This window comes from Methylocystis sp. IM3, assembly GCF_038070105.1.
In the GTDB taxonomy this organism is placed as follows: Bacteria; Pseudomonadota; Alphaproteobacteria; order Rhizobiales; family Beijerinckiaceae; genus Methylocystis.
The window spans coordinates 3274155-3326613 of sequence record NZ_JBBPBZ010000002.1 but is presented as its reverse complement, the minus strand read 5'-3'; the positions used below and the strand labels follow the sequence as shown (position 1 = coordinate 3326613).

General features: G+C 67.4%; 62 protein-coding genes and 1 riboswitch (1 of these 63 running past the window's edge). Of the genes, 28 read left to right on the top strand and 34 right to left on the bottom strand.

The window, feature by feature from the left end; all coding sequences use genetic code 11:
• Positions 1-43: 43 nt before the first annotated feature.
• The 3 genes from WOC76_RS18130 to WOC76_RS18120 all read right to left on the bottom strand — a co-directional run bounded on the left by WOC76_RS18130 (position 44) and on the right by WOC76_RS18120 (position 3116).
• The gene (locus tag WOC76_RS18130; RefSeq protein WP_341431527.1) at positions 44-808 is read right to left on the bottom strand and encodes a class I SAM-dependent methyltransferase; all 765 of its coding nucleotides are present in this window, start codon (positions 806-808) and stop codon (positions 44-46) included.
• 52 nt (positions 809-860) lie between these two features.
• Complete coding sequence (locus WOC76_RS18125; RefSeq protein WP_341104838.1) at positions 861-1595, bottom strand: pirin family protein; 735 nt, start codon at positions 1593-1595, stop codon at positions 861-863.
• 201 nt (positions 1596-1796) lie between these two features.
• Positions 1797-3116, bottom strand: coding sequence for a hypothetical protein (locus tag WOC76_RS18120; protein ID WP_341431526.1), 1320 nt, complete (start codon positions 3114-3116; stop codon positions 1797-1799).
• A gap of 177 nt (positions 3117-3293) precedes the next feature.
• Here WOC76_RS18120 and WOC76_RS18115 point away from each other — a divergent pair, with 177 nt between their 5' ends.
• Positions 3294-3608 (top strand): DMT family transporter, encoded by a 315-nt coding sequence (locus WOC76_RS18115; RefSeq protein ID WP_341104841.1) that lies wholly within the window; start codon positions 3294-3296, stop codon positions 3606-3608.
• Positions 3609-3628: 20 nt separating this feature from the next.
• Here WOC76_RS18115 and WOC76_RS18110 read toward each other — a convergent pair whose 3' ends face one another.
• From WOC76_RS18110 to glyA, 4 genes are all read right to left on the bottom strand, one after another.
• Positions 3629-3847 carry a hypothetical protein gene (locus WOC76_RS18110; protein WP_341104843.1) on the bottom strand — a complete coding sequence of 73 codons (219 nt, stop codon included), beginning with the start codon at positions 3845-3847 and terminating at the stop codon, positions 3629-3631.
• Positions 3848-3919: 72 nt separating this feature from the next.
• Positions 3920-4393, bottom strand: a complete 474-nt coding sequence (locus WOC76_RS18105; RefSeq protein WP_341104845.1) for a nuclear transport factor 2 family protein — start codon at positions 4391-4393, stop codon at positions 3920-3922.
• Positions 4390-5583, bottom strand: coding sequence for a GNAT family N-acetyltransferase (locus tag WOC76_RS18100; RefSeq protein ID WP_341389245.1), 1194 nt, complete (start codon positions 5581-5583; stop codon positions 4390-4392). The genes WOC76_RS18105 and WOC76_RS18100 overlap by 4 nt, the downstream gene beginning before the upstream one ends.
• 25 nt (positions 5584-5608) lie before the next feature.
• Positions 5609-6868: a serine hydroxymethyltransferase gene (gene glyA / locus WOC76_RS18095; RefSeq protein ID WP_341104847.1), complete on the bottom strand. Its 1260-nt coding sequence runs from the start codon at positions 6866-6868 to the stop codon at positions 5609-5611.
• Between the two features lie 218 nt (positions 6869-7086).
• Here glyA and WOC76_RS18090 point away from each other — a divergent pair, with 218 nt between their 5' ends.
• Together WOC76_RS18090 and WOC76_RS18085 are read left to right on the top strand one after the other, a co-directional pair.
• Entirely contained in the window at positions 7087-7557 is a 471-nt protein-coding gene (locus WOC76_RS18090) for a DUF2852 domain-containing protein (protein WP_341104849.1), read from the top strand.
• Between the two features lie 132 nt (positions 7558-7689).
• A complete protein-coding gene (locus WOC76_RS18085; protein ID WP_341104851.1) occupies positions 7690-8586 on the top strand; it encodes an extensin-like domain-containing protein in 897 nt (298 codons plus the stop codon).
• On the opposite strand, the gene WOC76_RS18080 is transcribed toward WOC76_RS18085, so the two are convergent.
• From WOC76_RS18080 to WOC76_RS18070, 3 genes are read right to left on the bottom strand one after another with little or no spacing between them, the layout of a single operon-like run.
• Positions 8580-8888, bottom strand: a complete 309-nt coding sequence (locus WOC76_RS18080) for a hypothetical protein (protein WP_341104852.1) — start codon at positions 8886-8888, stop codon at positions 8580-8582. The genes WOC76_RS18085 and WOC76_RS18080 overlap by 7 nt on opposite strands.
• Positions 8885-9271, bottom strand: coding sequence for a DUF6460 domain-containing protein (locus WOC76_RS18075; RefSeq protein ID WP_341389241.1), 387 nt, complete (start codon positions 9269-9271; stop codon positions 8885-8887). The genes WOC76_RS18080 and WOC76_RS18075 overlap by 4 nt, the downstream gene beginning before the upstream one ends.
• An 18-nt stretch (positions 9272-9289) precedes the next feature.
• Positions 9290-9682: a hypothetical protein gene (locus WOC76_RS18070; RefSeq protein ID WP_341104856.1), complete on the bottom strand. Its 393-nt coding sequence runs from the start codon at positions 9680-9682 to the stop codon at positions 9290-9292.
• Between the two features lie 197 nt (positions 9683-9879).
• On the opposite strand from WOC76_RS18070, the gene WOC76_RS18065 reads away from it, so the two are divergent.
• Both WOC76_RS18065 and WOC76_RS18060 read left to right on the top strand, forming a co-directional pair.
• The gene (locus tag WOC76_RS18065) at positions 9880-10305 is read left to right on the top strand and encodes an Hsp20 family protein (protein ID WP_341104858.1); all 426 of its coding nucleotides are present in this window, start codon (positions 9880-9882) and stop codon (positions 10303-10305) included.
• A gap of 106 nt (positions 10306-10411) precedes the next feature.
• On the top strand, positions 10412-11332 hold the full coding sequence (locus tag WOC76_RS18060; RefSeq protein WP_341431525.1) for a DUF1259 domain-containing protein: 921 nt from the start codon (positions 10412-10414) through the stop codon (positions 11330-11332).
• Here WOC76_RS18060 and WOC76_RS18055 read toward each other — a convergent pair.
• From WOC76_RS18055 to WOC76_RS18045, 3 genes are all read right to left on the bottom strand, one after another.
• On the bottom strand, positions 11286-12116 hold the full coding sequence (locus WOC76_RS18055; RefSeq protein ID WP_341104862.1) for an FTR1 family iron permease: 831 nt from the start codon (positions 12114-12116) through the stop codon (positions 11286-11288). The genes WOC76_RS18060 and WOC76_RS18055 overlap by 47 nt on opposite strands.
• Positions 12116-12436: a cupredoxin domain-containing protein gene (locus WOC76_RS18050; protein ID WP_341104864.1), complete on the bottom strand. Its 321-nt coding sequence runs from the start codon at positions 12434-12436 to the stop codon at positions 12116-12118. The genes WOC76_RS18055 and WOC76_RS18050 overlap by 1 nt, the downstream gene beginning before the upstream one ends.
• A gap of 146 nt (positions 12437-12582) precedes the next feature.
• Positions 12583-12957, bottom strand: coding sequence for a hypothetical protein (locus WOC76_RS18045; RefSeq protein WP_341104866.1), 375 nt, complete (start codon positions 12955-12957; stop codon positions 12583-12585).
• Positions 12958-13154: 197 nt separating this feature from the next.
• On the opposite strand from WOC76_RS18045, the gene secE reads away from it, so the two are divergent.
• The 4 genes from secE to rplA all read left to right on the top strand — a co-directional run bounded on the left by secE (position 13155) and on the right by rplA (position 15490).
• Complete coding sequence (secE, locus tag WOC76_RS18040; RefSeq protein ID WP_341104868.1) at positions 13155-13346, top strand: preprotein translocase subunit SecE; 192 nt, start codon at positions 13155-13157, stop codon at positions 13344-13346.
• Between the two features lie 29 nt (positions 13347-13375).
• Positions 13376-13906: a transcription termination/antitermination protein NusG gene (nusG, locus tag WOC76_RS18035; protein ID WP_341104870.1), complete on the top strand. Its 531-nt coding sequence runs from the start codon at positions 13376-13378 to the stop codon at positions 13904-13906.
• A 428-nt stretch (positions 13907-14334) separates the two neighbouring features.
• Positions 14335-14781 carry a 50S ribosomal protein L11 gene (gene rplK / locus WOC76_RS18030; RefSeq protein ID WP_341104873.1) on the top strand — a complete coding sequence of 149 codons (447 nt, stop codon included), beginning with the start codon at positions 14335-14337 and terminating at the stop codon, positions 14779-14781.
• 4 nt (positions 14782-14785) lie between these two features.
• Positions 14786-15490, top strand: a complete 705-nt coding sequence (gene rplA, locus WOC76_RS18025) for a 50S ribosomal protein L1 (protein ID WP_341104875.1) — start codon at positions 14786-14788, stop codon at positions 15488-15490.
• A gap of 288 nt (positions 15491-15778) precedes the next feature.
• Here rplA and WOC76_RS18020 read toward each other — a convergent pair whose 3' ends face one another.
• Positions 15779-16306, bottom strand: coding sequence for a hypothetical protein (locus tag WOC76_RS18020; protein ID WP_341104877.1), 528 nt, complete (start codon positions 16304-16306; stop codon positions 15779-15781).
• A gap of 331 nt (positions 16307-16637) precedes the next feature.
• Here WOC76_RS18020 and sucD point away from each other — a divergent pair, with 331 nt between their 5' ends.
• The 4 genes from sucD to WOC76_RS18000 all read left to right on the top strand — a co-directional run bounded on the left by sucD (position 16638) and on the right by WOC76_RS18000 (position 22369).
• Complete coding sequence (gene sucD, locus WOC76_RS18015) at positions 16638-17522, top strand: succinate--CoA ligase subunit alpha (RefSeq protein WP_341104879.1); 885 nt, start codon at positions 16638-16640, stop codon at positions 17520-17522.
• Positions 17523-17667: 145 nt separating this feature from the next.
• Positions 17668-20673 carry a 2-oxoglutarate dehydrogenase E1 component gene (locus tag WOC76_RS18010; protein ID WP_341104881.1) on the top strand — a complete coding sequence of 1002 codons (3006 nt, stop codon included), beginning with the start codon at positions 17668-17670 and terminating at the stop codon, positions 20671-20673.
• 31 nt (positions 20674-20704) lie between these two features.
• Positions 20705-21955: a 2-oxoglutarate dehydrogenase complex dihydrolipoyllysine-residue succinyltransferase gene (gene odhB / locus WOC76_RS18005; RefSeq protein ID WP_341104883.1), complete on the top strand. Its 1251-nt coding sequence runs from the start codon at positions 20705-20707 to the stop codon at positions 21953-21955.
• Positions 21956-22099: 144 nt separating this feature from the next.
• On the top strand, positions 22100-22369 hold the full coding sequence (locus WOC76_RS18000; protein WP_341104885.1) for a BQ00720 family protein: 270 nt from the start codon (positions 22100-22102) through the stop codon (positions 22367-22369).
• 113 nt (positions 22370-22482) lie between these two features.
• Here the strand turns inward: WOC76_RS18000 and gcvPB are convergent, their stop codons facing one another.
• The 4 genes from gcvPB to gcvT are packed head-to-tail and all read right to left on the bottom strand — an operon-like array spanning position 22483 to position 26891.
• Positions 22483-24009, bottom strand: coding sequence for an aminomethyl-transferring glycine dehydrogenase subunit GcvPB (gcvPB, locus tag WOC76_RS17995; RefSeq protein WP_341104887.1), 1527 nt, complete (start codon positions 24007-24009; stop codon positions 22483-22485).
• Positions 24009-25349: an aminomethyl-transferring glycine dehydrogenase subunit GcvPA gene (gene gcvPA / locus WOC76_RS17990; RefSeq protein WP_341104889.1), complete on the bottom strand. Its 1341-nt coding sequence runs from the start codon at positions 25347-25349 to the stop codon at positions 24009-24011. Before gcvPA ends, gcvPB begins: the two co-directional genes overlap by 1 nt.
• Positions 25350-25374: 25 nt before the next feature.
• Complete coding sequence (gcvH, locus tag WOC76_RS17985; RefSeq protein ID WP_341104891.1) at positions 25375-25749, bottom strand: glycine cleavage system protein GcvH; 375 nt, start codon at positions 25747-25749, stop codon at positions 25375-25377.
• A gap of 11 nt (positions 25750-25760) precedes the next feature.
• A complete protein-coding gene (gene gcvT, locus WOC76_RS17980) occupies positions 25761-26891 on the bottom strand; it encodes a glycine cleavage system aminomethyltransferase GcvT (protein ID WP_341104892.1) in 1131 nt (376 codons plus the stop codon).
• Between the two features lie 169 nt (positions 26892-27060).
• A riboswitch (glycine riboswitch) is annotated at positions 27061-27152 on the bottom strand.
• Between the two features lie 177 nt (positions 27153-27329).
• On the opposite strand from gcvT, the gene WOC76_RS17975 reads away from it, so the two are divergent.
• Complete coding sequence (locus WOC76_RS17975) at positions 27330-29360, top strand: hypothetical protein (RefSeq protein ID WP_341431524.1); 2031 nt, start codon at positions 27330-27332, stop codon at positions 29358-29360.
• Positions 29361-29369: 9 nt separating this feature from the next.
• On the opposite strand, the gene msrA is transcribed toward WOC76_RS17975, so the two are convergent.
• The 6 genes from msrA to WOC76_RS17945 all read right to left on the bottom strand — a co-directional run bounded on the left by msrA (position 29370) and on the right by WOC76_RS17945 (position 35977).
• Complete coding sequence (gene msrA, locus WOC76_RS17970) at positions 29370-30029, bottom strand: peptide-methionine (S)-S-oxide reductase MsrA (protein ID WP_341104898.1); 660 nt, start codon at positions 30027-30029, stop codon at positions 29370-29372.
• A gap of 1 nt (position 30030) precedes the next feature.
• Positions 30031-30558 carry a peptide-methionine (R)-S-oxide reductase MsrB gene (gene msrB, locus WOC76_RS17965; RefSeq protein WP_341104899.1) on the bottom strand — a complete coding sequence of 176 codons (528 nt, stop codon included), beginning with the start codon at positions 30556-30558 and terminating at the stop codon, positions 30031-30033.
• A gap of 79 nt (positions 30559-30637) precedes the next feature.
• Positions 30638-32434 (bottom strand): DNA mismatch repair endonuclease MutL, encoded by a 1797-nt coding sequence (gene mutL / locus WOC76_RS17960; protein ID WP_341431523.1) that lies wholly within the window; start codon positions 32432-32434, stop codon positions 30638-30640.
• A 23-nt stretch (positions 32435-32457) separates the two neighbouring features.
• Positions 32458-32922, bottom strand: coding sequence for an NfeD family protein (locus WOC76_RS17955; protein WP_341104901.1), 465 nt, complete (start codon positions 32920-32922; stop codon positions 32458-32460).
• Positions 32923-32946: 24 nt separating this feature from the next.
• Positions 32947-34032, bottom strand: a complete 1086-nt coding sequence (locus tag WOC76_RS17950; protein ID WP_341104903.1) for an SPFH domain-containing protein — start codon at positions 34030-34032, stop codon at positions 32947-32949.
• Positions 34033-34084: 52 nt separating this feature from the next.
• Positions 34085-35977, bottom strand: a complete 1893-nt coding sequence (locus WOC76_RS17945) for an extracellular solute-binding protein (RefSeq protein WP_341104904.1) — start codon at positions 35975-35977, stop codon at positions 34085-34087.
• Between the two features lie 325 nt (positions 35978-36302).
• Between WOC76_RS17945 and WOC76_RS17940 the strand changes: the two genes are divergently transcribed.
• Positions 36303-36998: an invasion associated locus B family protein gene (locus tag WOC76_RS17940; protein ID WP_341104905.1), complete on the top strand. Its 696-nt coding sequence runs from the start codon at positions 36303-36305 to the stop codon at positions 36996-36998.
• A 133-nt stretch (positions 36999-37131) separates the two neighbouring features.
• Here the strand turns inward: WOC76_RS17940 and hspQ are convergent, their stop codons facing one another.
• From hspQ to gap, 3 genes are all read right to left on the bottom strand, one after another.
• Positions 37132-37464: a heat shock protein HspQ gene (gene hspQ, locus WOC76_RS17935; protein ID WP_341104906.1), complete on the bottom strand. Its 333-nt coding sequence runs from the start codon at positions 37462-37464 to the stop codon at positions 37132-37134.
• Positions 37465-37586: 122 nt separating this feature from the next.
• Positions 37587-38780, bottom strand: coding sequence for a phosphoglycerate kinase (locus WOC76_RS17930; RefSeq protein ID WP_341104907.1), 1194 nt, complete (start codon positions 38778-38780; stop codon positions 37587-37589).
• A gap of 79 nt (positions 38781-38859) precedes the next feature.
• Positions 38860-39867 (bottom strand): type I glyceraldehyde-3-phosphate dehydrogenase, encoded by a 1008-nt coding sequence (gap, locus tag WOC76_RS17925; RefSeq protein WP_341104908.1) that lies wholly within the window; start codon positions 39865-39867, stop codon positions 38860-38862.
• Between the two features lie 303 nt (positions 39868-40170).
• On the opposite strand from gap, the gene WOC76_RS17920 reads away from it, so the two are divergent.
• Together WOC76_RS17920 and WOC76_RS17915 are read left to right on the top strand one after the other, a co-directional pair.
• Entirely contained in the window at positions 40171-40485 is a 315-nt protein-coding gene (locus tag WOC76_RS17920) for a DUF4164 family protein (protein ID WP_341104910.1), read from the top strand.
• Positions 40485-40868 carry a cell division protein ZapA gene (locus WOC76_RS17915; RefSeq protein ID WP_341104911.1) on the top strand — a complete coding sequence of 128 codons (384 nt, stop codon included), beginning with the start codon at positions 40485-40487 and terminating at the stop codon, positions 40866-40868. Before WOC76_RS17920 ends, WOC76_RS17915 begins: the two co-directional genes overlap by 1 nt.
• Positions 40869-40937: 69 nt before the next feature.
• Here the strand turns inward: WOC76_RS17915 and WOC76_RS17910 are convergent, their stop codons facing one another.
• Positions 40938-41477, bottom strand: coding sequence for a hypothetical protein (locus tag WOC76_RS17910; protein WP_341389228.1), 540 nt, complete (start codon positions 41475-41477; stop codon positions 40938-40940).
• Between the two features lie 339 nt (positions 41478-41816).
• On the opposite strand from WOC76_RS17910, the gene WOC76_RS17905 reads away from it, so the two are divergent.
• Genes WOC76_RS17905 through WOC76_RS17880 form a run of 6 tightly spaced genes read left to right on the top strand, consistent with a single transcriptional unit; the run spans position 41817 to position 46532 of the window.
• Complete coding sequence (locus WOC76_RS17905) at positions 41817-42830, top strand: FAD-dependent oxidoreductase (protein ID WP_341104916.1); 1014 nt, start codon at positions 41817-41819, stop codon at positions 42828-42830.
• A complete protein-coding gene (gene thiS, locus WOC76_RS17900; protein ID WP_341104917.1) occupies positions 42796-42996 on the top strand; it encodes a sulfur carrier protein ThiS in 201 nt (66 codons plus the stop codon). Before WOC76_RS17905 ends, thiS begins: the two co-directional genes overlap by 35 nt.
• 11 nt (positions 42997-43007) lie before the next feature.
• The gene (locus WOC76_RS17895; protein WP_341104919.1) at positions 43008-43802 is read left to right on the top strand and encodes a thiazole synthase; all 795 of its coding nucleotides are present in this window, start codon (positions 43008-43010) and stop codon (positions 43800-43802) included.
• 52 nt (positions 43803-43854) lie between these two features.
• Positions 43855-45246 (top strand): thiamine phosphate synthase, encoded by a 1392-nt coding sequence (locus WOC76_RS17890; RefSeq protein WP_341104921.1) that lies wholly within the window; start codon positions 43855-43857, stop codon positions 45244-45246.
• Positions 45236-46147, top strand: coding sequence for an SDR family NAD(P)-dependent oxidoreductase (locus WOC76_RS17885; RefSeq protein ID WP_341104922.1), 912 nt, complete (start codon positions 45236-45238; stop codon positions 46145-46147). Before WOC76_RS17890 ends, WOC76_RS17885 begins: the two co-directional genes overlap by 11 nt.
• Positions 46137-46532, top strand: coding sequence for a VOC family protein (locus tag WOC76_RS17880; protein ID WP_341104923.1), 396 nt, complete (start codon positions 46137-46139; stop codon positions 46530-46532). Before WOC76_RS17885 ends, WOC76_RS17880 begins: the two co-directional genes overlap by 11 nt.
• A 41-nt stretch (positions 46533-46573) precedes the next feature.
• Here WOC76_RS17880 and WOC76_RS17875 read toward each other — a convergent pair whose 3' ends face one another.
• Complete coding sequence (locus WOC76_RS17875; protein WP_341389226.1) at positions 46574-47179, bottom strand: PilZ domain-containing protein; 606 nt, start codon at positions 47177-47179, stop codon at positions 46574-46576.
• A 258-nt stretch (positions 47180-47437) separates the two neighbouring features.
• Between WOC76_RS17875 and WOC76_RS17870 the strand changes: the two genes are divergently transcribed.
• On the top strand, positions 47438-47716 hold the full coding sequence (locus WOC76_RS17870; protein ID WP_341104925.1) for a hypothetical protein: 279 nt from the start codon (positions 47438-47440) through the stop codon (positions 47714-47716).
• A gap of 31 nt (positions 47717-47747) precedes the next feature.
• Positions 47748-48050: a hypothetical protein gene (locus tag WOC76_RS17865; protein ID WP_341104926.1), complete on the top strand. Its 303-nt coding sequence runs from the start codon at positions 47748-47750 to the stop codon at positions 48048-48050.
• 9 nt (positions 48051-48059) lie between these two features.
• Here the strand turns inward: WOC76_RS17865 and WOC76_RS17860 are convergent, their stop codons facing one another.
• The 4 genes from WOC76_RS17860 to WOC76_RS17845 all read right to left on the bottom strand — a co-directional run bounded on the left by WOC76_RS17860 (position 48060) and on the right by WOC76_RS17845 (position 50433).
• A complete protein-coding gene (locus WOC76_RS17860) occupies positions 48060-48374 on the bottom strand; it encodes a hypothetical protein (RefSeq protein WP_341104927.1) in 315 nt (104 codons plus the stop codon).
• Positions 48375-48417: 43 nt separating this feature from the next.
• The gene (gene hemH / locus WOC76_RS17855; RefSeq protein ID WP_341104928.1) at positions 48418-49419 is read right to left on the bottom strand and encodes a ferrochelatase; all 1002 of its coding nucleotides are present in this window, start codon (positions 49417-49419) and stop codon (positions 48418-48420) included.
• The gene (gene panB / locus WOC76_RS17850) at positions 49416-50228 is read right to left on the bottom strand and encodes a 3-methyl-2-oxobutanoate hydroxymethyltransferase (protein WP_341104929.1); all 813 of its coding nucleotides are present in this window, start codon (positions 50226-50228) and stop codon (positions 49416-49418) included. Before panB ends, hemH begins: the two co-directional genes overlap by 4 nt.
• 67 nt (positions 50229-50295) lie before the next feature.
• On the bottom strand, positions 50296-50433 hold the full coding sequence (locus tag WOC76_RS17845; protein ID WP_341104930.1) for a hypothetical protein: 138 nt from the start codon (positions 50431-50433) through the stop codon (positions 50296-50298).
• A 277-nt stretch (positions 50434-50710) separates the two neighbouring features.
• Between WOC76_RS17845 and rpsF the strand changes: the two genes are divergently transcribed.
• Entirely contained in the window at positions 50711-51133 is a 423-nt protein-coding gene (gene rpsF, locus WOC76_RS17840; RefSeq protein WP_341104932.1) for a 30S ribosomal protein S6, read from the top strand.
• Entirely contained in the window at positions 51130-51366 is a 237-nt protein-coding gene (gene rpsR / locus WOC76_RS17835) for a 30S ribosomal protein S18 (protein WP_016917696.1), read from the top strand. The genes rpsF and rpsR overlap by 4 nt, the downstream gene beginning before the upstream one ends.
• A gap of 189 nt (positions 51367-51555) precedes the next feature.
• On the opposite strand, the gene WOC76_RS17830 is transcribed toward rpsR, so the two are convergent.
• The gene (locus tag WOC76_RS17830; protein ID WP_341104936.1) at positions 51556-51756 is read right to left on the bottom strand and encodes a CsbD family protein; all 201 of its coding nucleotides are present in this window, start codon (positions 51754-51756) and stop codon (positions 51556-51558) included.
• A 238-nt stretch (positions 51757-51994) separates the two neighbouring features.
• On the opposite strand from WOC76_RS17830, the gene WOC76_RS17825 reads away from it, so the two are divergent.
• Positions 51995-52459 carry the beginning of a hypothetical protein gene (locus tag WOC76_RS17825; protein WP_341389211.1) on the top strand. 711 nt of this gene lie beyond the right edge of the window, so only the first 465 of its 1176 coding nucleotides appear in the window; it begins with the start codon at positions 51995-51997; its stop codon lies beyond the right edge, outside the window.

The following is a 52459-nucleotide window of genomic DNA, read 5'->3' as shown; positions in this document are numbered from 1 at the left end:
GGTCGCTCGGGCGCGGAGGAGCCCTCCGGAAGTCGTCTGAAAATCAGTCTTCTTTATATCCGCAGCGCAGATACAGCGGCGCCTCGACGGCGCGCGCCGGGGGGGCGGCCCGCCAGGCGTCCTCCAGCGCCTTGTCCACAAGGTCGAGCGGATTGCGGCCCGTGTCCTCCTCGTATCGGCGCACCGCCGACCAGGTGGAGAGGAATCGGCGGAGATCGTCTTTCGATTCGGCGATTTTCGTCGTGAAGAGGGGAGCCTCGCGCTCGGCGAAAGGAAAGGGCAGGGTGCGATAGCCGCTGAAGTAATAGTGCGCGTTCTGGCCCCAGTAGCGGCCGAGGATCCCGCTCTTCAGCGTTTCGAGCACCGCGTCGAGCGGGGCGCGGCCGGTCCGGGGCCAGTCATAGGTCCAGGCGGCGAGAACGCCGCCAGGCTTCAGCGCGCGCCGCGCCAACGGATAGAATTCGCCCAAGTCGAACCAGTGCAGGGAGCAGGCGCAGGCGATGAGGTCGACCGCGCCGTCGAGTCCAGGGTCATCTTCGGCTGCGGCGAGGCGGTACTCGATATTGGGCCGGTCCGGGGCCAGCGCCAATTGCCGCGGGTCGCGTTCCGTGGCGAGCACGCGGCTGAAATGACGGGAAAGGCCAAGCGCGGCCTGACCGCTGCCGGTTCCGCAGTCCCAGGCGAGGCCCTGCGCGGGGGCGGCGCCGGCCAGCCAGGCGAAAAGCCCCTCGGGATATTCGGGGCGGAAGGCCTGATAGTCCGCCGCGTTCTGGCCGAAGACCAGGGATTGCCCGACATCCGCGCCCACTGTCCCTCCGAAATGGTCACCCGCGCCCCAAGCGGCGCGCTGGGGGGATGTGTCACATTCGCATGTCGAAGAGAAGCGCCTCCGCGTCGCTCACGCCCTCGAGGCGCAACTCGTCCCCGCCCGTCACGGCGAGGCCATCGCCCGCCGAGAGACGCGCGCCATTGGCCGTGAGTTCCCCGCGCGCCGCCTGCACCCAGGCGCCGCGGCCGGGCGCAAGGCGCAGCGACACATGTTCGCCCCCGCCAAGACGCGTTGCGTAGAGATCGACGTCGCGATGGATGGTGAGCGAGCCGTCCCGGCCGTCGCGGGAGGCGAGGAGGCGCAGCCGGCCGCGCATTTCGCCCGGCGGGAAGGCTTTCTGCTCGTATCCGGGCGCGAGGCCCTCGCGCTCGGGCAAAATCCAGATTTGCAGAAAATGTACGGGTTCGCGGTCTGAGGCGTTGTATTCGCTATGGCGCACGCCGGTTCCCGCCGTCATGCGCTGAGCCTCGCCGGGGCGCAGCACGCCGCCGCCGCCGGTGCTGTCCCGGTGCTCGAGCGCCCCCTCGAGGACGTAGGAGATGATCTCCATGTCGCGGTGCGGATGGGTCGGGAAGCCCGCGCCGGGCGCAACGCGATCCTCATTGATCACGCGCAGCGGGCCAAAACCCATATGCGCGGGATCGAAATAGTCCCCGAAGGAAAAGCTATGCCGGCTGTCGAGCCAGCCGAGCCTTGCGGCGCCGCGCGCCTCCGCCTTGCGGATCGAAAGCTGCATGTTCCGAGCCTCCCGTTCGAGTCGGAACATGGCCCCTCCGGCGCGCGCCGCCAACCCTTTCGACAGGCGCTTCAGTTTCCGGCAACCGGCCCGAGCCGGTGGCCGATGAGATAGACGGCTCCGTTCTCGTCGCCGGTGACGAGCAGCGCCCCGTCCGGCGTCTGCGCGACGACTCAGAGAAGGGCAAAGGACGCGCAGACCATCGGCCGCATGGGCTTCCTCCCCGTCGTCTCATTCGCGCTCGTAGAGGCGGATGTCGGCGATCGCGGCCGTTCCTTCATAATAGTTGGTGTGCGGATCGCCGATGATGAAAAAATCGGGATAGGCCGAGTCTTTCGGCCAGCTATGCGGGATTTCCAACAGGCCGAAGGGACCCTTGTAGGTAAACGAACGGTCGTAAGCGCCGTCATATTCCTCGCGCGTCTGATTGTAGTGCCAGATGGGATGGCCATCCTGGAGAAATGCGCGGCGAAAACGATAAGTCGCTTTCCCGGAGAAACGGAAATTGCCCTGGATTTCGAGCGTGTAGCCCGCACGATCGCGCTCGATCGCAAAACGATATCTTTCGCCGGGCAGGACCTCGGGCGTCAGCTGCGCGGCCGAGACCACTGGCGGAGCGGCGCGCGCGTCGCCGTAAGTCGTTCCGCATTCGCTTGCCGAGACGGGCTCGCTCTCGACCATGCCGCCCGGAGAAAAGAACAGGGCATTTACCGTGTTGTCCTGAGTGACATGATTTCCCGAGGGAGCGCAGAGCTGGAAGGAAGGCTTCTCCGCCATGGTGTAAGCGTCGATCGCGACTTTGCGGTGTGTATGAATGAAGACGTTGTTGCGGGGAAACGGGTCCGGGTAATCCACAATAGCCAGAAAGTAGAAGCCGTTCGTATTTTTGACGCCGAACCAGTCGGCATAGGGCTTCGCAATTTCGTTGCTCGGGCCAAACGCCCAGGGGTGGCGCGTCTTCGCCCCGTTTTCGGCGTAGCCGTTGACGCGCCCCAAATAGGCCCACTGGCCGTTGCGGCTGCCGCCGAAATCCAACCCCACAAGCGAATACTCGATGCGGTATTGGGTGGGAAGCGGATGCGTGGGGCGGATGATGATTCCCCCATGATGATCCGGCTCGCTCAGCAGCGCCGCCGGTTCGCCGTTGATGGCGACATTCGTCAATGACGGCGGATTTTTGGGCTTTCCAATTTTTTCCGGATCGCGCGCAGAGAGTTCCGCGGTCAGCCATCCGTCTTTTCCAAATCGGAATGTTTGTCGGTAGGTGTCGAAGGAGTCGAGCTGCCGGGTGAAGTCCGCGCCGCCGGTCGCATGAAAATAGTCGCCGTCGTCGTCGAAGGGGTCGGCCCTTCCCGGGGGCGTCCTTATCCAGGGCGCGGCTTCTCCGCCGATCGGACGCTCGAAATTTTCCTCGAAGATCAATCGCCAGCCAGTCCGCTCCCTTTCCTGCCCGTTACGCGCCAGCGCGTCCTTCGCGGGCAGGTTCAGTGAAAGAGCAAAGGCGGAAACGATCAGCGTCGCCGCGACGAGGAGGGGGGCCAAGTTTTCCAACCCATGACTTTGCGAGAACACGGAGAATTCGCCCGCAACTGACCTGCCAAACGGCGCCGAAATGAGGCGCGGTTCGTCGGCTGGGCGGTTTCATTGCGGCGCCCGCGAACCGGCAGCCTCCTCTCCTTGTTTCAGTTGCGTCGCGTCCGCGAGACGCCGCAGCCGGGGAGACGTGACATGAGCTGGATCATCTTGCTGTTTGCGGCGCTGTTCGAGATCGCCTGGGCGGTCTGGCTCAAAGCCGCCGGCGGTTTCACGCGGCTATGGCCCTCGATCGGCATACTCGCCGCCATGGGCGCGAGCGCTGGCCTGCTCGCGCTCGCGGTTCGCACGCTGCCAATTGGCTCCGCTTACGCCGTCTGGACGGGACTCGGCGCAGCCGGCACGGCGACGACGGGCATTTTCTGGTTCGGAGAGCCCGCGACGCCGCTGCGGCTGTGCAGCATCGCGCTCGTGGTGCTCGGCGTCGTCGGCCTGCGGCTAACGGAGTGAGGCGCCTTTCCCGTGCGCGGTCACGGCGCCGGCGCGAGATAGAGCGCTGCGAACATGACCGCCCCGCAGGCGAGGGCGCCGAGGAGAAGGGGCGTGAATTTTTGCGCGCCGTTCCTGCGCTGCGCATCGCAATGGGCCTGTGAGGCGCCGGCGCGGTTGAAGAGTCGATGCGCTGCGGCGCAGCCGCCAAGAGCACAGGCGGCGGCGACCGCGAGGGCGAGCAGGGCGGCAGGGGTCATTGCGCGTCTCCGATCCTTTGCCCCAAAAATGTCGCGCGCGAGCGCCGCGCCGTCAAATCCCGCGCGCGCCGCTCAAAGGCCGAGATCCGAGAGGCCGGGATGGTCCTTGGGGCGCGGCCCGAGCGGCCAGCGATATTTGCGTTCGGCCTCGCTGATCGGCTGATCGTTGATGCTCGCGAAACGCAGGCGCATCAGCCCGTTCTCGTCGAACTCCCAATTCTCGTTGCCATGCGAGCGGAACCAGCTTCCGGAATCGTCGCGCCATTCATAGGCGAAGCGCACGGCGATGCGATTGTCGTCGAAGGTCCAAAGCTCCTTGATGAGGCGGTAATCGAGCTCCCGCGCCCATTTGCGTTTGAGGAATTCGACGATCTCCGCGCGGCCGCGGGGGAATTCGGCGCGATTGCGCCAGCGGCTGTCGATCGTATAGGCAAGCGACACGCGTTCGGGATCGCGCGTGTTCCAGGCGTCTTCCGCCATGCGCACTTTCTGGATCGCGGCCTCGCGCGTGAAAGGGGGCAGTGGGGGCCGTTGCGTCTCGCTCATGAGGCAGTCTCCTTCGTCTGGCTGCTGCGAAAAGGCAGCGAGGCTTCCTGTTCGGCGATCATGTCGTCGAGCGCGCGCCGCTCGCGCCGGCAATAATCCGCGACGGCGGCGGCAAGATTTTCGTCGGCGAATTCATGCGCGGACCAGGTGACGACGGGCCGATAGCCGCGCGCGAGCTTGTGCTCGCCCTGCGCGCCCGCTTCGACGCGTTTATAGCCGTTCATGAGCGCATGTTCGATCGCCTGATAATAGCAGACCTCGAAATGCAGGAAGGGCCGCTCGACGCGCGCGCCCCAATTGCGGCCGTAAATAGCGTCGTCGCCCAGAAAGTTGATCGCGCCCGCAACATAGTCGCCGCCGACCCGCGCCATCACCAGCAGAATGCGATCCGCCATCGTCTCGCCGATCGCGTCGAAGAAGGCCCGCGTCAGATAGGGCCGCCCCCATTTGCGCGCGCCCGTGTCCATGTAGAAGGCGAAGAAAGCGTCCCAATGCGCGGGCGCAATCTCGCCGCCGGTGAGACGTTCGATGACGAGCCCCTCCTGCGCGTCCCGCCGCTCGCGGCGGATCGCCTTGCGCTTGCGCGCCGAGAGCGCGTCGAGAAAATCGTCGAAGTCTCGATAGCCTTCATTGACGAAATGAAACTGCTCCCCCGCGCGCAATATGAAGCCCGCCGCGCGCAGCGTCTCGGCGTCGGCGCGCGTCGGGAACGTCAAGTGGATCGAAGAGGCGCCGACGGCCTGCCGCAGGCCGCGCAGGGCCGCGATCAGGGCCGCCTGCGCGCCCGCAGGCGCGCCTTGCGCGACGAGGAGGCGGCGGCCGGTGACGGGGGTGAAGGGCGCCGCGACCTGCAGCTTGGGGTAATAGCGCCCGCCGGCGCGCTCATAGGCCTGCGCCCATCCCTGATCGAAGACATATTCGCCGAGACTGTGCGACTTGAGATAGGTCGGCGCGCAGGCGACGAGGCGCCCGCCCGCATCCTCGACCAGCACATGAAGGGGAGACCAGCCGCTGGCGCGGCCGACCGAGCCCGAGCGTTCCAGCGCATGAAGGAAGGCGTACGAGATGAAAGGATTGTGGCGCTCGCCGTCGTCGGGCGCCGTCGCGCGCGGATTGGCGCAGGCGTCCCAGGCCGCGGCGTCGACGCCGTCGAGAGACTGAACGAAGCGCGCCGTGAGAGAATCCGCCATGACCGCCGCTGTTTTTCGAGCCTCGTCAGTAGATAGGAAAGGCGCGGCACAGCGCCAGCACGTCGTCGCGCGTCGCGGCGATGAGCGAGCCATTTGAAGGATCGGCGACGACGCCGGCGATCCAGGCGCCAATCTGCCGGAATTCGGCGGCGCCGAAGCCGCGCGTGGTTCCGGCGTTGCTCGAAAGCCGCAGGCCGGAGGGCGCCTCCGGCGGGCGCGGATCGAAGGGGATAATGTTCTTGTTGACGGCGAGCCCCGCCGCCTCGAGCGCCCTTGCGGCGACGTCTCCCGTCACGCCTGTCGCGGAGAGATCGACGAGCATGAGCCCCATGTCCGTTCCGCCCGTCACGATGCGCAGGCCCGCCGCGTCGAGGGCGTGCGCGAGCGTGCGCGCATTGTCGAGAACGGCTTCGTTGTAAGCCCGAAATTCGGGGCGCAGCGCCTCGCCGAGGCAGGCCGCCTTGCCGGCGACGGCGTGCAGCATCACGGAGCCCTGAACGCCAGGAAAAATCCCTGCGTCGATGCGCTTCGAAAGGCTGTCGTCGTTCCACAGAACGAGCCCGCCGCGCGCGCCGCGCAGGGATTTGTAGGTCGTCGTGGTCACCACATGGGCGTGCGGGACGGGATCGGGATAAAGCCCCGTGGCGACGAGGCCGGCGACATGCGCCATGTCGACGAGAAGAAAGGCGCCGACCTCGTCGGCGATGGCGCGAAAGCCCGAAAAGTCGATCGTTCGCGGATAGGCGGAGCCGCCGGCCACGATCATGCGCGGCCGCGTCGCGCGGGCGAGATCGCGAACCTCGTCGAGGTCGATCCTTTCGGTGACGCGGTTCACGCCATAATGCGCAATCTTGTAATCGCGCCCGGTCAGCGTCGCGGGATGTCCGTGGCTGATATGGCCGCCCGCTGCGACATTCATCGAGAGAATGGGGTCGCCGAGGCGAAGAAGGCCTAGAAACACGCCGGCGTTGGCGTTGGAGCCCGAATGCGGCTGCACATTGGCGAAGCGGCAGCAAAAGAGTTTTCTGGCGCGCTCGATTGCGAGGCTCTCGATGGCGTCGGCGAATTCGGCGCCGCCGTAATAGCGGGCGAAAGCGGCGCCCTCGACGGTCTTGTTGGTGAGCACGGACCCCTGCGCCTCGAGCACGAGGCGCGAGACGATATTCTCCGAGGCGATGAGCTCGATCCCCTCGCGCTGGCGGGCGAGCTCGCCGTCGATGGCGCGCGCGAGTTCCGGATCGGCCTCGAGGCCGCGGGAGAAATAGCCGTCGGGAGGATTGGACATCGCGTTTCGAATCTCGCGGCTCCACTATCGAAAGGAGACTGTGCCGGCTCGCGCGCGTCTTCGCAAATCGTCTTCGCAAACGAGACCATCCGGCGCGACATGCGGCGCGGCCGGACGGCGGGCGCGCATGAGCTCCGCGCCTTGCGGAAGTCTATGTTAATATCTATAACATTCACATCGGCGCGCTCGACGGGCCGAGCATCAGACTGGAGCCACATATGAGCTGCGATCGTGATTCCCGAATGTCCGCCTCGCCCTGGGGCCGTCAGGGAGGGTGCGCGCATTGGAGGCCGTTCGAAGTCGCGGCCATCGTTCTCGGCTTCTTCATCTTCTGGCCGATCGGGCTCGCCCTGCTGTTCATGAAGCTGTGGGGCCGGAGCTTCGGCTATCGGGGCGACCTCTTCTCCTTCGCGGCCGAGCAGGGGGCCAAGGTCAGGGCGGCCTTCGACGACGTCTCGCGCGAGGCCGCGAGCGGCGGCTGGGCGGGTCCGTCCTTCATGCGCTCGACCGGCAATGTCGCCTTCGACGAATGGCGCGAGGGCGAGCTCGCCCGTCTGGAGGAGGAGCGCCGCAAGCTCGCCGAGGCGGAGCGCGACTTCGCCGAACATATCTCCGAGCTGCGCCGCGCGCGCGACCGCGAGGAATTCGATTCCTTCATGCGCGCCCGCAAGGGCGGCGCGGGGCGGTAAGCTTCCCTTCTCCCCTTTTGCGGCCGGCGGAAGCGCCGGCCGTTTTTTCTGTCTCCGACAGGCGGCTGATATTTCGCGGGTTAACTAAACTTTTCGACGCTCGCTTAACCAAGCGTCCGCCACCCTCGCGGCATGGTCCGCCGCGCCACGCTCCTCTTCCTTTCCGCCGCCGCGACGCTCGCGGGGTGCGCGGGGCCGTTCCGCCCGCAGCGGCCCGCCTGGCGCACGCAGGCTGAAAACGCCTGCATCGCGCAAAGACGCGTGCAGCCGTCCGACTTCATCGCGCTTGCGAGCGAGGTCGAGGGTCCAGGCGTCTGCGGCCTCACGAAGCCGTTCAAGGTGACGGCGCTTCAGGGCGGCGCGGTGGCTTTCAACGCGACCGCCACACTCGACTGCTCCATGGTCGCCGAGCTCGACCAATGGCTCGCCGACACCGTCCAGCCGGCCGCGCAGGCGCGGCTCGGCGCCCGCGTGGCGCGCATCGATTCAATGGGCTCCTACGCCTGCCGGGGTATGAACAACCAAAGCGGCGCGCAGCTGTCCGAACACGCCTTCGGCAATGCGCTCGACATCGGCGGCTTCGTGCTGGAGGACGGGCGTCAGATCACGCTCGTGCGGGACTGGTGGCGCGGCGACGAGCAGACGCGCGCCTTTCTGATGGATGTGCATCGAGGTTCGTGCGAACATTTCACCACCGTGCTGTCGCCGGGCTCGAACGCCTTCCATTACAATCATATACACGTCGATCTCGCCATGCACGGAAGGTCGGGCCGCTCGATCTGCAAGCCCGCCCCGCAAGAGACCCCGCCGCCGCCAGAAGAGTCCCCGCTGATCGCCATGCGCAATGCGCGGCCCGCCGCCGGCGAGGAGACCGACAATGACACGACCGGCCGGCCGCCGCGCGCCGCCTTCGACGGCGGCGACGGCTTCGGCCCGCTCGCCGCGCCCGAGGCGCCGCTGCCGCCGCGTCGGGACGATCCGGCGGCGGGCGACCCCGATCTGACCTCGTCGATCCGCAAGCGCTACTGAGATCCGGGCGCAAACTCGCCGCTCGCCTCCGCCCGCTTCGAACGCTTGTCGTAGATGCAAACGATGACGCGCGGCGCTTTTGCGTCCCTCGACACGCCTTTGGCGAGCGCGACGCCGTAAGTCTCGCTGCCGAAGGGATCGACCTCGATCGTTGCGCGATCGAGCCGGCCGGCCACAGCCGCTTCGCAACTCTTCCGGACGCTCGCGCGAAACTCCCGCCAGGCGTCGTCGCTCGCCGCCTGAGCTGGCGTCGCGCCAAACGACGCGATGAACCCGGCAAGGAGAAGAAGCGCACGCCTCATCTCCGGCCGCCCACGCTCATCAGCCGCAAGACGAGCCAGGCCGGCACGACGAAAACGGCGCCCGCCAGCACATAGCTGACAAGCTCCCGCACGGCGCCGAAGCCCAGGTGATAGATTCGGTCGAAGAAGGCCTGCACGCCGCGCAGAATGTCGATCGGCCGCAATTCCAGCCACATCAGCAGCGCGCCGACGACGAGAGAGATGAAAAAAAGGCGCACGGCGACGTTGATCGGCGAGCCGCCGAGAAAATTTTCGATCGCGTTCTTCGACGCCATGGATTGCGGTTCCGTTTCGGTTGGGTCGGGGAGAAAAGCAATGTGCCGCGCCGGGCGCGCGGGCTTGTCGAGATGCGGCCAATTGGCGAAGGGTCCGTCGTCCGTCATGCCGAGAAGGCCTTTTCGTCAATTCGGCGCTTCTTCCTTGAACAGTCTGAGTATGCGTCGCAGGAAGCGCTCGGTAAAGGAGAGCGCCCGCTCGAATTCCTGCTCGCCGGGCGCCAGCCCTTTCGCCGCCTCGGTTTTCAGTCTGGCGTTCTCGGCGCTCAGGCGCTCGATCTCCGCTTCGAGCGTCGCCCGCTCGTCGGCCCCGATCCGGCAGACGGCGACGCCGTCCTTGGTCGAGCACCAGGAGACCGCGCCGGTTTCGCGGTTCATCCGCAAAAAACCGCCGTCCACGGGCTGGAGGGTGAAGCGGTCGGGCTCGGGCGCGACGATCGCGGGCGTTTCCTCGGCATGCGCGGCGAAGGGCGCGAGAGCGATTGGCGCGAGCGCCAGCCGCAGCGTGACAGGAGGCATGGGAGCGCCTGGTCCTTGGCTAAGAGTGTCCCGCAGATGGGGGCGCGCGGCGCCTGCGTCAATGGCCAAGGACGCGAGGCTGCGCGCATGCGGCGACGACGCCCCGCTTGATCGCGCCTGCGCGCTCGGCCATAAATTGACTGCCGGACGCCAGACGGGTCACGGCGAAGATAGAGGCGCCAGAAGGGCTTCAGACAATGTCGCGTCCCCCGCTCAACTCTCCGTTCCTCCTCGGTTTCGACGAAATCGAACGCGCCCTCGACCGGGTGACGCGCAGCGGCACGGACGGCTATCCGCCCTACAATATCGAGCGACTTCCGCGCACCGAGAACGAGCCCGAGCGGCTGCGCATCACCCTGGCCGTCGCCGGCTTCACGCGCGACCAGCTCGATGTGTCGCTCGAGGAAAACCAGCTCGTCATCCGTGGCCGGCAGGTCGAGGAGCGCGAGCGGCATTTCCTCCACCGCGGCATCGCCGCGCGGCAGTTCCAGCGCGCCTTCCTGCTCGCCGACGGCATGCAGGTTCTGGGCGCCGATCTCGTCAACGGCCTGCTCTCGGTCGATCTCGTCCGGCCCGAGCCCGAGCGGGTGATCAAGAAGATCAACATCATCGCGCGAGACTGAGGCTTCGCGCCCTTGCGCCGCCGCGCGTCTCGGCGCGGCCTGTTCCCCATCGCCGCCCGCGCCATCTGTGGCGGACGCCACTCGAAACCGCCGGCGGGGGAGGTCCATGCACAAAGCCTTGTCCATGCTCGCGCTGTCTGGGGCGCTGGTGTGCGCGCTGGCGCGAGCGGACATCGACTGGTCACGGGTCGATGCGGCGATAGGCCGGGAGGGCGCCGTGATTGGAACGGTCCACCGATACGATCTGCCGCGGCCCGATCTGCAAGTTGCGCTCGACGGCGTCACGCTGGCGCCAGGCCTCGCGGGCGCCGGCTGGGCCGCCTTTCTCCAGGTCGGTCCCTACGCCATGATGCGCGGCGATCTCGTTGTCGCGCAGTCCGAGGCGCCTCGCGCCCTCGAGACGCTCGTCGCCAAAGGCGTGCGTGTTTCTGGCGCGCATAGCCATATGCTCCGCGCGCGCCCCGCGCCTGCGCATCTGCATGTGTCCGGCTACGGCGATCCGGCCGAAATGGCGCAGGCGCTGCGCGACGTGGCCCGGAGCAAGGCGCGAGACCCCGACCCGCCCGCGCCGACCTCGCCCGAACTCGCGCCGCAGGAGCTTGCGCAAATCGAGCTCGCCCTCGGCGCAAAGGGACGGATGGCGCTGGGCGCCTGGCGCTTCGTCATTCCGCGCGCCGAAGGCGTACGCGCGAGCGGCGTTCCGGCGCCGCCGGCGATGGGGATCGCCACGGCGCTGAACTTCCAGCTGCTCGGAGACGGGAGGGCCGCCGTCGCCGGCGAATTCGCGGCGCTCCCCGGTGAGATTGCGGCTCTGATCGAGGCGCTGCAATCGGGCGGCGTCGAGGTCGTGGCCCTGTGCGACCATATGCCGGACGACCAGCCCCGGCTGTTCTTCGTGCATGTGTGGGCGCTCGATGACGCCGTCCAGCTCGCCTATGCGCTGCGGCGCGGCCTCGAGGTTCTCGGCGCCGACGCCGCGTTCATTCCGCCGGCGCCCGCGCCGGCGCGGGCGCGGCCGGCGCCGTAAGCCTCGTCGCGGCGACGATGGCGACGATAGTGAGAGCATAGACCACGACCTGCATCTGCGACGGCTGGTCGGCGTAGCCGATGAGCGTATGCAGCACACGGCCAGGGATGCTCTTGTCCGACAAAATCCAGGACGTGTCCCACAGCGTATCGGACAGCGCCGTGACGGCTCCCGCCTGCTGGAGGAACGCCATGGCCTGCGCCGCCAGACCGGCCGCGAGCAGGGTGATGAGGGCGGTCGTGACGGCGAAGAGCCGTCGCGGCGGAATGGAAACGAGGCCGAAGAAGGTCGCGACGCTTGTGGCCGCGCCGAGGGCGAGTCCCGCCACGCCGCCGATCAGCACGCTGCCCGCCGACTCGCCGGAGGCCAGCACGCCATAGAGAAACAGCGCCACTTCCGACCCTTCGCGCAGCACGGCGAGGCCGACGACCGTGGCGAGAGCGAACAGCGTGCGGTCGCCGCGCGCCACCGCCCGCCCCACATCGGAGAGTTCCTGCGCCAGCTCGCGGCCATGGCGCGCCATCCAGATATTGTGCCAGGCGAGCATGACAACGGCGATCATCAGCACCGCCGCGTTGAAGAGTTCCTGCCCGCTGCCCGCGAAGGCGCGCGACAGCTCTTCCGCAAAGGCCGCGACGACCAGCGCCCCGAGAACGCCGCCGCCCACGCCGCCGGCGATGAAGCCGCGCGCGCCCGGCACGCCGCGCGTCACCGCCGCGACGATGCCAATGATGAGGCCTGCCTCGATGGCCTCGCGAAAGACGATGATGAGCGCGCCGAGCATTATTCCACGACCAATTCGCCCTTGGCGCTGTCCTCGTGGAATTCGCCAAAGAATTTATAGCGCCCCGGCTTCAGGGCGCGCAGCTGAAAGGTCGCCTCGCTATTGGCCGGGACCACCTTCTCGATGCGCAGCGGCTTCGACTCGAATTCTTCGGGCGTCCCGTCGAGATTCCTGACGACGAGCGTCGCCGCCTTGTCCGCGGGAATTTTCAGTTCGGCGGGATCGAATTTGTGATCCTTGATCATGAGCGTGTAGCTCTCGGCCGCCGCGGCGCCCGAAAAACACATCGCGAAAACGAAAACCGCCGCTCGCCTGTTCATGCCTGTCTCTTTTTCCAGCTTGACGCCTGTGCAAGGCAACGTAGGCGCCGGCGCCGCGAGCGTCAAAGGGGGAAGTCTGGATTGTTTCCAGATTGACGAGCGGCGCCTTGTCGCGCCGCCGTCTCAGCGTCCCGGCGCGTTGGATGCTAGCCGCCGGGATAGCCATGGCGGACTTTCGAGGCGCGCAGCAGCGCGGCCGCCTTGCCGTCCTGCCCCGCCGCGCAGGCCGCGGCGGCCTCGGAAATTTCGCCTTGAATCTGGCGATAGACGCCGGGGTCGACATGACCCATGGAGAGATCGTTCTCGATCACCGACCGATAGCGCGAAACCGGGCCGGCGCAGCCGGCGCCTTCCGGGCGCTCCAGGCTCGACGGCCGAGGCGGGCCGGGCGGGTCGATCACGGGCCGCGTCTGGCGCGGCGCGTTGCAGGCGGCGAGGGCGGTTGCGGCCAGGCCGGTGGCGAGAAGGCCCAAAAGGCGCATGTCTTCCTCCAGATCGAAAACGAGGGGCCCGGCGGTCATAAGATCGCGGGCCGGGCGCGGCAATGGCGCGCGGGCGGCCTTTGCAATTTGCCTCTTCGCATTTCCCCACTTGGCGGGCGCGGCTGGAGCCGCTATAAGGACCCAAACGTGGCGCGCGGCCGGAAGGCTCCGCGCCGCGACTGTTTTACGGCGCGCGTCCCTCGCGGACGGCGGCACAAGAAGAACCGGACAAGCAAATGGTCAATCCCTTTACCTTCCTCCAGGAAGTTCGCGCCGAGGCGAACAAGGTGACCTGGCCCACGCGCCGCGAAACGATGATCACGACCGGCCTCGTGATCCTCATGGTGCTGTTTGCGAGCCTGTTTTTCGTCGTCGTCGATTCGGCGCTGCGCTTCCTCGTCGGCCTGCTGTTGCGCGTCGGCCAGTAATTTTCATTCACGGAGCCGGACGCGCCCTCATGAGCATGCGCTGGTACATCGTCCACGCCTATTCCAACTTCGAAAAGAAGGTCGCGGAAGCGATCCGCGAGGGCGCCGCGCAGCGGGGCCTGACCGAGGCTTTCGAGGAAATTCTGGTGCCGACCGAGCAGGTCGTCGAAGTGCGTCGCGGGCGGAAGGTTTCGACGGAGCGCAAGTTCTTTCCCGGCTATGTGCTGGTGAAGTGCAATCTGACCGATCCTGTCTTCTCGCTGATCAAGAACACGCCCAAGGTCACTGGCTTCCTCGGCGCCGACAACAAGCCCATGCCCATCTCCGAAGAAGAGGCGATGCGCATCAAGGGGCAGGTGGCCGAGGGCGTCGAGCGCCCCAAGCCCACGATCAGCTTCGAGGTGGGCGAGACGGTGCGCGTCTCCGATGGCCCCTTCGCCTCGTTCAACGGCCTCGTCGAGGAAGTGGACGAAGCGCGCTCGCGCCTCAAGGTCGCCGTCTCGATCTTCGGCCGCCCGACGCCCGTGGAGCTCGAATTCGGGCAGGTCGAGAAGGTTTGAGGCTGTTCGGGGCCGTTCGATTGGGAGGGGGCTCGCGTTCTGCTCCCAAGCTCTCAAAGATATACCATAAAGCTTTGCCGTAGGAAGTCCGCGAGCGCTGGGGCCTCCATGAGCGTGCTGCTGAGCGAACGCGAGCAGCGCGTGCGCCGCGTCGAACAGCTTGCGCCGTTTCCGCCAGAGCGGCATTGAGGCTGATCTTTCGAATCCCGCTCGTCGGAGAGCGTCGCGAACGTCCGTTCTCCACGCTTGCGCTTTCCCGCGCCTTCCCCTAAAAGCGGCGCTTCACCGGACGGTCCTTCCGTCCGGGAAGACATACGTGGCGGACCCGCCCTGACGCCAGGGGAGAACGGGATCGGACCACGGACTGCAACCGGCGGAAGCGGGCGCTTTGTAAAGCGCCGCGCGCCGTCATTCGTTGGAGAAAGCACATGGCGAAGAAAATTGCCGGCTACATAAAGCTGCAAGTGCCGGCCGGCGCGGCGAACCCGTCGCCGCCGATTGGTCCCGCGCTCGGTCAGCGCGGCCTGAACATCATGGAGTTCTGCAAGGCGTTCAACGCCAAGACGGCGCAGATGGAGAAGGGGACGCCGATCCCCGTCATCATCACCGCCTATCAGGACCGCTCCTTCACCTTCGAGATGAAGCAGCCGCCGGTCTCCTTCTTCCTCAAGAAGGCGGTGGGCCTCAAGATCGGCAAGAAGCCGGCCTCCGGCTCCAAGACCCCTGGCCGTAACGTCGTCGGCAAGGTGACGAAGGCGCAGATTCGCGAGATCGCGGAAAAGAAGATGCCCGATCTCAACTGCGCGTCCGTCGAATCCGCAATGTCGATGATCGAAGGCTCGGCCCGCGCGATGGGCCTCCAGGTGGTGGAGTAAGACCATGGCGCATGTCGGAAAACGCATCAAGAAGGCCCGCGAGGGCATCGAGCGCACCAAGCTCTATCCGATCGACGAGGCGGTCAAGCTCGTGCGCAGCCGCGCCACGGCCAAGTTCGACGAGTCGGTCGAGATCGCCATGAATCTCGGCGTCGACCCCAAGCACGCGGACCAGATGGTGCGCGGCGTCGTCAATCTGCCGAACGGCACCGGCCGCGTCCTGCGCGTCGGCGTCTTCGCGCGCGGCGCCAAGGCGGACGAGGCCAAGGCGGCGGGCGCCGACGTCGTGGGCGCCGAGGATCTGGTCAACATCGTCCAGGGCGGCACGATCGAGTTCGACCGCTGCATCGCCACGCCGGACATGATGCCGCTCGTCGGCCGCCTCGGCAAGGTGCTCGGCCCGCGCGGCATGATGCCGAACCCGAAGGTCGGCACGGTGACGATGGACGTCGCCGGCGCGGTGAAGGCCTCGAAGGGCGGCGCGGTCGAGTTCCGCGTCGAGAAGGCCGGCATCATTCAGGGCACGGTCGGCAAAGCCTCTTTCGATGACGGCAAGCTCGTCGAGAACATCAAGGCTTTCGTCGACGCCGTCGCCAAGGCCAAGCCCGCGGGCGCCAAGGGCACCTACATCCAGCGCGTCTCCATCAGCTCGACCCAGGGTCCGGGCGTGAAGGTCGAGGTGGGCTCGCTCGGCGCCACCACGGCGTAAGGGGCCGAGAAGGCTCGAGATTTGGAGCCGGCGGGAAACCGCCGGCTTTTTTGTCCGATGAGAGAGTTCGGTTTTTGCGAGAAAGCACTCGTGGTTTCCTGTGCCGAAGTTGGATCTAGGTTCCCGGAGTGTTGACTCTGGGTGACCTCCACCATACGTTGGCGGTGTAGCCACAGAGTGAGTGAGCCATAGGCAACAGGGCTACCGTATCGGCGAAAGTCGGTCCCTCCGTGAGGGCGAAAGACGGTCTCACGCGGAATTATGTTCCAGAGATAGGCCCTGCGGGGCCTATTTTCGTTTGATGGATTGCTGAGGTCCCCGCGGCACGTGTTGCCCCAAAGCGGTTTTCTCTATCAGAGTGGCGAACTTAACAGGCGAAGCACGGTCCGCCATATTTCGTTTGATGTAGCTGCTTTCGACGCGCATGATAACGTCCGCCTCCGTGTTCCTAGCTTTCATTGTGCGGAAGAACACTAAGTAGGGCCCCTCGAAAGCGGGCATGGGGTTGTCTCGCAGTATGAAATAGTTAGCAGAATTCGACAAATAAACGGTCTTGCTCCCGAGCGTCGCGATGAGCCCCGGAAGCAATTTCGACAGTGCGTGACGCTCCAAGGAGAAAGCGCGCCGTTCATCACCGTGAATGTAATGCAAATCCGGGGTGTGGTGGGGCTTCACTTGCTCCGTGAAGCAGTGCAAACCAAAGCGGACGCCCACCACGCGCTCGCTGCCCCCAACTGCCAGGCTGAACCTGAACGGCCTCAGGTGATCGAGATCATAAACGACGCCTTGTATGGTCTTCGCTTTAAAAAACGCCATCTGAGCCTTGGCAATATCGATTTGGTCTTGGCGGTCACTTCGAACGCCGCCGGCGTCAGGATGGCGGGGAGGCTGGCAGGAGCGCCATGCTCCCAACCATAAGCTTGGCCTTTTCTGGTTGCAAACCCGCCCGCAGTGGTTCCCATCGTTCCCGTTATCGCGTCCCCTTGCCGCATGGGCCTATCCCAGGCGCTTTCCGCCTTGTAAGCGGGCGCGTCTGCCAATAGTTTGGCGGCCGCGAAATCTCGCGGCGACGAGACCCGGCCCGCCCCCGACGGGGCGCCGGGCGCTCGCGCTTTCCGCGCCGCCCGTTCTCTTTAGGAATCGCTGCATGTCCGTGCTGATCGACAAGAACACCAAAGTCATCACTCAAGGTTTCACCGGCAAGACCGCCACTTTCCACTCGGAGCAGGCGATCGCCTATGGGACCCGGATGGTCGGCGGCGTTTCTCCGGGCAAGGGCGGCTCGCAGCATCTGGGCCTCCCGGTCTTCGACACGGTCGCCGAAGCCCGCGCCAAGACCGGCGCCGAGGCCTCGGTCGTCTATGTGCCGCCGCCGGGCGCGGCCGACGCCATCTGCGAGGCGATCGACGCCGAAATCCCGCTGATCGTCTGCATCACCGAGGGCGTGCCGGTGCAGGACATGATCCGCGTCAAGCGCTCGCTCTCGGGCTCAAAGTCCCGCCTCATCGGGCCGAATTGCCCCGGCGTCGTCACGGCCGGAGAGAGCAAGATCGGCATCATGCCGGGCAATATCTTCTCGCGCGGTTCGGTCGGCGTCGTGTCGCGCTCCGGCACGCTGACCTATGAAGCCGTCTTTCAGACGAGCCGCGAGGGCCTCGGCCAGACCACGGCCGTCGGCATCGGCGGCGATCCGGTGAAGGGCACGGACTTCATCGAGGTTCTCGAGCTGTTCCTGGCCGACGAGGCGACGAAGTCGATCATCATGATCGGCGAGATCGGCGGCTCGGCCGAGGAGGAAGCGGCCCAATTCTTGAAGGACGAAGCCAAGCGCGGCCGCAAGAAGCCCATGGTGGGCTTCATCGCCGGCCGCACGGCCCCTCCCGGCCGCCGCATGGGCCATGCCGGCGCCATCATTTCCGGCGGCAAGGGCGATGCGGAGAGCAAGATTGCGGCGATGGAGGCGGCCGGTATCAGGGTTTCTCCCTCTCCGGCCCGCCTGGGCAAGACATTGGTCGAGGTGCTCAAAGGTTAGGCGTCGCCGCGCCCTTCTTTGCCGCCTCGGGGAGCTTAAATTAAGGGCGGCGCCGTATCCTGGCGGCGCCCTCAATCCAAGCCTTCGGCGGCGCGCGGCAAGATCTGCGGACGCGCCAAGGTCGGCTTCACGAGAAGCTTAGAAAATGGCGCGTCTTGAAACTGATGGCGTGGCCGGACCGGCGGCTCCCGGCGGCCCGCGTTCTGCGCAAAACCAGAACTTTGCAAGCACTTCCTTTCTCCAGGGCGCAAATGCGGCCTATCTCGAGGGGCTGCTCGACGCCTATGAGGCCGACCCGGCCTCGGTGAGCCCGGACTGGGCGGCGTTCTTTTCGGAAATGGGCGCCAGGCCCGGCGCGGCGCAGCACAATGGCTCCGCCAACGGCCCGTCCTGGGCGCGTGCGGACTGGCCGCCCGCGGCGCATGGCGAATGGGTAAGCGCGCTCGCCGGCGACGTCGCCGCGCCGGCCCCGCGGCCCGCTCCGGCCAAAGGCGTCCCGGTTCCGCCCCCGACGGTCGTGACAGCCGACGAAATCCGGCGTGCGACCCGCGATTCCGTGCGCGCGCTGATGATGATCCGCGCCTATCGCATGCGCGGCCATCTGCACGCCAATCTCGATCCGCTCGGCCTCGAGCAGCGCCACGACCATGGCGAACTGCATCCGGAGACCTACGGCTTCAAGGACGAGGACTACGACCGCAAGATCTTCATCGACGGCGTGCTCGGCCTGCAATACGCCAGCGTCTTCGAGATGGTCACGATCCTGCGCCGCACCTATTGCGGCTCGATCGGCTTCGAATTCATGCATATTTCCGCGCCGGAGGAGAAAGCCTGGCTGCAGGCGCGCATCGAAGGCCCCAAGAAGGAGATCGTCTTCACCGACGAGGGCAAGCGCGCGATCTTCAACAAGCTCGTCGAGGCGGAGGGGTTCGAGAAGTTTCTCGACGTCAAATATACGGGCACGAAGCGCTTCGGCCTCGACGGCGCGGAGTCCATCGTTCCGGCGCTGGAGCAGATCATCAAGCGCGGCGGCGCGCTCGGCGTCGAGGAAATGGTGCTCGGCATGGCCCATCGCGGCCGGCTCAACGTGCTCTGCCAGGTGATGGCCAAGCCGCATCGCGCGCTCTTCCACGAATTCAAGGGCGGCTCCTTCCTTCCCGACGAGGTCGAAGGATCGGGCGACGTGAAATATCACCTGGGCGCGTCGTCCGATCGCGAGTTCGACGGCAACAGGGTGCATTTGTCCCTCACCGCCAATCCCTCCCATCTCGAGATCGTCGACCCGGTGGTGCTCGGCAAGGTGCGCGCCAAGCAGGATCAGCATGGCGGCGACCGCCGCGTGGTGCTGCCGCTGCTCATCCATGGCGACGCCGCCTTCGCGGGCCAGGGCGTCGTCGCGGAATGTTTCGGCCTCTCGGGGCTCAAGGGCCATCGCACCGGCGGCTCGGTGCATTTCATCATCAACAATCAGATCGGCTTCACGACCTATCCGCGCTTCTCGCGCTCCTCGCCCTATCCCTCCGACGTGGCGAAGATGGTCGAGGCGCCGATCTTTCATGTGAATGGCGACGACCCGGAGGCGGTGGTCTTCGCGGCGCGCGTCGCGACCGAATTCCGCCAGCAGTTTCAGAAGCCTGTCGTCATCGACATGTGGTGCTACCGCCGCTTCGGCCACAATGAAGGCGACGAGCCGGGCTTCACCCAGCCGCTGATGTACAAAAAGATCCGCGCCCATCGCACGACGCTCGATCTCTATGCCGAGAAGCTCATCGCCGAGGGGCAGCTCAGCAAGGCCGACGTCGAGAAGATGAAGGACGCCTGGCGGGCGCGGCTCGAATCCGAATTCGAGGCGAGCCAGTCCTACAAGCCCAACAAGGCCGACTGGCTCGACGGCCGCTGGGCGGGCCTCAAGCCTGGCTATCAGGCCTCCGAGGACGAGCGCCGGGGCAAGACCGGCGCGCCGCTCGAATCCCTCAAGGAGATCGGCGCGAAGCTCACCACCGTGCCGCAAGATTTCCGGCTCCATCGCACGATCCAGCGCTTCCTCGACACCCGGAAAAGCGCAATCGAGGACGGCGTCGCGATCGACTGGGCGACGGCGGAGGCGCTCGCCTTCGGGACGCTGCTGGCTGAAGGCTACAATGTGCGTCTCTCCGGCCAGGACGTGGAGCGCGGCACCTTTTCGCAGCGCCACGCCGTGCTGATCGATCAGGAGACCGAGCGGCGCTACATTCCCTTCGACCATGTCGCGCCCCAGCAGGGACGCTTCGAGGTCATCAATTCGATGCTTTCCGAAGAAGCCGTGCTCGGCTTCGAATATGGCTATTCACTCGCGGAGCCGAATGCGCTCGTCCTGTGGGAGGCGCAGTTCGGCGATTTCGCCAATGGCGCGCAGGTCGTCTTCGACCAGTTCCTCTCGGCGGGCGAGCGCAAATGGCTGCGCATGTCGGGCCTCGTCTGCCTGCTGCCGCATGGCTACGAGGGGCAGGGGCCGGAACATTCCTCGGCGCGTCTCGAACGCTATCTGCAATTGTGCGCCGAAGACAACATGCAGGTCGCCAACTGCTCGACGCCGGCGAATTATTACCACATCCTGCGCCGCCAGCTTCACCGCAACATGCGCAAGCCGCTGGTGCTGATGACGCCGAAGTCGCTTCTGCGCAACAAGCGCTGCGTGTCGCGCCTCGGCGAGATGGGCATGGCCTCGAGCTTCCAGCGCCTTCTGCTCGACGACGCCGAGACGGCGACGCAGCCGCAGGCCGCGCTGAAGGGCGACGACCAGATCAGGCGCGTCATCCTCTGCTCGGGCAAGGTCTATTACGACCTCTTCGAGGAGCGCGAGAAGCGCGGGGTCGACGACGTCTATCTGCTGCGTGTCGAGCAGCTCTATCCCTTCCCGCTGAAGGGCCTCGTCACCGCCATGGCGCGCTTCAGGAACGCCGATGTCGTCTGGTGCCAGGAGGAGCCCAAGAACATGGGCGCCTGGTTCTTCGTCGAGCCTTATCTCGAATGGGTTCTGGGGCAGGTCGGCGGCCGGACGAAACGCGCGCGCTATGTCGGCCGCCCGGCCTCCGCCTCGACGGCGGCGGGCACCATGTCGAAGCATCTCGCACAGCTGAAGGCTTTCCTCGAAGAGGCCTTTGCGTCCTGACCCGAAGGCCGTTTTCCAAGAGAGACCGACAATGACCGAAATTCGCGTGCCCACCCTGGGCGAATCCGTCACCGAGGCGACGATCGGCCGCTGGTTCAAGAAACAGGGAGACGTCGTGCGCGCCGACGAGGCGCTCGCGGAGCTCGAAACCGACAAGGTGACGCTCGAGGTCAACGCGCCGGCGGCCGGCGTCCTCGCCGAGATCACAGTCAAGGAAGGCGAGACGGTGCAACCCGGCGCGCTGCTGGGCCAGATCACGCCCGGCGCGGGCGCGGCGGCCGCTGCGCCCGCGCCCGCGGCCAAACCCGCCCCGCTCGCCCCTGCGCCCGCCGCTGCCCCTGCGCCGCCGGCCGCTGCGCCGGCGCCCGCCGCGCCCTCGATGCCGCCTTCACCCGCAGCCGCCAAGATCGCGGCGGAGAAAGGCATCGACGTGTCGCAGATCGCGGGCTCGGGCAAACGCGGACAGGCGCTGAAATCCGACGTGATCGACTTCGCCGCCCGCGCGCCTTCTCCCGCCGCGCCAGCCCCGGCCGTCGAGGCGCCGCCGCCGGCGCCGCGCCCGCCCGCGCCGCAGGAGGACGCCGCGCGCGAGGAGCGCGTGAAGATGAGCCGCCTGCGCCAGACGATCGCGCGGCGCCTCAAGGAGGCGCAGAACGTCGCCGCCATGCTCACGACCTTCAACGAGGTCGACATGTCGGCCCTCATCGCCCAGCGCGCCAGATACAAGGAGCTGTTCGAGAAGAAGCACGGCGTGAAGCTCGGCTTCATGGGCTATTTCGTGAAGGCCTGCTGCCAGGCCCTGGAGGAGATCCCCGCCGTCAACGCCGAGATCGACGGGACCGACATCGTCTACAAGCACTTCTGCCACATTGGCGTGGCGGTCGGCACGGACAAGGGCCTTGTCGTGCCGGTGCTGCGCGACGCCGACCGCATGAGCGTCGCCGAGATCGAAAAGGGCATTGCGGCGCTGGGCAGGAAGGCGCGCGAGGGCACGCTCGACATCGCCGATCTGCAGGGCGGCACCTTCACCATCTCCAATGGCGGCGTCTATGGCTCGCTGATGTCGACCCCGATCCTCAACGCGCCTCAGTCCGGCATTCTCGGCATGCACAAGATCCAGGAGCGCCCGGTCGCGGTCGACGGCAAGGTCGAGATCCGGCCGATGATGTATCTCGCCCTCTCCTACGATCACCGCATCGTCGACGGCAAAGAGGCCGTGACCTTCCTCGTTCGCGTCAAGGAGACGCTCGAGGATCCGGGGCGGTTGGCGCTTGCGCTGTAAGCCGCGTGCAAAGCTTGGGCGCGGCTGAAGATTCGGCCGCCCCTCCTCTTTAAAAGCCGTTCAAAGCGCCACACATCTATCGGCAAGACGCGCTGCGAAGCAGGCGTCGAGGGCGGGTCTCGAACGGACGCCGAGGAGGAGCGAATGCACGTCAAACAAGCCATGGAACGCAAGGCGCCCCTGCTGACGCCGGAGCAGTTCGCCAATCTGGGCGATGGCATGATCGCCTATGTGAAGGCCATGCGGTCGGAGGATGTAAACCGCCTCTATCCGCAGGCGCCGCACATTCAGCCGGGCCTCACGATCTTCGCGCTGATCGGCGCCGATGGCGCGCCCATCGTGCTCGCGGATTCGGAGGAGGGCGCGATCGGCAATGCGCGCGAGAACGATCTGACCATGGTCAGCCTGCATTAGAGCCTGCTCCGCTCCGATTGTCTCTCGGAGCGGGGGCTCGCGACCGCCCCACAGCCCCTTTGCCGCGCCACCGAATTTCAGAAGCGTTTTTCCTGCGGCGGCCCGCGCCGCGCTCACTCTCCCGGACTCCAGCGCAAGACCGGCTTTCTCGCCGCCAGCGTCTCGTCGACCCGGCGCCTCGGCGCAAGATATGGCGCCTGATCGAAACGCGCCCTGTCGCCCTCCCGCGCGGATCTGGCGAGGTCGCGCAGGGTCGCGATGAAGAGATCGAGCGAGGCTTTCGATTCCGATTCCGTCGGCTCGATCAGCATGGCGCCGTGCACGACCAGCGGGAAATACATGGTCATGGGGTGGTAGCCTTCGTCGATCATCGCCTTGGCGAAGTCGAGCGTGGTCACGCCGGTGTCCTTCAGCCAGGCGTCGTCGAACAGGACTTCGTGCATGCAGGGACGGTCGCCGAAAGGCTGCGTCATCACATCGCGCAAACCGGCGCGCACGTAATTCGCCGCGAGCACCGCGTCCTTCGACGCCTCCGCGACGCCGTCTCCGCCATGGGCGACGAGATAGGCGAGCGCGCGCACGAACATGCCCATCTGTCCGTGAAAGGCGGCGAGGCGGCCGAAGCTCTGCGTCCCCGTCGCGTCTTCGACGAGGGTGAGACGGTCGCCCGCGCGGCGGATGAAGGGAACGGGCGCGAAGGCGGCGAGACGCTTCGAGAGCACGACGGGACCCGCGCCCGGCCCGCCGCCGCCATGCGGCGTCGAGAAGGTCTTGTGCAGATTGATGTGCATGGCGTCGACGCCGAAATCGCCGGGCCGCGCGACGCCGGCGATGGCGTTGAAATTGGCGCCGTCGCAGTAAAAGTAAGCGCCGGCCTCGTGCACGGCTTCCGCAATCTCGACGATGTCGCGCTCGAACAGGCCGCAGGTGTTGGGATTGGTGAGCATGATCGCCGCGACATCCGCGCCGAGCGCCTCACGCACCGCCGCGACGCGGACGGTCCCATCCGCCGCCGCCGGAACGATGCGCACCGAAAAGCCGAGCAAGGCGGCTGTCGCGGGATTGGTGCCATGCGCGGACTGGGGGATCAGCACCACCTTGCGCGTCTCGCCCTCGCCCTTCGCCGCAATGGCGGATTTGATCGCCATCATGCCGCAGAGCTCGCCATGGGCGCCCGCCTTCGGCGACAGGGCGATGGCCTGCATGTTCGTCAATGTCAGCAGCCAATCAGCGAGCGTCTCCATCAGCTCCAGCGCGCCCTGCACAGTCGAGACCGGCTGCAAGGGATGGATGTCCGCGAAGCCCTCGAGGCGGGCCATCTTCTCGTTGATCCGCGGATTGTGTTTCATCGTGCAGGAGCCGAGCGGATAGAGCCCTGCGTCGATCGAATAATTGCGGCGCGACAGCCGCACATAGTGGCGCATCGCCTCGGGCTCGGTGAGGCCCGGCAGGCCGATCGGGTCTTTTCGCGCGTGGCTTCCCAACCGCGACGCGACGGGCGGGGGCTCCTCCACGTCGACGCCGCTCACGTCGCAGCGGCCGCTCTCGAAGATGAGGGCTTCTTCCTGATCGAGCCCGCGATTGCCGGTGAAGGTGGCGCGGGGTTCTTCCATGGGGAGATGGGCGGGGCGGTCGAGCATCAGAGCGTTTCCTCGAGAGCGGCGACGAAGGCCGCGCGATCTTCCGACGTGTTCATTTCCGTGGAGGCGACGAGAAGCAGATCGTCGAGGCCGGCGCCGGGCAGCAGGCGCGAGACGGGCACGCCCGCGAGCACGCCTTTTGCGGCCAGTTTCTCGACCAGCGCCGCGGCGCCGCCCGGAACGCGCAGCGTGAACTCGTTGAAGAAGGTCTTGTTGAGAATCTCCACGCCTGCGACCGTCTCCAGCATGTCGGCGAGCGCCACGGCGTTGGCGTGATTGGCGCGCGCGAGCTTTGCAAGCCCCGCTTCGCCGAGCAGCGTCAGATGGATCGAGAAGGCGAGCGCGCAGAGGCCCGAATTGGTGCAGATGTTGGAGGTGGCCTTGTCGCGGCGGATATGCTGCTCGCGCGTCGAAAGCGTGAGCACGAAGGAGCGGCGTCCGTCGGCGTCGACGCTCTCGCCGGCAAGGCGTCCCGGCATCTGCCGCACATAGTCGTGACGCGTCGCGAACAGGCCGACGTAAGGGCCGCCGAAATTCAGCGCATTGCCGATCGACTGCCCCTCGCCGACGACGATGTCGGCGCCCATGGCGCCGGGCGGCGTGATCGCGCCGAGCGACACGGCTTCCGTGACGACGGCGACGAGCAGCGCGCCGTGACGATGGCAGGCTTCGGCGAGCGATGTGAGGTCGCGCAGATTGCCGAACACGTCGGGCGTCTGCACGACGACGCAGGACAGCGTGTCGTCGATCTGCGCCACGAGGTCTTCCGCGCCGAACGGGTCGGGCGCCATGTCGGCGACCTCGTCGTCGGCGAGACGCGAGATCGTGCGCACGACCTCGGCGTAGTGCGGATGCAGGCCGCCCGAGAGCAGCGCCCTGCGCCGCTTGGTCAGCCGATGCGCCATCAGCACGGCTTCGGCCGTGGCGGTCGAGCCGTCATACATGGAGGCGTTGGCGACCTCCATGCCCGTCAGCAGCGCGACCTGTGTCTGAAACTCGAAGAGATAGTGCAGCGTGCCCTGCGAAATCTCCGGCTGATAGGGCGTATAGCTCGTGAGAAACTCCGAGCGCTGGATCAGATGGTCGACGCTCGCCGGCACATGATGCCGATAGGCCCCGGCGCCGACGAAGAAGGGAACGCGCCCGGCGGGAACATTGCGCGCCGCAAGCCGCCGCAACAGGCGCTCGACTTCCATCTCCGATCTGTGCGGGGGCAGATCGAGCGGCGCCTTCAAAAGCGTCGAGGGGGGCGCGTCGGCGTAGAGCGCCTCGATGTCGGCGGCGCCAATGGCGGCGAGCATCGTCTGTCTGTCGGCGTCCGACAGCGGATGATAGCGCATCTTCTCTCGTTTCCTTGTTGGCCGGCTACAGGGTTTTCACGAAGCCCGCATAGGCGTCGGCGTCCATCAGACCTTCGGCTTCACTTGCAGACTCGACCTTCAGCTTCACGAGCCAGCCGCCCTGTAACGGATCCTCGTTGACGAGCGCCGGCTTCTCGGCGAGTTCGGGATTCACCTCGATCACCTCGCCGGAAATCGGCGCATAGACTTCGCTCGCGGCCTTCACGCTTTCGATGACGGCGAGCTCGGAGCCTTTGGAAACTTTCTTTCCGACCTTCGGCAGATCGACGAAGACAATGTCGCCGAGCTGTTGCTGGGCGTAATCGGTGATGCCGACGACCGCGGCGTCCCCTTCGAGGCGCAGATATTCATGATCCTTGGTGAAACGCAGGCCGGTCATGGGGCCTCCTTTCAGGCGCTGGGTTTGAAATAACGATGGGCGACAAAAGGCAGCGGCGCGACGTCGAGCGTAATGCGGTTGCCGCGCAGTTCGGTAACGACCTGCGCGCCCTTTCTGGCGTGCTTCGAGGCGACATAGCCCATGGCGATCGCCCGTTGCAGCGTGGGCGAGAAGCCGCCAGAGGTCACATGGCCCGCGAGCTCGCCGCTCGTCGACACCAGCATGGCGCCCTCGCGCACCGGGGCCTTCGACTCCGGCAGGAGCCCGACCCGCAATCGCGCCGGCCCGTCGCGCAGGGCGGCGCTGATGCGCGCGAAGCCGGGGAAGCCGCCGTCGGCGCGCCGCCGCTTGCCGATCGACCAGGCGAGGCCCGCCTCGACCGGATCGGTCGTCTCGTCGAGCTCGTGGCCATAGAGCGGCAGGCCCGCCTCCAGCCGAAGCGCGTCGCGCGCGCCGAGGCCGGCCGGCAAGACGCATTCATTGGCGAGGAGCGCCCTGACGAAGGTTTCTGCGTTTTCGGAAGGAACGGAAATCTCGAAGCCGTCCTCGCCCGTGTAGCCGCTTCGCGTGACGAAGACGCTCGCGGGACCTTCCTCGAAGGCGCGCCAGCGCATGAAGGGAAGGTCCTCGACGCCGGGGAGCAATGCGCCGAGGACCATGGCCGCGCGCGGCCCCTGAAGGGCGATCAGCGCGCGGTCCAATGGAAGGAGATCGAACTGCGGCAGCCGCTCGCGGATGAAGGCGAAATCCTGCGCCTTGCGCGAGGCGTTGACGACGAGAAGCAGCCGCTCCTCGGCGCCGGGGAGCCGCGTGACCATCAGGTCGTCGACAATGCCGCCCTTGTCGTTGAGAAGCTGCGTGTAGCGCATATGGCCGGGGGCGAGCGCCAGTAGATCTGCGGGAACGATGGATTCGAGCGCCTGCGCCGCGCCGGCGCCCGCAAGGATCGCCTGGCCCATGTGCGACACGTCGAAAAGACCCGCCTTCTGGCGCGTATGAAGCGTCTCGGACACGATGCCCGAGGCGTATTGCAGCGGCATGTCGTAGCCGGCGAAGGGCGCCATGCGCGCGCCGAGGCTGCGATGCAGCGCGTCGAGCGGCAGATGCGCCAGGGGGGCGGTAGGGTTGGGCTGAGCCGTCACGAGAGACTCTCCGGCGTTGGGCGTCAAGCGCAGCTTGCGGACTTCCCGCTCCCCACGCGCCCCCTCTGTCCGGTGACCTGAGAGATTTCCCCGCGCAGCCTTGGAGGCCTGCGGGTTACGCCCTTCGGTGGGCGAAGCGCCAAGGCGCCGCGCCGCTTTCCAGAGTCATTTACTTCACGCGGTCCTTTTGCCTGAGCGTTTCCGGGGCGGTTTCGCCTTCGGCGCCGGCGCGCTGACGCCGGTCTCTCCCGCGAGGAAGTCCACACGTCAAACATGTGCCTGTTCGCCGGAGGCGTCAACCCGTTCCCGCGCCGTTCCCGCGAGATTTGCGCCGGGGCGGGCGGCCCGGCTATGCTTTGGGCCTCTTCTCGCGCATGGATCGTGACGCCTCCCTGGCGCCCTGCGGTCCTCGAACTTTCCACCCGGGCGCTGCGGCGAATGTGGCAAGAACAACTCGATTATTTCTGGGATGGCCGGCGGCGTCTCGCCATCGGCGCCTTCGACGGCGTCGAGCGCGCGGCGCCGCTCGCGTCGCGGCCGGCGCTGACGGTCGTCTCGGCGCGCGACCCCGCCTTCGAGACCGACGCGACCCTCGCGGAGGTCATCGACGCGGCGCGATGGCGCGCGGGCGTGGTCATCTTCGACATTCCGCCGGAACATCGGTTCCTGCGTCTTTCCGGGGCGGACGGCGCGACGCTGACGCTCGTTCTCGGCGCCGAGCGGGATCTGCCGCCGGGGGCCGATTATCGCCTGCTGATGACGCTGCTGCCCGAGGGCAATGGGGGCGAGGGCGCGGTCTTTCGCGTCATGGCCCTGCCGGCGCGCGGCGACGTCGAACGCCTGGCGCGCGAGCAGACGGCGTCGGCGGGGCCGCGCCTCGTCTGGGCCTTCGGCCAGCGCCGCGCCTTCGAGCAGGGTGCGGACGGCGGGCTCGTCGCCCGCCTCACGCCCGCGCGCCGCGTCTTTCCCGCCTATCAGAGCCGGCTGCTGCTCGAGGCGCGCCCGCTCGAAACGGAGGCCGCTGCCGACACGCGCGAGGCGCCCTTCGCCATCATGCAGCATTGGGTGGCAGAGAACGGGGCGCCGCGCGTCTGCCTGCGCCTGCGCATCCCCGATTCGCTGGAGGAGAGCGCGACCCTCGTCGGACGCGCCTGCGTGGCCATAGCGCTCAATCAGCGCCGCCGCCTGCGGGGATGGATGCAGGAGCAGAAACAGGCCGGCGAGCCGATCATCGATCCGCTCGGCTTCGAGGACATCCGCCAGGCCACGGGCGAACCGACCGAACACCCCGACGCCGTCGAATCGCGTGACGCGGTCGTCGTCGCCAATCTTCTCAATCTGCTCCTCGATCCCGAATCGCCCGAGGCCGACGGGGTCGCCGTGCGGCGGGGGGTCGAACGCAACGGCGCCGGACTGGGCGAAACCATCGAGATCGACTTTTACGGCGCCTCGCTCGGCGACGATGTGGGGCTCGTCGCCCCCGTCGCGCGGCCGGGGGATCTGGGCGTCGCCCCGGTCGATCCGGGCGGCCCCCCCTTCGTGCGGCTCTTCCGCGTCGAGGCGGACGGCCTTGCGCCCCGCCGCCTCTCCGACGACGATCTCCTGCTCGACGAGCTGATGCGCCGCGCCGAGAGCGCCGGCGCGCGCATGAGCACGGGCGCCGCCGCCCGCGCCTTCGCGGAGCGCGCGGCGGGGCTCAAGGGCCGGCGCGAGAAGCTCGCCGCCGCGCTGAACGAGGCCCTCGCCCGCGCCGGGCTGCCGGCCCGTTTCTCCTCCGCCGGCCTCTGGGACGTGTTCGAGCCCCTGCAACAGGCGAGTTTCGCCGCGCTGGCGGGCGCCGCCGCGCCCGCGCTCGTCGAGGCCGCTGGCGGCTATGGCGCCTATGGCGCCGATCCCGCCGTGACGGCGCTCCTCGTCAGGGGCGGCCCGCTCGCGCAGCAGGCGCGGGACGGGCGGATCGGCGCCGAGGCGCGCGGGTCGCTGCCGCTCGTCGCACGCTACGCCGCCGCCTGCGGCGCCGAAGGCATGGCGCCGCCGGGCCTCGACCCTGCCGCCGAACTCGGGGTTTTGACCGCGCTCTCGCAGGAGGAAGAGGCGCTGGCGCTTCTCGCCGCGCGCATCGGCGTGACGGCCGATCCGCCGACGCGCCAGAGGGCGGCGCGGGCCGCCCGCGCGCTCATCGATATGGGGATCGTCGAGCGGGCGCTGGTCCACTTCGAAAAAGGCCGCGACGCGCAGAGCGCCTCGGCGCTCGCCGACTACCTCGCCGCCCGCCGCGCCGGCCGCTGGGTCTCGGCGACCTCTGCGCCCATGCTCGCCGCGCTCGTCGCGCGCGCCGGCGTCGAGCGCGAGGAGCAGGAGACCCGCGTCGCCGCCGGCATGACGGCCGCCGCCGCCGCGCCGCCGCCCGCGCCGCCGGCCACGCCGGAGAAGCCGAAGGGATTCTTCCGGCGCCTGTTTGGCGGCTGAGCGCCTTCGTCACTTGGTCAGCGCGGGCCTGTCGCGATAAAGGGCCGGAAAGAGGCGGCGAAGAGTCTCGATCTTCGGAAGGTCGTTGAAGACGACATAAGGCGCCTGCGGGTGCTCCGTCAGATAGTCCTGATGATAGGCCTCGGCCGGATAGAAACGCGCCAGCGGCTCGATGCTGGTGACGATGGGCGCCGGGAAGCTCTTCGCCGCCGTGAGCTGCGCCACATAGGCGCGGGCGATCTTCTCCTGTCCCGGATCGGCGATGAAGATCGCGGAGCGATATTGCGTTCCGACGTCTGGCCCCTGCCGGTCCTTTTGCGTCGGATCATGCGCGACCGAGAAGAAGACCCGCAGCAGCGCGCCGAGGCTCACCTTCGCGGGGTCATAGGTGATCTCGACGGATTCGGCATGGCCGGTGTCGCCTTGCGAGACGCGCGCATAATGCGCCGTCGCCGCGTCGCCGCCGGCATAACCCGAGACCGCGCGCGAGACGCCGGCGACATGCTGAAAGACGCCCTGAACGCCCCAGAAGCAGCCGCCCGCGACGACGAGCTTCTGCTGAGCGGACGACGCCGGCGGATCATAGGCCGCCGGCGGCAGGCTCACGGCGCGCTCGGCGGCGGAGAGCGGCGTCGCGACAAGCGCCAGCGCGATCAGAAGCCGGCGCATCTCACGATCGCCCGCGCGGGACGAAGCGCAACGCCACCCCATTCATGCAGTAGCGCAATCCCGTGGGCCGCGGCCCATCGGTGAAGACATGGCCGAGATGCGCGTCGCAGCGTTTGCAGGAGATGGCGACGCGCCGCATGCCGAAGGAGGCGTCGACGCTTTCGACGACATTGATTTTGGAGATCGGCGCAAAGAAGCTCGGCCAGCCCGTGCCGGAATCATATTTCGTCTTCGAGTCGAAGAGCGCCGTGTCGCAGCAGACGCAGCGGAAAAGCCCGTCGTCATGCGCGTCCCAATAGGGGCCGGTGAAGGCCCGCTCCGTGCCCTCGCGGCGCGTCACGTCATAGGCCAGCGCCGAGAGCTGCGCGCGCCACTCGGCGTCGGGTTTCACGATCTTTTCGACCGTCTCCACGCCGACACTTTTTCCAGTTGGGTCGAACGCTTCGATCTCGACGCGCGCCGCCGCGCGGGCGGGGCGCGGGAAGAGGGCGAGAGCGGCGGCGGCGGCGAGCGTTTCCCTGCGATTCATGCGTTCCCTCCCGATCCAGCCATGGACCCGTCGCAAGCACCTTAAATATGTGCGGGCGGGCGGCGCTCAAGCTCCCGGGTCATTTCCTGCCGAAAAGCTTTTCGATGTCCGAAAGCTTCAGCTCGACATAGGTCGGGCGGCCGTGATTGCATTGCGCGGCGCCGGGCGTCGTCTCCATTTCGCGCAGCAGCGCATTCATCTCCTGCGCGCCGAGGCGGCGCCCCGCGCGCACCGAATGATGGCAGGCGCAGGTCGCGAGCACATGATCGAGACGGCGCGACAGCGCGCGCGCGTCGCCCGCCTCGGCGAGCATGTCGGCAATGTCCTCGACGAGCCGCTTGCCGTCCACTTCGCCCAGAACCGCCGGCGTCTCGCGCAGGAGAACGGCGCCGGGGCCGAAGGGTTCGAGAACGAGGCCGAGCGCCGCAAGCTCCTCGAATGCGCCGGCGAGCGCGTTCATGCGCGTCTCGTCGAGATCGACCACGACGGGAATGAGCAGGATTTGCCGCTCGACGCCCGCCTCGGCGCGCTGTTTCTTGAGCTTCTCGTAAACGAGCCGCTCATGCGCCGCGTGCTGATCGACGATGACGAGGCCGTCGCGCGTCTGCGCGATGATATAGGTCTCGTGCAGTTGCGCCCGCGCCGCGCCGAGCGGGGCGTCCTCGGCGGTGGATTGGGCGAAACCCTCATGGGCGCGCGCATCCGCCATGGGCGCGCCGGTCGGGAAGGTCTGTTGCCGCGTCTCGGCGAAGCCTTCCGGCGCATAGGGCGAGCGCGCGACGTCCCAATTCGCCGGCGCGGAGGCGCGAAACGGCGAAAAGCCGCGCGCCGGCGCCGCGCGCGCCAGCATGTCGAGCGCCGCGCTCGCGCCGCTCGTCGCGCTGCGATGGCTCTTCTCGCCGAGCGCCTGCTTCAGCGCGCCGACGACGAGGCCGCGCACCAGGCCCGGATCGGCGAAGCGCACTTCGGCCTTGGCGGGATGCACGTTGACGTCGACGATGCGGGGATCGCAGTCGATGAACAGGACCGCGACGGGATGGCGGTCGGCGCTCAGGAAATCGAGATAGGCGGCGCGAATGGCGCCGGCGAAGAGCTTGTCGCGGACCGGGCGTCCGTTGACATAGACATATTGCGCCTGCGTATTGCCGCGATTGTAGGTCGGCAGGCCGGCCAGTCCCGAAAGGCGCACGCCCGCGCGCTCGGCGTCGAGCTCGAAGGCGTTGGCGCGAAACTCGTCGCCCAGCACCTGCGCAATGCGCCGCGCCCCATCGTCGCCGCAGGCCGGATAATCGAACAGCGCGCCGCTATCCGACGAAAGCGCGAAGCGAACCTGCGGATGCGCCATGGCGAGGCGCTTCACGACATCGACGACGGCCGCCGTCTCGGTGCGCTCGGTCTTGAGAAATTTCAGCCGCGCCGGCGTCGCGGCGAAAAGCGCGCGCGCCTCGATCCGCGTGCCGCGAGGCCAGCTCGACGGCGTGAGGCCGCGCTTCTCGCCCGCTTCGACGCGGATCGAGAAGCCATGCGGCGCGTCCTTCGCGCGCGTGTCGATCGTCAGATCCGCGACCGCCGCAATGGAGGGGAGCGCCTCGCCGCGAAAACCGAGCGTGGCGATATGGGTGAGATCGCCGTCGGGGATTTTCGAGGTGGCGTGACGCTCCACGGCGAGGGCGAGGTCCTGCGCGTCCATGCCGCAGCCGTCGTCGATGACGCGAATGAGCGACCGGCCGCCCTCCTCTATGGCGACGTCGATGCGCGCCGCGCCTGCGTCGAGCGCATTTTCCACGAGCTCCTTCACCGCCGAGGCGGGCCGCTCCACCACTTCGCCAGCGGCGATGCGGTCGACGAGAATGGGATCGAGACGGCGAACGGGCATTTCAGAATCTCAATAGCAGGCAATCACGGAACCGGCGTCAGCACCAGCGCCAGATTCTCGACCCGCGTCACCCGCGCGCGGGCGCCGGGTTCGAGGCGCTCGATCGGGGCGTCGGGCGCAAGCCGGGCCTCCCAGTCGAGCCCCGACCAATGGACGCGGCCCGTCGTCTTCGTCACCTCATGCGTCGCGACGAGTTCGCGCCCGATCAGGTCGCTGCTCTGGTCCTCCTGCACGTCGGCCGTCTGAAAGCGTTGCAGCGCCTTGCGGCCAAAGAGCGCGAGAAGCAGGCTCAGGCCGGCCGCGATGGCCGCCGTTTCGAGGAGGCCCGGCCGAAGGCCGGTCGCGTAAAGCGCCGCGCTCGTGGCGAGCGCGCCGATGGCGAGAAACATCACCGGCGAGAGGCCGATGACGACGATGTCGACGCCGAGCAGGACGAGGCCGGCGATCAGGCTCGCCGCCGCCGAATCGATGAGGAAGGCTGTATCCATGTCATCGGCCCCTGCTGCTGCGGCTCACTGCGGCGCGTCCCAGGGCTGCGCGCGGGTCTTTGGCGTGCTCGACGCGGGGCCTTGCGCGTTGACGGTTCTGAGCACGGCCATGGCTCTCGCGATCCAGCCGGCGGGATCCGCGCCGTCGCCCATCAGCACCAGCGCATTGCCGGCCTTGGCGAGGCGGCCGTATTGCTCGATCGCGGATTTCGCCACTTCGAGCTGCACCGCCTGATCGCCGCCGATCTCGGTGATCTGCTGGCGCACCAGTTCGATCGCCCTGGCCTGTCCCTCCGCGCGCAGAATGGCGGCCTGTTTTTCGCCCTCGGCGCGGTTGATCTCGGACTGTTTCACGCCTTCGGACTCCAGCACGGCGGCGCGCTTGTCGCGCTCGGCCTTCATCTGCCGCTCCATCGACTGGCGCAGCGACTCCGGCATCCTGATGTCCTTGATCTCGTAGCGCGTGACATGGGCGCCCCAGAGCTGCGCGGCGTCCGAGACGGCGCGCACGACGCGCTCGTTGATTTCGGTCCTGTTCTCGAAAGTCTTGTCGAGCTCCATCGAGCCGATGGCGGAGCGCATCGAGGTTTGCGCGAGATTGACGATGGCGCGCTCTATGTTCTCGGCGCCATAGGCGGCGTCCTTGGCGTTGACGACCTTGTAATAAAGGATGCCGTCGATCGTGACGGTGGCGTTGTCCCTGGTGATCGCGTCCTGCGCCGGCACGTCGATCACCTGCTCGCGCAGATCGAAGACATAGGCGACGCGCTCGACGATCGGATAGACGAAATTGACGCCCGCGGTGAGCGTGCGGTTGTAGCGCCCGAGTCGCTCGACGACGAGCACGCTCTGCTGGCGCACGAAACGCACCATGGCGCCGAGCGCGAGCAGCGCGACATAAACGAACCAGAAAAGCGGATTGTGCAGGAAGGAAAGGCCGAGAGCGAGTGTGTGATCGAGAATGAGCAGGCCGATCGCGACCGCGCCAATGATGAAAAGCGGAAAGCCCATCACGTCCTCCGTCCGGCGGAAACCATAGGAACAGGCGCGCGCACGGGCGCCTTCGGGATCATTCGACGGCGGATCGACCGCCGATGTGCGTCGGCGCATGGATCGCTACGCGGAGAGAAACGCAATCGCCCGAACGCCGCGGCTCCATGGCTCACGGATTTTTCTTCCACCAGCTTTCGAGCGTCGGCCCGAAAATCGGCGAGCTGTAACGCGGCAGGCGTTCTGGCCGCATGAGATCGGCCGAATGCGCGATCCATTGCTCCGAGGCGTGGAACAGCGGCACGACATAGAAGCCCGACAGCAGCACGCGATCATAGGCGCGCACGGCGGCGACGAACTCCTCGTCGGTTTTCGCCGCGAGCAGCGCGACGATGAGCCCGTCGATCGCGGGCGAGGCGGCGCCGGCCAGATTGAACGAGGCTTCCTGCGTCGCGCTCGTCGAGCCCCAGCGCATGCGCTGCTCGTTGCCGGGCGAGGCGGAAGCGACATATTGCCCGATCATCATGTCGAAATCGAACTTCTGGCGGCGGCGCTGATATTGCACCTCGTCGACGAGACGCACGCGCGCCTCGACGCCGATGCGGGCGAGCGTCGAGGCGTAGCTGAGCGCCAAGCGCTCCTGATCGCGGTCCTTGACCATGATCTCGAAGGAGACGGGCGCGCCGTCCTTCACGAGCTTGCCGTCCTCGAGTCGATAGCCGGCGGTCGCGAGGAGATCGAGCGCGCGCCGCGCCATCTCGCGGTCGCGTCCCGTGCCGTCGCTGGCCGGCGGACGCCAGTTTCCTTCCAGAATGTCGGCGCGCACGGCGTCGGGCCAGGGCGCGAGCAGGGCGCGCTCCTTCGCGCTCGCTGGACGGCCGGAGGAGGAGAGGTCCGATTCGTCGAAGAAGCTTTTCGTGCGGGTGTAGAGGCCCGAATAATAATTGGCGTTCACCCACTCGAAATCGAACATCATGCCGAGCGCCTCGCGCAGGCGGATGTCGGCGAAGAGCGGCCGCCGCGTATTGAAGACGAAGCCGCTCAGGCCCTTGGGATTGTCGTTCTTCAGCGCTTCCTTCACGACCCGCCCGTCCCGCAGCGCCGGAAAGTCGTAGCCCGTCGACCAGCGCGTCGTGTTCGTCTCCTCGCGATAATCTATGAGGCCGGCCTTGAAGGCCTCGAAGAGCGAATTGCCGTCGCGGAAATACTGAATGTCGATCTCGTCGAAATTGTAGAGGCCGCGCTGGCTCGGCGTCTGTGCGCCCCAATAGTTGGGATCGCGGCGCAGGAGCACGCGCGCGCCGGGCTCCGCCGCGGCCACCACATAGGGCCCCGAGCCGACGGGTTTGGCGAGCGTCGCGTCCGAGAAGCTGTCCGCCTTGGTCGCATGTTTGGGCAGGACCGGCATGATGGCCAGGATCAGCGGCAATTCGCGGTCGCCGACGCCGGAGAGATCGTAGCGCACCGTATGGGCGTCTGGCGCCTCGATGGATTTGACGAGGCCGTAAGCGACGCGCTGCTGCGGGCGGCCCTTCGACTTGAGAAGATCGAAGGAGAAAAGCACGTCCTCGGACGTGATCGGGGCGCCGTCGGAGAAATGCGCGCGCGGGTCGAGATGGAAGGTCACATGGGCGCGGGCGGGATCGATCTCGACCGACTGCGCGATGAGCGGATAGAGCGTGAAGGGCTCGTCCTGCGAGCGCGCCATCAGGCTCTGGAAGACGTTGCCGACGAGGCCCTGCGCCGCCGATCCGGATTTGACGTTGAACGGATTGAGGCTGTCGAAGGTGCCCGGCAGCCCGACACGTAGCCGGCCGCCTTTCTTCGCCGCCGGATCGGCGTAAGGAAAGTGGTCGAAATCTGGCGGCAGCGCGGGAGCGCCATGCACCGCGAGGCCATGCGTCGCGAGGGCGTCATGCGTTGCGGCGTCGCCGGGCGCTGGCGCGGGGCGCTCCTGCGCGGTGGGGCCGCGGGCCGGCGCCGCCGCTGCGACGGGCGCGAGGGCGCCGGCGATCAGGAAGGCGGCGGCGAAGAGGCGACGGCCGCGAATCGTAAAGGACGTCATGGCCCCGACCATAGTCGAACATGTGGCGGCTTGAAGCCCGCGGGCGGGCTTCATTTCGCCGTATTTGGCAAATTTTAAGGGGTTTGTGCGGGCGAAGGCGAGCACGGCGCGCCGCGACCGCTGGAAATCGGCGCGGCGACGCTGTAAAGAGCTTTGCCGTCGACTCGGCGCGGCCTCGCGCCGCGGCCGATGCGCGGCAGGGGCAAGGGTTCAAGGGCGCAATTTCCGCGTCCCCGCGTGCGGCGGCCCCCGCGACGACGTGACAACAGAATTTGCTAGAAGCCGGAAAAGCGCCGGCTAGCAGACAAGCGAAAGGGACTTCCTCATGTCGATCCTCTTCCCGCGGTCCGCCGCGGTTGCCCTGGCGGGAGCCTTGCTGCTCGCCGGCGTTTCGGCGCAGGCCCAGCAGGCTCCGGCCGCCGGCGGCGCGCCCGCCCAGCAGCAGCCGGCGCAGCCCGCGGGTCCGATCACCGCCAATCTGCAAGCGGTGCAGCCCGACTGGACCAAGGTCTGCGGCACGGACCAGGCGACCAAGAAGGAAATCTGCTACACGACCCGCGATTTCGGCGCGGCCGCCAAGGAAGGCGACGCCCCCCAGCCGCTGCTCGCCCTCGCCGTTTACGACCCCAAGGCCGACGACACCAAGATCATCCGCCTGCTGCTGCCGCCGGGACTGATGCTGAAGCCGGGCTTCCGCTATGCGATCGACAAGGGACCGGTCGATTCCGGCGCCTTCGAGATCTGCTTCCCGAACGGCTGCTTCGCCGAGGCCAAGGTCAAGAAGGCGGTCATCGACGGCATGAAGAAGGCCGAGAAGATGATGATCGTGGTCAAGAACCAGGCCAACGCCGAAGTGACCTTCTATCTGCCGCTGACGAACTTCGGGAAAGCCTTCGACGGCCCGGCCATCGACCCGAAGGTGCTCGAGGAGCAGCAGAAGAAGCTCCAGGAAGAGCTGCAGAAGAAGGCCGAGGAAGAGCGCAAGAAGCTCGAAGCCAAGGGCGCGGCCGACAAGAAGTAAGCCTCAAAAATATCGAGGCGTCAGAAACGCCCGCGTGAAAACGCGGGCGTTTTGTTTTTTGCCCAGGGCGCTTTTGTCGGCTTCAATCCCGATGAAGGCTGCGATCTGCTTCGTCTCGGCGAAGCGGTGGGGCTCAGTGCCGCTTGGGCGCGCGCATCCGATAGACGCCGTCCTCATCGCGCTCGAAGGTCTCGTCGACCTGCGGATGGCGGACGGGGTCGCCGGAGGTGTCGGGCATGAGATTTTGCTCCGACACATAGGCCACATATTCGGTTTCGGCGTTTTCCGCGAAGAGGTGGTAAAAGGGCTGGTCCTTGCTCGGCCGCAACTCTTCGGGAATCGAGAGCCACCATTCCTCGGTGTTGGCGAAAACCGGATCGACATCATAGATGACGCCGCGGAAGGGGTAGCGGCGATGTTTCACGACCTGTCCGATCGCGAATTTTGCGACACTCTCTCTCGGCATTCTTTACGACGCCTTCAACGCGGATTTTACGATCGCCACTGGTAGCGCGCGCCGCCCCGCGCCGTCAACGGCGCGCTCCGGCGCGCCGCACAATGGCCCGCGGGCCGCCTTGGCCAATCGAGCTAGCCCTGCAACGCGGCGACGCCCGGCAGGGTCTTGCCTTCGAGCCATTCGAGAAAGGCGCCGCCGGCCGTCGACACATAGGAGAATTCCTGCCCGGCATGCGCCTGATTGAGCGCCGCCACCGTATCGCCGCCGCCCGCGATGGAAAGCAGCTTGCCCTCGACGGTCAGCCGCGCCGCCGTCTGCGCGACGGCGTTGGTGCCCTCGTCGAACGGTGGCAGCTCGAAGGCGCCGAAGGGGCCGTTCCACACGAGCGTCTTGCATTTGGCGATGAGCGATTCGACATGCGCGACGGATTTCGGTCCGACATCCAGGATCATGTCGTCGGGCGCGACGTGATCGACGGAAACGATGTGCGAGGGCGCGTGCGCCTCGAATTTCTTGGCGACCGTGGCGTCGACGGGCAAAACGACCGTGCAATTGGCGGCTTTCGCCTTTTCGAGAATCTCGCGCGCGGTGTCGGCGAGGTCGTGCTCGCAGAGCGACTTGCCGACCGCCTTCCCCTGCGCGGCAAGAAACGTATTGGCCATGCCGCCGCCGATCACGAGATAGTCGACCTTGGCGACGAGATTGCCGAGGAGCTCCAGTTTCGTCGAGACCTTGGCGCCGCCGACGATGGCCATCACCGGGCGCGCCGGACTGGTCAGCGCCGATTCGAGCGCCTCCAGCTCCGCCTGCATGGTGCGGCCGGCGATGGCGGGAAGCCTGTGGGCGATCCCTTCCGTAGTGGCGTGGGCGCGATGCGCGGCGGAGAAGGCGTCGTTGACGAAAAGAACGCCGAGCTTCGCCACCTCTTCGACGAAAGCCGGATCGTTCTTTTCCTCGCCCTTGTGGAAGCGCGTGTTCTCGAGAAGCGCGATGTCGCCGTCCCTCATCCCGGCGATGACGGCTTCGGCCGCAGCGCCCACGCAATCATCGGCGAAAGCGACCTTGCGCTTGAGATAATGCTCCAGCGTGGGAAGCGTGTGGCGCAACGAGTCTTCCTCGACGCGCTGGCCCTTCGGCCGGCCGAAATGCGAGAGCAGGATGACCTTGGCGCCCTTGCCGGCGATCTCCTCGATCGTCGGCAGGATGCGCTCGATGCGGGTCGCATCGGTCACGCGGCCGTCCTCCATCGGCACATTGAGATCGACGCGCAGGAGAACGCGTTTGCCTTTGACGTCGATGTCGTCGAGGGTGCGGAAGGCGGTCATCGGCGAGCTCCACAATCGTCGTTTTGAAAAGCAACGCGGGCCGAAGCGGCCCGCGTCCAATGCAGCTTTCGTCGAACGGTCAGATCAGCGACCCCATCAGCGCCGCCGTATCCGTCATGCGGCCCGAGAAGCCCCATTCATTGTCGTACCAGGAGAGGATGGACACGAGATTGCCGTCCATCACCTTGGTCTGGTCGAGGTGGAACGTCGACGACGCGGGATTGTGGTTGAAGTCGATCGAGACGAGCTTCTCCGAGGTGTAGGCGAGCACGCCCTTCATCGGACCATCGGCGGCCGCCTTGATCGCCGCATGAATCTCGTCCTTCGTCGTCGGCCGCTTGGCGACGAATTTGAGGTCGACGGCCGAGACGTTGGGCGTCGGAACGCGGATGGCGTAGCCGTCGAGCTTGCCGTTGAGCTCGGGAAGGACGAGGCCGACGGCCTTGGCGGCGCCGGTCGAGGTCGGGATCATCGACAGCGCGGCCGCGCGGGCGCGGTAGAGATCCTTGTGAAAGGTGTCGAGCGTCGGCTGGTCGCCCGTATAGGAGTGGATCGTCGTCATGATCCCCTTCTCGATGCCGATCGCGTCGTTCAGCACCTTCGCCACCGGCGCGAGACAGTTCGTCGTGCAGGAGGCGTTGGAGACGACGAGATGGTCCTTCGTCAGCCTGTCGTGGTTGACGCCATAGACGACGGTCAGATCGGCGCCGTCGCCGGGCGCCGAGACGAGCACGCGCCTGGCGCCCGCGTCGAGCAGCATCTTGGCCTTGTCGCGCGCGGTGAAGAGGCCGGTGCATTCCATCGCCACATCGACGCCCAGCGCCTTGTAGGGCAGCTCCGCGGGGTTCTTGATGGCCGTGACCTTGATCGGCCCGCGGCCCACGTCGATCGTGTCGCCGTCGACCTTCACCTGATGCGGGAAGCGCCCGTGGACTGAGTCATAGCGCAGCAGATGGGCGTTGGTCTCGACCGGACCGAGGTCGTTGATGGCGACGACCTCGAGGTCGGTGCGGCCCGATTCGACGATGTAGCGGAGGACGTTGCGGCCGATACGCCCGAAGCCGTTGATGGCCACTCTGACGGTCATATGGAATTTCTCCTTGTCGCCGGCCGTTTCCCGAGAAAGGCGGCTCTTGCCCTGCTGCGTCTGCGCGCCGCGCGCCGGGCCGTGATGTCGAGGCGAGGGTGTGATAGCACCTCGCGTCCCCCTGTCAACGCGTCGGCGCGTCGCGCGCGGACCGGGAAGACGGGCGGCCGGGCCGTTTGTCCCCGCGCCTTTTGTCTGGGCGGCTTTGGAAAAGCCCGATTCATGCTACCAACTTCCTGCGGCGAATCGGCTCCGGGCCGGCCGCAACCTCTTCCGCCGCGAGAAATAGGGCGCCGCCCGGCGATGACGCGTTCAGAAAAATCCGCCGAAAGAATAGACGCGGCCCTCGCGCGCCTGAAGGCCGCGCTGGATCAACTCGAGCGCACGATCGCCGCGCGGCTCGAGGAGGATCTCTCCAGCGCCGAGCTCGAGGAGGAGGTCGCCATCATGCAGGACGACCGGGCGCGTCTCGCGCTGGAGCTCGACGACGCGCTCGCCCGCGTCAGCGCGCTGGAGAAGGCCCGCGACGAAGTGCTGCGCCGCCTCGACAGCGCGGGGGCAGGGGTCGCCGCCGCGCTCGAAGCCGCCGTTTCGTTTCCCCTGGAGGAGCAGGAATAATGGCCGCCGTCATGGTCAATATCGCGGGCCGCACCTATCGCCTGTCCTGCGACGACGGCGAGGAGCCGCGGCTCGAGGAGCTCGCCCGTTACGTCGAGGGCAAGATCCTGAGCATGAAGGACAGTTTCAAGGAGATCGGCGAGCAGCGCATCGTGGTGATGGCGGCGCTCGCCATCGCCGACGAGTCCATGGAGGCGCGCGGCAAGGCGCAGGCCATGGAACAGGAGGCGACGACCCTGCGCGCCGAACTGGCCGCGACGCAGAAAGCCGCCGCCGCTCTTGAGGAAAAGGTCGCGGGCGCCGTGGAGGACGCGGCGCGCCGGCTGGAGGAGCTGAACGCGGACCTGCAGAAACCCGCGCCGCTGGAGGATTTCCCGCTTTAGCCTGCCCCAGGCCTCCCCCGCGTCGCGGGAGAGGGGCTTTGGCGCAAGGGCTCGCTTCCGCGTAAGGGCTTACTTGCCCCAGTTCTCGATGCTGGCGTCGCGCTTGGCCTTCTGCAGATCGTCCGCGAAGGTCGAATATTGGTGATTGAGCTTCTCGGCCGTCATCGCCACGCCGCCGTCGGACATGATAGCGATCTTCATCTGCTCCGTCGCCATGCGGTCGAGCTCGTTGATCCATTGGTTGACGTTCGTGAGAAGCTTGTCCTTGCGCTCCTTCTGCGTCGGGCCCGGGGTGGTGTCGCTGGCGATGGCGATTTCCGCCTTGGCGTCCTCGATCTGCTTGTCGAGATCCTTGACCTTCGCTTCGTCGTGGGCGGCCTCGGCCTCCTTGCGCGCCTTCTCCAGATTGTCGAGCCCGTTCTTCAGCCAGCTCGCCTGAATGTTGAGAAGCGAATCCCGCGCGACGCCCGTGAGGTTGAAGCCGTTCGGAATCGGGAAATAGGGGCCGAGCTTGGCCGCCTGCGCCGGAGCGGCGAGGCCGAGCGCGCCGGCGATGAGCGCCGCGGCCAGCGCCGGACGCAGCCCGGCGGTCTTGGTGTTGAAGAACATGTCGATTTTTCTCCCCTGTCGGCGCGACGCTTTGTCTCGGGCGCGCGTCCATTCGCATGAACTTGGGCGATCCCCGCCTCTGTTGCAAGACTGCAGGCGAAGAGGCGCGCCTGTCTTCTCCGCCCGGGCGGCGCTTGACGCGCCTGGCCATTCGCGCAACTCTCCGCCCCGCCGGGGGAGCCCCGCCCGGAGGCGTGCGCGCGCCGCCACGGGGCTGAGAGGCTGCGGGGGCGTCTGGAGGTTTCTCGAGGCGCCGGGCGCGGCGACCCTTCGAACCTGATCCAGTTTCGATGCTGGCGGAGGGATGGTGATCAGCTTTTCACAATCGGGACGCGGGCCATGCGCGCGCGGGTGATCGGGGCCGGGGTCGCGGGGCTCTGCGCGGCCTTCGCGCTCGCGCGCCGCGGCGTCGCGGTCGAACTCGTCGAGCGCCAGCAGGCGCCGGGGCAGGGCTGCTCGCGCTTTGCCGGCGGCATGATCGCGCCCTGGTGCGAATTGGAGAGCGCCGAGCCCGTCGTCGCGCGGCTGGGCGAGGAGGCGCTCGACTTCTGGGCGCGCGAGGTCCCGGTCGCGACGGTCGCCGGCAGTCTCGTCGTCGCCGCGCCGCGCGAGCGCGCGGAGCTTGCCGATTTCGCCCGCCGCACAGCGCACTTCGAACGGCTCGACGCCGACGCCGTCGCGGGCCTCGAGCCCGATCTTTCGGGCCGATTCGATCAGGCCCTCTACTTTCCCCAAGAGGCGCATCTCGATCCGCGGGCGGCCATCGTGGCGCTGGCCGCGGCGCTCGCCGCAGCGCCAAACGTCGGCATGCGCTTCGGCGTCGAGGCCGAAAACCTGACGAGCCGCGCCGACTGGACCGTCGATTGCCGGGGCTTCGCCGCGCGCGACGACCTCGCGCGGCTCAGGGGCGTCAAGGGCGAGATGCTGATCCTGCGCAGCGAGGAGATTGCGCTGTCCCGCCCCGTGCGCATGCTGCATCCGCGCCGCCCAGTCTATGTCGTGCCGAGGGGCGAGGGTCTCTACATGATCGGCGCGACCATGATCGAGAATGAGGAGCGCGCGCGGGTGACGGCGCGCTCGGTGGTCGAGCTCGTCAATTCGGCCTTCGCCATCCATCCGGCCTTCGCCGAGGCGGAGATCGTCGAGACGGGCTCGGACGTGCGTCCGGCCTTCCCCGACAATCTGCCGAGGCTTATCCGGCGCGGCCGGACGATCTATATGAATGGGCTCTACCGGCATGGTTTCCTGCTCGCGCCGGCGCTGGCGCGCCGCGCCGCCGAGGTCGTGCTCGGCGGAGCCTATTTTCCGGAGGTCATGGATGATGCGGATTCAGGTGAACGGGCGCCCGCGTGAGGTCACGGCCACCACGCTCCAGGCGCTGCTGCGCGAATTGGGCTATGACGACCAGAAGGTCGGCACGGCCCTGAATCAGGAGTTCGTGCGCGACAAGGACCGGGACAGCACGCCCTTGCAGGAAGGCGACGCCGTCGAGATCGTCACGCCCCGGCAGGGCGGCTGAGAGCTTTGCCCATGGAGTCGGCCGACCCCCTGATCCTCTATGGCGTGGCGCTGCGGTCGCGGCTCCTGCTCGGCACGGCGCGCTATCCTTCGCCCGCGATCCTCGCCGAGGCGGTGCGCGCCTCGGCCTGCGAGATCGTCACCGTCTCGCTGCGCCGCGAGGCGGGCGGCTCGCGCGCCGGCGAGAGCTTCTGGAGCCTCATTCGCGAGGTCGGCGTGCGGGTTCTGCCCAATACGGCGGGCTGCCGCACGGCGCGGGAGGCGATCGCCACGGCGCAGATGGCGCGCGAGGTGTTCGAGACGGACTGGATCAAGCTCGAAGTCATCGGCGAGGAGGATACGCTCCAGCCGGACGTCTTCGGCCTCGTAGAGGCGGCGCGGGCGCTCGTCGCGGATGGGTTCAGGGTCTTTCCCTATACGACCGACGATCTCGTTGTCGCCGAGAAGCTGTTGCAGGCGGGCTGCGATCTGCTCATGCCCTGGGCCGCGCCCATCGGCTCGGGGCGCGGCGTCAACAACGCCTTCGCGCTGCGGGCGCTGCGGGCGCATTTTCCCGGCGTTCCGCTCATCGTCGACGCCGGGCTCGGCGCGCCCTCCCACGCCGCCACGGTCATGGAAATGGGCTATGACGCGGTGTTGCTCAACACGGCGGTGTCGCGCGCGGGCGATCCCGTCGGCATGGCGCGGGCCTTCGGCCTGGCGACGCAGGCGGGGCGCCTCGCTTTCCTCGCCAGGCCCATGACGCCCCGCGACATGGCGGAGCCCTCGACGCCCGTGCTCGGCCGGCCTTTCGGCGACGTGGCGTGAATGGACCGGGCCGGCGGGCTCGTCTATGGCTTGCCCCGACAAGGAGCCGCCTTTGACCGCCTGGAGCCTCGATCCCTTCTATCTCATCGTCGATCATTCCGACTGGCTGACGCGTCTGTTGCCGCTGGGCGTCAAGCTCGTGCAGCTGCGCGTGAAGGATCGTCCCGAGGACGAGCTTCGCGCCGAGATCGCGCGCGCCCGCGATCTGTGCCGGGCGGCGGGGGCGCAGCTCGTCGTCAATGATTACTGGCGGCTCGCGATCGAACTCGGCTGCGATTTCGTCCATCTCGGGCAGAGCGACCTCGACACGGCCGATATTGCCGCGCTGCGCCGCCACGGCCTGCGGTTCGGCGTCTCGACGCATGACGACGCCGAGCTCGAGCGCGCCCTCGCGCTCGCGCCGGATTATGTCGCGCTCGGGCCGGTCTGGCCGACGCTGCTCAAACAGATGGCCTTCGCGCCGCAGGGGCTCGACCGGCTCGCCGACTGGAAGAAGCGCGCGGGCGAGGTTCCGCTCGTCGCCATCGGCGGGCTGACGCCGTGCCGCGCCTGCCTCGCTCTCGCCTCGGGCGCCGACAGCGCCTGCGTGGTGACGGATATTCTGCGCGCCCCCGATCCCGAATCGCGCACGGTGGAATGGATCGCGGCCACCGCGCCCTGGCGCGAGGCGGGCGAACTGGTTGATCCCTTCCCGCCCGATCACGCGGGCGCGAGCGTTCTGCCCTCTCCCAACCATGGCCCGCGGCTGCGCCCCGTTTCGGCGCTCGTCCTGCATTACACCGGCATGCCGAGCGCGGAGGGCGCGCTCGAGCTTCTGTGCTCCCCCATCCAGGAAGTCTCCGCGCATTACGTCGTCGAGGAGGATGGGCGCGTCCTGCAGCTCGTGCCCGAGGCGCGCCGGGCCTGGCACGCGGGCGTGAGCTTCTGGGCGGGCGAAACCGACATGAATTCCGCCTCGATCGGCGTCGAAATCGTCCATCCCGGCCATATCGACCCGCACCCCTATCCGGCCGCGCAGATCGAGGCGCTCGTCGCGCTGTGCCGGGACATTTGCGCGCGCCGCGGCATCCCCCCACAGCGCGTTCTCGCCCATTCCGACATTGCGCCGCGCCGCAAGATCGACCCCGGCGAATTCTTTCCCTGGGACGCGCTCGCCGCGGCGGGCGTGGGTCTCGACGTCGCGGCGCCCGCGCCGGACGCGGACGCGGATGGGGCGCTCGAACTCGACATGGCCGGCCCCGCCGTCTCGCAGGTGCAGCGGCGGCTCGCCGCCTTCGGCTACAAGACGGCGGAAACCGGCGTCTATGACGAGGAGACCGCAGCCGCCGTTTCGGCCTTTCAGCGTCACTTCCGCCGCGCGCGCGTCGACGGCCGCGCCGACGCCTCCACCCTCGACGCGCTGGCCCGTCTTCTCGATCTGTCGGGAGCCGGGCATGGGGGGTGAGCAAAAGCGCGCGGTCGTCGTCACCGGCGCCTCGACGGGGATCGGCGAGGCCTGCGTTGCGCTGCTGGTCGAGAAGGGCTTTTTCGTCTTCGGCTCGGTGCGCAAAGACGCGGACGCCGAGCGGCTCACGGCCCGTTTCGGGCCACAAAATTTCGCGGCCCTGCTCTTCGACGTGACCGACGGCGAGGCCATCGCCCGCGCCGCGCGCGAGGTCGGGCAATGGCTCTCCGGCGCGACGCTCTTTGGCCTCGTCAACAATGCCGGCGTCGCCGTGCCGGGGCCGCTGCTGCATCTGCCGATCGCGGATTTCGAGCGTCAGGTCGAGACCAATCTCACGGGGCAATTGCGCGTCATCCAGGCTTTCGCGCCGCTACTCGGCGCGCGCCGCCCGCAGGGCGGACCGCCCGGCCGCATCATCAATATGAGTTCGGTGGCGGGGCGCCGGGCGGCGCCGTTTCTGGGCGCGTACAACGCGTCCAAATTCGGGCTCGAAGGCATGTCGGACGCGCTGCGGCGCGAACTGACGGTTTATGGAATCGATCTCATCCTGATTCAGCCCGGCATGATCTCAACGCCGATCTGGGACAAGGCGAAGCGCGCCGATTTCAGCGCCTTCGACGACACGGTCTATGGCCCGGCCGCGCGCCGCGTGCAGAAATGGGCGGTCGAGGGCGGCCGCGCCGCGCCCGGCCCCGAAAAGGTCGCCGAGGCCGTGCTGCGGGCGCTCACCGCGTCGCGGCCGCCCGCGCGCATTCCCGTGCGCACGGGCTCGCCCCTCGGCGAACTCATCGGCCTTTTGCCGGCGCGGCTCGTCGATTGGCTGACGGCCTGGCGGCTTGGCTTCCACGACATACGCAAGGCGCTCGACGCCTCTACCACGGGAGAGAAGAATGGCCGCTGATCCGCAGGCGCCGCATGGCGTCGTGTGCTGGAGCGAACTCGCCGTCCACGATGTCGCGCGCGCGCAGACATTCTACGCCGAGACCCTCGGCTGGCGTTTCGAGCCCATGACCATGCCGGACATGACCTATTGGATCATCTGCTGTGGGGAGGCCCGCGTCGGCGGCATGTTCGAAATGAAGGGCGCGGCCTTCGACGGCGTTCCCGAACATTGGCTCACCTATATCGCGGTCGACGACATCGACGCCCGCCTCGCCAAAGCCGCGGCGGCGGGCGCGAAGATCTGCAAGGACGCTTTCGACATTCCGGGCGTCGGCCGCATGGCCGTGCTCGCCGAGCCGGGCGGCGCGGTCGTCGCCTGGATGACGCCGCGCCCCGCCGCTTGAGGCGCTTTCCGCCGAAGGGCGCCGCTTCGGCGGGAGAATATCTACAGCCGCGTCGACTGGTCGATCTGTTCGAAGGGCCGCAGAAATTCGCACGCCACCTGGCCGTCCTGAACGCGCACGACTTTCGCGGGCGTGGCGCCGACGAGGACCTCTTCGCCGAGAAGAACGCGCTGATCGGTCTCGAGCGCCACGTCTGACACGGAAAGGCTGCGAATGCGCACGAAATGCTCGCGACCGTTCCCCCGCCGCAAGATGGCGACGCCGTTCTCGGGCGTGAGATGCTCGCGCTGGCGGGCGGCGGGCGTCTCGGAGCCTGCGCGCCAGGCGAGTTGGCTTTCGAGCTTCTCGCGGCGCCGCGCCGTCAGTTCGAGGCGCATATCGAAGCCGATCTGCGTGACCCGTGAGATCGAGCCCGTCAACCGGCCGAGCTCGTCCAGATAGAGCACGACCTTTTCGCCGGGGGTCGAGACGACCGGCGCGAAGAGCGAAACCGCATCGGCCGAGATTTCATGCGTGCGGCAGTCATATTCGTGAACCGATCCGACCAGCAGGTATCTGCCGGTCAGGGAGAGCGGCACGCGCGCCGGGTCGCCAGTTTCCATGTGACCGGCGGCGGGAGAAAGAGAAATGTGCATTGTCGACGCCATGAATGTCTTGTCCGCATCCTCGAACGCGGGCACGACGAAAGACCGCGAATGCTTCGCTGTCGTCCGCAGCCGCCCGCACGCCCTTTTTGCACCGCAGGCGTGCCGATCCCTCAAAAAAGGACATTAAAATTGTAGGCAAGGCGCAGATTGCAAAGGCCAGCGCCGCTGGCGAGTTTTCGCCGCCGACCGGCGGCGCGCGTGGCTTCCGCGCCTCTTTCGGCTCGCCTATGCTCGCCCGAGAAGAAAGAGGGAAAGGCCATGCTCGAAAAATTGCCGCCGCCGCTTCTCAAACCGATTGGCCTGACGCTCGGCTGGGCCTTGTTGCTGTTCTCGCTCCTCGCCGTTCCGCTGAGCGTCGTGACCGTGATGCGCTGGTTTGCGATCTCCTGGCCGCTCGCTCTGCTCGGCGTCTTCGTCGTCAGCATCATCCCTTACGCGGGGCGCTTCGCCTATCTCGGCCTCGCCGTCATCGGCGCCTGGTATGTCGCGGAGGCGGGCTTCAGCTTTTCAGGCGCTGTCGGACCGTTCATTGATTGACGGAGAGAGGGATTGTCGGGGGAGGGGGCTCATGACTGACGACGGCGCGCCGGTCGCCGCGCGGGCGTCGCTCGGCGATCTGATTTCCGCCGTCTTCAACGGCGCGCCGACGCGAGAGGCGGCCGAAGCCTATAGTGCGCAGCTCACCGCGCTCATTTCCCTCTATATTTGCTTCGTCGCCATCTTCCTCGCCGGCGTCTATGTGCGCGCGACCAAGAAGCGGTCTGATCTGACGGAGGAGCGGCGCGCCTTCAAGGTCTGGATCGCCTATTCGCTGATCTTCGCCCTTCTGATGATCGCGGCCTATCTCGCGCGCTTCTATTTCGGCGCGTAACGGGCGAAGTCAGTCTGGAACCTTCACACGAGCGCCCCGGCGACGATTTTCGGCCGCCGCGCGCTCGAGCTCGGCGCCCGCGGCCTGCAACTCGGCGGCGGTCTTGCGTTTTTCGGGCCTCGGCGTCATCGGCAGATAGTCCATCTGTTCGGGGCGCGACTCACGCACGAAATCCGGCGCCGCCGGCGGCGGCTTGCGGATGCCGAGCGCCTCGACAATCCCTCCGATCAGCTGGCCGCCCGTCGCGGGCGCCGCCTCCTGCGCCTGCGCCGCGCCGGCGAGGGTCAAAAGGGCGGCGACGAGCGTGTAACGAAATCCGGTCATTGGTCCATTGAGCAGCAAGATTTTGGCGGGAGCGGGGAGAACCCTAGACCCAGCCGGCGATTTCCCGCCGCGCCAGCGTCTCGATGAGCGCCATGCTCTCGTCGCTGTCGTTGAGGCAGGGAAGCCGGGCGAATTTCTCTCCGCCCTTTTCGAGGAAGAGGTCGCGGATTTCGACGCCCAGTTCCTCGATGGTTTCGAGACAGTCGGCGGAAAAGCCCGGCGCGACGATGGCGAGGCGTTTGACCCCGCCTTGCGCAAGCTCGGCGACCACGTCGCTCGTATAGGGGCCGATCCATTTCGCCGGCCCGAAACGCGACTGGAAGGAGAGGCGCAGCCTGTCCTCGGACATGCCGAGCGCCTTGCGCAGCAGGCGCCAGGTCGCTTCGCAATGGCCCCGATAGGGATCGCCGCGATCGACCTGCGCCTGCGGCAGGCCGTGGAAGGAGGCGAGCACGACCTCGGGCTCGAAATCGAGCGCGGCGAGTTCGCGCCTCACGCTCGCGGCGAGCGCCTCTATATAGGCCGGATCGTCGTAATAGGGCGCGCCGATGCGCAGCGCCGGCTGCTTGCGCATCCGCATCAGCGCGGCGAAGGCGTCGTCGGCCACGGAGGCGCTGGTCGAGGCCGCATATTGCGGGTAAAGCGGTAGAAGGACGATCCGCTCGCAGCCTTTGGCCATCAGCGCCTCGATGCGCGACGGAAGCGAGGGCGAGCCGTAGCGCAGGGCGTAATCGACGATGACCGGCGCCTTGCCGTCGAGCCCGCGCGCCGCGAGCTTTTCCGCCTGCCGCCGCGTGATGGTCTTCAGCGGCCCCTCGCCGATGTCGTGGTTCCAGATCGATTGATAGGCATGGGCGGATTTCTTCGGCCGCGTGTTCAGCACGACGCCGTAAAGAACGGGAAGCCAGAGCAGGCGCGGCAGATCGACGACGCGGGGGTCGGACAGGAATTGCGCCAGATAGCGGCGCACCGCGGGCGCGTCTGGCGCGTCGGGCGTGCCGAGATTGACGAGCAGAAGTCCGACAGGCGAATCAAGCGACGTCACGGGCGCATCCTCTCGAAAGCGGCGCGTTCTTCCTCGGCCATGTGGAAGCTCTGCTCCGGCCCCGGAAAGACGCCCGCGCGCACCTCGGCGGCATAGGCGCCGACGGCGGCGCGCAAAGCCGCGCCGATGTCTCCATAGCGCCGGTTATGCTTGAAGTCACGCGCCGTCACGCCGGCGAGATCATTGACGACGAGCACTTGCCCGTCGGTTTGGGGCCCCGCGCCGATGCCGATCGTCGCCGCCTTCACTCTTCGCGTGATGCGCGCGGCGAGCTCCTGCGGCACGAGCTCCAGCACCAGGAATTTCTGCCCGGCCGCGTCGCCCTCGAGCGCGTCGTCAAAGAGCTTGGCGGCGGCGGCGGCGGTCTTGCCCTGGCGCCGCTTTATTTCCTGATGCTGCGACTCGAGCCCCAGATGGCCGCAGACGTCGAAGCCGGCGGCCGTCAGGGCGGCGACGATCTCGGGCTGCGCGCCTTCGAACTTGACGCAATCCGCGCCCGCGTCGCGCAGGAGGCGAGAACTGGCGAGCGCCTGCTCGGGCGTGTCATAGGTCGCGTAGGGGAGATCGCCCATGATGTAGATGTCCGGCGCGCCGCGCCGCACGGCGGCGACATGATGCGCCATGTCGGAGAGCGTCACCTCGCGCTCGTGGGCGTAGCCCAGCACATTGACGCCGACGCTGTCGCCCACGAGGATGACGTCGACGCCCGCCTCGGCCTCGATGCGGGCGGTAGGCGCGTCATAGGCGGTGACGACGACGATCTTCTCGCCGCGTCGTTTCTTTTCCAGAAAGTGATCGGCTCTCGACACGCAGGTCTCCCGCTGTCGTCTGTCCTGCGCGCGGCCGGGCGGCGACGCGCCTCCCAGGGCTTCGGCTCTATTGCGCGGCCCCGCCCCGGCAGGCGTGGGGCTGGCCGGGGATGCGGATCTCCTCGAAGCCGCCGCATTTGTCGCAGGCCGAGAGCGCCAGGGCGAGGCCAATCAACGCCAGAACCTTCGCCAGACTGATTTTCATGCTCTCCCCCGCGGCCAGTGCGCGCGGAACATAGCCCAAGCGCGCGGGCGCCGACAAGAACGGGGCGCCGCGACCGCTTGCATCCTGCGCAAAGGCGCGTATAAGGCGCGCATCGCGAGGTTCCCGGCCGGGGGCTGAACGGAAGCGCCCCGACGGGGCGAGGGATCTCCCGCCTTCCCGTGTCTCCGCCTTCGATCTCATTTCCTCTCGAGCCTTTCCCATTGGCTCGAAGGGCTTGGCGCCGGAACGGCTCGCGGCAACGGAAAGGCGAAAAATCATGCCTCTTTACGAGCATGTCTATCTCGCCCGTCAGGATATTTCTCCCCAGCAGGTGGAGACTCTGACCGGGCAGTTCAAGAATGTCGTCGCGTCGCTCGGCGGCACGGTCGGCAAGACCGAATATTGGGGCGTCAAGTCGCTGGCCTATCGGATCAAGAAGAACCGCAAGGCCCACTTCACGCTCATGAACATCGACGCCCCGCCGGCGGCCATCGCCGAGCTGGAGCGCCAGCAGAGCATCAACGAAGACATTCTCCGCGTCCTGACGCTGCGCGTCGAGGAGCTGGAGGAAGGCCCGTCGGCGCAGCTGCGCAAGCGCGATGACGACGACCGCGGCGAGCGTCGCGGCGGTCCGGGCGGCCCGCGTGGCGACCGTCGCCCGCGCCGTGAGGAAGGCCGCGCCGAAGGAGAAGCCGAATGAGCACAGCGCCCCGCCGCCCCTTCTTCCGCCGCCGGAAGTCCTGCCCCTTCTCGGGCGCCAATGCGCCCAAGATCGACTACAAGGACACGCGCCTGCTCTCCCGCTACATCTCGGAGCGCGGCAAGATCGTGCCGTCGCGCATCACCGCGGTTTCGGCCAAGAAGCAGCGCGAACTGGCCCAGGCCATCAAGCGCGCCCGCTTCCTGGGCCTGTTGCCTTACGTGATCCGCTAGAAGATCGCCGCGAAGACGCGCCGCGCCTTTGAAACGAGGGGCGGCGCCAGGCTTTCGACCCCAGCCGCGCACCCGCGCCGGCTGGGGTTTCTTTTTTTTGGCCAGGGCAAAACAAAACCCCCGCCTCGGGAGGGCGGGGGCATGCAGGCGCAGGGCGCCTCGTGAGAAAAGCGCGTCGGGTCCCGACTTTTACTGGAGATTTTTCAGCCAGTCGTCGACGTTCTGCTTGGCCTGGTCCTTGCCGATGCCATATCTCTCCTGAATCTTGCCTTCGAACTGCTCGCGGCTGCCTTCCATCCGATCGATGTCGTCGTCGGTGAGCTGGCCCCATTTCTCCTTGATCTTGCCTTTGAACTGTTTCCAGTTGCCTTCCACGCGGTTCCAGTCCATAGCGGCCTCCTGACGTTTGGCGGGGAGCGTGAGCCGCCCGCCCAATGCGCGTTAGAACGCGGGCTTCGCCCGCTTGTTCCGCCGCGGGGCCGCTTTTGCGCAGGCGAAGTACCGCCACAATTTCGATTTTTCATGGCGCCGACTTCGCCGGGAGAATCCGGCCCGGGTGCGGCCGCGACGCGGCGTCCCCCGATCCGTCCCATTTGGGCGGCCCGCACGCCAGCATGAGTGAGTAGGCATGAATCAACGAGGCGACGACGAGGAACTCAAGGCCGCTTTCGCGGAGTTCAAGGAACTCCTGCGGCGGGAAACAGAGCCGGTCGGCGCGTCTCCGGCGCCCGAGGTCAGTCTCGAGCCGCGGTTCGACGCCGGCCACAAGCAGGGCGCCGCTCCCGGATCACATGGCCAGGCGCCCGAATTCCATGCGCGCCGGTCGGAGGCGCGGCCTCGCGCGGCGTCGCTCCCATCCGCCGCGCCCGACGCGATCCCTGCGCGCGAGAGGCCCCGCGCCGACGGCGCCGAGGCTTTCGAGGCCGGGGAGGCCGAGAGCGCCCGCCGCCGCAAGCTCGTCTATCTTTCCGTGGCGATCATCGCCGCCGGCCTTGCGGGGCTCGGCTGGACGATCGCCAAAGGCCCCCGCGTCGGCGAGGAGCCGGCGATCGCCAGGATCGCGCCGCCGGAAGAGCCCGCCCCGCTCGCGCCG

Excerpts from the sequence above, each read along its gene's own strand:
- WOC76_RS18125 (WP_341104838.1), bottom strand. The coding sequence starts at position 1,595 with ATGTTCCGACTCGAACGGGAGGCTCGGAACATGCAGCTTTCGATCCGC.
- WOC76_RS18115 (WP_341104841.1), top strand. The coding sequence starts at position 3,294 with ATGAGCTGGATCATCTTGCTGTTTGCGGCGCTGTTCGAGATCGCCTGG.
- WOC76_RS18110 (WP_341104843.1), bottom strand. The coding sequence starts at position 3,847 with ATGACCCCTGCCGCCCTGCTCGCCCTCGCGGTCGCCGCCGCCTGTGCT.
- WOC76_RS18105 (WP_341104845.1), bottom strand. The coding sequence starts at position 4,393 with ATGAGCGAGACGCAACGGCCCCCACTGCCCCCTTTCACGCGCGAGGCC.
- WOC76_RS18100 (WP_341389245.1), bottom strand. The coding sequence starts at position 5,583 with ATGGCGGATTCTCTCACGGCGCGCTTCGTTCAGTCTCTCGACGGCGTC.
- glyA (WP_341104847.1), bottom strand. The coding sequence starts at position 6,868 with ATGTCCAATCCTCCCGACGGCTATTTCTCCCGCGGCCTCGAGGCCGAT.
- WOC76_RS18090 (WP_341104849.1), top strand. The coding sequence starts at position 7,087 with ATGAGCTGCGATCGTGATTCCCGAATGTCCGCCTCGCCCTGGGGCCGT.
- WOC76_RS18085 (WP_341104851.1), top strand. The coding sequence starts at position 7,690 with ATGGTCCGCCGCGCCACGCTCCTCTTCCTTTCCGCCGCCGCGACGCTC.
- WOC76_RS18080 (WP_341104852.1), bottom strand. The coding sequence starts at position 8,888 with ATGAGGCGTGCGCTTCTTCTCCTTGCCGGGTTCATCGCGTCGTTTGGC.
- WOC76_RS18075 (WP_341389241.1), bottom strand. The coding sequence starts at position 9,271 with ATGACGGACGACGGACCCTTCGCCAATTGGCCGCATCTCGACAAGCCC.
- WOC76_RS18070 (WP_341104856.1), bottom strand. The coding sequence starts at position 9,682 with ATGCCTCCTGTCACGCTGCGGCTGGCGCTCGCGCCAATCGCTCTCGCG.
- WOC76_RS18065 (WP_341104858.1), top strand. The coding sequence starts at position 9,880 with ATGTCGCGTCCCCCGCTCAACTCTCCGTTCCTCCTCGGTTTCGACGAA.
- WOC76_RS18060 (WP_341431525.1), top strand. The coding sequence starts at position 10,412 with ATGCACAAAGCCTTGTCCATGCTCGCGCTGTCTGGGGCGCTGGTGTGC.
- WOC76_RS18055 (WP_341104862.1), bottom strand. The coding sequence starts at position 12,116 with ATGCTCGGCGCGCTCATCATCGTCTTTCGCGAGGCCATCGAGGCAGGC.
- WOC76_RS18050 (WP_341104864.1), bottom strand. The coding sequence starts at position 12,436 with ATGAACAGGCGAGCGGCGGTTTTCGTTTTCGCGATGTGTTTTTCGGGC.
- WOC76_RS18045 (WP_341104866.1), bottom strand. The coding sequence starts at position 12,957 with ATGACCGCCGGGCCCCTCGTTTTCGATCTGGAGGAAGACATGCGCCTT.
- secE (WP_341104868.1), top strand. The coding sequence starts at position 13,155 with ATGGTCAATCCCTTTACCTTCCTCCAGGAAGTTCGCGCCGAGGCGAAC.
- nusG (WP_341104870.1), top strand. The coding sequence starts at position 13,376 with ATGAGCATGCGCTGGTACATCGTCCACGCCTATTCCAACTTCGAAAAG.
- rplK (WP_341104873.1), top strand. The coding sequence starts at position 14,335 with ATGGCGAAGAAAATTGCCGGCTACATAAAGCTGCAAGTGCCGGCCGGC.
- rplA (WP_341104875.1), top strand. The coding sequence starts at position 14,786 with ATGGCGCATGTCGGAAAACGCATCAAGAAGGCCCGCGAGGGCATCGAG.
- WOC76_RS18020 (WP_341104877.1), bottom strand. The coding sequence starts at position 16,306 with ATGGCGTTTTTTAAAGCGAAGACCATACAAGGCGTCGTTTATGATCTC.
- sucD (WP_341104879.1), top strand. The coding sequence starts at position 16,638 with ATGTCCGTGCTGATCGACAAGAACACCAAAGTCATCACTCAAGGTTTC.
- WOC76_RS18010 (WP_341104881.1), top strand. The coding sequence starts at position 17,668 with ATGGCGCGTCTTGAAACTGATGGCGTGGCCGGACCGGCGGCTCCCGGC.
- odhB (WP_341104883.1), top strand. The coding sequence starts at position 20,705 with ATGACCGAAATTCGCGTGCCCACCCTGGGCGAATCCGTCACCGAGGCG.
- WOC76_RS18000 (WP_341104885.1), top strand. The coding sequence starts at position 22,100 with ATGCACGTCAAACAAGCCATGGAACGCAAGGCGCCCCTGCTGACGCCG.
- gcvPB (WP_341104887.1), bottom strand. The coding sequence starts at position 24,009 with ATGCTCGACCGCCCCGCCCATCTCCCCATGGAAGAACCCCGCGCCACC.
- gcvPA (WP_341104889.1), bottom strand. The coding sequence starts at position 25,349 with ATGCGCTATCATCCGCTGTCGGACGCCGACAGACAGACGATGCTCGCC.
- gcvH (WP_341104891.1), bottom strand. The coding sequence starts at position 25,749 with ATGACCGGCCTGCGTTTCACCAAGGATCATGAATATCTGCGCCTCGAA.
- WOC76_RS17975 (WP_341431524.1), top strand. The coding sequence starts at position 27,330 with ATGTGGCAAGAACAACTCGATTATTTCTGGGATGGCCGGCGGCGTCTC.
- msrA (WP_341104898.1), bottom strand. The coding sequence starts at position 30,029 with ATGCGCCGGCTTCTGATCGCGCTGGCGCTTGTCGCGACGCCGCTCTCC.
- msrB (WP_341104899.1), bottom strand. The coding sequence starts at position 30,558 with ATGAATCGCAGGGAAACGCTCGCCGCCGCCGCCGCTCTCGCCCTCTTC.
- mutL (WP_341431523.1), bottom strand. The coding sequence starts at position 32,434 with ATGCCCGTTCGCCGTCTCGATCCCATTCTCGTCGACCGCATCGCCGCT.
- WOC76_RS17955 (WP_341104901.1), bottom strand. The coding sequence starts at position 32,922 with ATGGATACAGCCTTCCTCATCGATTCGGCGGCGGCGAGCCTGATCGCC.
- WOC76_RS17950 (WP_341104903.1), bottom strand. The coding sequence starts at position 34,032 with ATGCGCCGACGCACATCGGCGGTCGATCCGCCGTCGAATGATCCCGAA.
- WOC76_RS17945 (WP_341104904.1), bottom strand. The coding sequence starts at position 35,977 with ATGACGTCCTTTACGATTCGCGGCCGTCGCCTCTTCGCCGCCGCCTTC.
- WOC76_RS17940 (WP_341104905.1), top strand. The coding sequence starts at position 36,303 with ATGTCGATCCTCTTCCCGCGGTCCGCCGCGGTTGCCCTGGCGGGAGCC.
- hspQ (WP_341104906.1), bottom strand. The coding sequence starts at position 37,464 with ATGCCGAGAGAGAGTGTCGCAAAATTCGCGATCGGACAGGTCGTGAAA.
- WOC76_RS17930 (WP_341104907.1), bottom strand. The coding sequence starts at position 38,780 with ATGACCGCCTTCCGCACCCTCGACGACATCGACGTCAAAGGCAAACGC.
- gap (WP_341104908.1), bottom strand. The coding sequence starts at position 39,867 with ATGACCGTCAGAGTGGCCATCAACGGCTTCGGGCGTATCGGCCGCAAC.
- WOC76_RS17920 (WP_341104910.1), top strand. The coding sequence starts at position 40,171 with ATGACGCGTTCAGAAAAATCCGCCGAAAGAATAGACGCGGCCCTCGCG.
- WOC76_RS17915 (WP_341104911.1), top strand. The coding sequence starts at position 40,485 with ATGGCCGCCGTCATGGTCAATATCGCGGGCCGCACCTATCGCCTGTCC.
- WOC76_RS17910 (WP_341389228.1), bottom strand. The coding sequence starts at position 41,477 with ATGTTCTTCAACACCAAGACCGCCGGGCTGCGTCCGGCGCTGGCCGCG.
- WOC76_RS17905 (WP_341104916.1), top strand. The coding sequence starts at position 41,817 with ATGCGCGCGCGGGTGATCGGGGCCGGGGTCGCGGGGCTCTGCGCGGCC.
- thiS (WP_341104917.1), top strand. The coding sequence starts at position 42,796 with ATGATGCGGATTCAGGTGAACGGGCGCCCGCGTGAGGTCACGGCCACC.
- WOC76_RS17895 (WP_341104919.1), top strand. The coding sequence starts at position 43,008 with ATGGAGTCGGCCGACCCCCTGATCCTCTATGGCGTGGCGCTGCGGTCG.
- WOC76_RS17885 (WP_341104922.1), top strand. The coding sequence starts at position 45,236 with ATGGGGGGTGAGCAAAAGCGCGCGGTCGTCGTCACCGGCGCCTCGACG.
- WOC76_RS17880 (WP_341104923.1), top strand. The coding sequence starts at position 46,137 with ATGGCCGCTGATCCGCAGGCGCCGCATGGCGTCGTGTGCTGGAGCGAA.
- WOC76_RS17875 (WP_341389226.1), bottom strand. The coding sequence starts at position 47,179 with ATGGCGTCGACAATGCACATTTCTCTTTCTCCCGCCGCCGGTCACATG.
- WOC76_RS17870 (WP_341104925.1), top strand. The coding sequence starts at position 47,438 with ATGCTCGAAAAATTGCCGCCGCCGCTTCTCAAACCGATTGGCCTGACG.
- WOC76_RS17865 (WP_341104926.1), top strand. The coding sequence starts at position 47,748 with ATGACTGACGACGGCGCGCCGGTCGCCGCGCGGGCGTCGCTCGGCGAT.
- WOC76_RS17860 (WP_341104927.1), bottom strand. The coding sequence starts at position 48,374 with ATGACCGGATTTCGTTACACGCTCGTCGCCGCCCTTTTGACCCTCGCC.
- WOC76_RS17845 (WP_341104930.1), bottom strand. The coding sequence starts at position 50,433 with ATGAAAATCAGTCTGGCGAAGGTTCTGGCGTTGATTGGCCTCGCCCTG.
- rpsF (WP_341104932.1), top strand. The coding sequence starts at position 50,711 with ATGCCTCTTTACGAGCATGTCTATCTCGCCCGTCAGGATATTTCTCCC.
- rpsR (WP_016917696.1), top strand. The coding sequence starts at position 51,130 with ATGAGCACAGCGCCCCGCCGCCCCTTCTTCCGCCGCCGGAAGTCCTGC.
- WOC76_RS17830 (WP_341104936.1), bottom strand. The coding sequence starts at position 51,756 with ATGGACTGGAACCGCGTGGAAGGCAACTGGAAACAGTTCAAAGGCAAG.